Annotated in this window: 39 protein-coding genes (2 of these 39 running past the window's edge); 21 read left to right on the top strand and 18 right to left on the bottom strand. The window is 45.7% G+C overall.

The window, feature by feature from the left end; genetic code table 11:
* Positions 1-790: the 5' end (the start) of a PTS transporter subunit IIBC gene (locus ACYCSE_RS10550; RefSeq protein WP_452565983.1), read on the bottom strand. It extends 875 nt beyond the left edge of the window; 790 of the gene's 1,665 nt are visible here — the first part of the coding sequence; it begins with the start codon at positions 788-790; the stop codon falls past the left edge of the window.
* Between the two features lie 242 nt (positions 791-1,032).
* Here ACYCSE_RS10550 and ACYCSE_RS10545 point away from each other — a divergent pair, with 242 nt between their 5' ends.
* The 9 genes from ACYCSE_RS10545 (at position 1,033) to ACYCSE_RS10505 (ending at position 14,466) form a co-directional block, all read left to right on the top strand.
* Positions 1,033-2,040, top strand: a complete 1,008-nt coding sequence (locus tag ACYCSE_RS10545; RefSeq protein WP_061831905.1) for a LacI family DNA-binding transcriptional regulator — start codon at positions 1,033-1,035, stop codon at positions 2,038-2,040.
* A gap of 155 nt (positions 2,041-2,195) precedes the next feature.
* Positions 2,196-4,478, top strand: a complete 2,283-nt coding sequence (locus ACYCSE_RS10540) for a glycoside hydrolase family 65 protein (protein WP_061831904.1) — start codon at positions 2,196-2,198, stop codon at positions 4,476-4,478.
* Positions 4,479-4,503: 25 nt separating this feature from the next.
* Positions 4,504-5,169 carry a beta-phosphoglucomutase gene (gene pgmB / locus ACYCSE_RS10535; protein ID WP_025722091.1) on the top strand — a complete coding sequence of 222 codons (666 nt, stop codon included), beginning with the start codon at positions 4,504-4,506 and terminating at the stop codon, positions 5,167-5,169.
* Positions 5,170-5,419: 250 nt separating this feature from the next.
* A complete protein-coding gene (locus tag ACYCSE_RS10530; RefSeq protein WP_459702204.1) occupies positions 5,420-6,898 on the top strand; it encodes a spore germination protein in 1,479 nt (492 codons plus the stop codon).
* Positions 6,867-8,057 (top strand): Ger(x)C family spore germination protein, encoded by a 1,191-nt coding sequence (locus tag ACYCSE_RS10525; protein ID WP_459702203.1) that lies wholly within the window; start codon positions 6,867-6,869, stop codon positions 8,055-8,057. Before ACYCSE_RS10530 ends, ACYCSE_RS10525 begins: the two co-directional genes overlap by 32 nt.
* 17 nt (positions 8,058-8,074) lie before the next feature.
* The gene (locus tag ACYCSE_RS10520) at positions 8,075-9,175 is read left to right on the top strand and encodes a GerAB/ArcD/ProY family transporter (protein ID WP_459702202.1); all 1,101 of its coding nucleotides are present in this window, start codon (positions 8,075-8,077) and stop codon (positions 9,173-9,175) included.
* A 186-nt stretch (positions 9,176-9,361) separates the two neighbouring features.
* Positions 9,362-11,017, top strand: coding sequence for an SWIM zinc finger family protein (locus ACYCSE_RS10515; protein WP_459702201.1), 1,656 nt, complete (start codon positions 9,362-9,364; stop codon positions 11,015-11,017).
* Positions 11,014-13,974, top strand: a complete 2,961-nt coding sequence (locus ACYCSE_RS10510) for a DEAD/DEAH box helicase (protein ID WP_459702200.1) — start codon at positions 11,014-11,016, stop codon at positions 13,972-13,974. Before ACYCSE_RS10515 ends, ACYCSE_RS10510 begins: the two co-directional genes overlap by 4 nt.
* Positions 13,975-14,121: 147 nt before the next feature.
* Positions 14,122-14,466 (top strand): hypothetical protein, encoded by a 345-nt coding sequence (locus ACYCSE_RS10505; protein WP_069290836.1) that lies wholly within the window; start codon positions 14,122-14,124, stop codon positions 14,464-14,466.
* Between the two features lie 91 nt (positions 14,467-14,557).
* On the opposite strand, the gene ACYCSE_RS10500 is transcribed toward ACYCSE_RS10505, so the two are convergent.
* Positions 14,558-16,651 (bottom strand): pectate lyase family protein, encoded by a 2,094-nt coding sequence (locus ACYCSE_RS10500; RefSeq protein ID WP_459702199.1) that lies wholly within the window; start codon positions 16,649-16,651, stop codon positions 14,558-14,560.
* 373 nt (positions 16,652-17,024) lie between these two features.
* Between ACYCSE_RS10500 and ACYCSE_RS10495 the strand changes: the two genes are divergently transcribed.
* From ACYCSE_RS10495 to lacZ, 8 genes are all read left to right on the top strand, one after another.
* The gene (locus ACYCSE_RS10495) at positions 17,025-17,546 is read left to right on the top strand and encodes a ClbS/DfsB family four-helix bundle protein (RefSeq protein WP_446675856.1); all 522 of its coding nucleotides are present in this window, start codon (positions 17,025-17,027) and stop codon (positions 17,544-17,546) included.
* A 75-nt stretch (positions 17,547-17,621) separates the two neighbouring features.
* On the top strand, positions 17,622-18,257 hold the full coding sequence (gene udk, locus ACYCSE_RS10490; RefSeq protein ID WP_013308305.1) for a uridine kinase: 636 nt from the start codon (positions 17,622-17,624) through the stop codon (positions 18,255-18,257).
* A 260-nt stretch (positions 18,258-18,517) separates the two neighbouring features.
* On the top strand, positions 18,518-20,077 hold the full coding sequence (locus tag ACYCSE_RS10485) for a response regulator transcription factor (RefSeq protein WP_459702198.1): 1,560 nt from the start codon (positions 18,518-18,520) through the stop codon (positions 20,075-20,077).
* 38 nt (positions 20,078-20,115) lie between these two features.
* On the top strand, positions 20,116-21,930 hold the full coding sequence (locus ACYCSE_RS10480) for a cache domain-containing sensor histidine kinase (RefSeq protein WP_430151152.1): 1,815 nt from the start codon (positions 20,116-20,118) through the stop codon (positions 21,928-21,930).
* Positions 21,931-22,334: 404 nt separating this feature from the next.
* Entirely contained in the window at positions 22,335-23,624 is a 1,290-nt protein-coding gene (locus ACYCSE_RS10475) for an ABC transporter substrate-binding protein (protein ID WP_039274127.1), read from the top strand.
* 101 nt (positions 23,625-23,725) lie between these two features.
* Complete coding sequence (locus ACYCSE_RS10470) at positions 23,726-24,622, top strand: carbohydrate ABC transporter permease (RefSeq protein WP_069081021.1); 897 nt, start codon at positions 23,726-23,728, stop codon at positions 24,620-24,622.
* Positions 24,619-25,443 carry a carbohydrate ABC transporter permease gene (locus ACYCSE_RS10465; RefSeq protein ID WP_459702197.1) on the top strand — a complete coding sequence of 275 codons (825 nt, stop codon included), beginning with the start codon at positions 24,619-24,621 and terminating at the stop codon, positions 25,441-25,443. The genes ACYCSE_RS10470 and ACYCSE_RS10465 overlap by 4 nt, the downstream gene beginning before the upstream one ends.
* 52 nt (positions 25,444-25,495) lie before the next feature.
* Positions 25,496-28,540, top strand: coding sequence for a beta-galactosidase, LacZ type (gene lacZ, locus ACYCSE_RS10460; RefSeq protein WP_459702196.1), 3,045 nt, complete (start codon positions 25,496-25,498; stop codon positions 28,538-28,540).
* Between the two features lie 126 nt (positions 28,541-28,666).
* Here lacZ and ACYCSE_RS10455 read toward each other — a convergent pair whose 3' ends face one another.
* The 4 genes from ACYCSE_RS10455 to ACYCSE_RS10440 form a co-directional block, all read right to left on the bottom strand.
* Complete coding sequence (locus ACYCSE_RS10455; RefSeq protein WP_459702195.1) at positions 28,667-30,283, bottom strand: DUF4179 domain-containing protein; 1,617 nt, start codon at positions 30,281-30,283, stop codon at positions 28,667-28,669.
* Positions 30,267-30,785: an RNA polymerase sigma factor gene (locus tag ACYCSE_RS10450; RefSeq protein WP_254329876.1), complete on the bottom strand. Its 519-nt coding sequence runs from the start codon at positions 30,783-30,785 to the stop codon at positions 30,267-30,269. The genes ACYCSE_RS10455 and ACYCSE_RS10450 overlap by 17 nt, the downstream gene beginning before the upstream one ends.
* 245 nt (positions 30,786-31,030) lie before the next feature.
* The gene (locus tag ACYCSE_RS10445; protein WP_459702194.1) at positions 31,031-31,969 is read right to left on the bottom strand and encodes a YwqG family protein; all 939 of its coding nucleotides are present in this window, start codon (positions 31,967-31,969) and stop codon (positions 31,031-31,033) included.
* Between the two features lie 197 nt (positions 31,970-32,166).
* A complete protein-coding gene (locus tag ACYCSE_RS10440; RefSeq protein WP_459702193.1) occupies positions 32,167-33,060 on the bottom strand; it encodes an AraC family transcriptional regulator in 894 nt (297 codons plus the stop codon).
* Positions 33,061-33,190: 130 nt separating this feature from the next.
* On the opposite strand from ACYCSE_RS10440, the gene ACYCSE_RS10435 reads away from it, so the two are divergent.
* Positions 33,191-35,449, top strand: coding sequence for a beta-L-arabinofuranosidase domain-containing protein (locus ACYCSE_RS10435; protein WP_459702192.1), 2,259 nt, complete (start codon positions 33,191-33,193; stop codon positions 35,447-35,449).
* Between the two features lie 319 nt (positions 35,450-35,768).
* Here ACYCSE_RS10435 and ACYCSE_RS10430 read toward each other — a convergent pair whose 3' ends face one another.
* Together ACYCSE_RS10430 and ACYCSE_RS10425 are read right to left on the bottom strand one after the other, a co-directional pair.
* Positions 35,769-36,917, bottom strand: coding sequence for an RDD family protein (locus ACYCSE_RS10430; protein ID WP_459702191.1), 1,149 nt, complete (start codon positions 36,915-36,917; stop codon positions 35,769-35,771).
* Positions 36,895-37,767, bottom strand: coding sequence for a LysR family transcriptional regulator (locus ACYCSE_RS10425; protein WP_459702190.1), 873 nt, complete (start codon positions 37,765-37,767; stop codon positions 36,895-36,897). The genes ACYCSE_RS10430 and ACYCSE_RS10425 overlap by 23 nt, the downstream gene beginning before the upstream one ends.
* A 135-nt stretch (positions 37,768-37,902) precedes the next feature.
* On the opposite strand from ACYCSE_RS10425, the gene ACYCSE_RS10420 reads away from it, so the two are divergent.
* On the top strand, positions 37,903-38,892 hold the full coding sequence (locus ACYCSE_RS10420) for a zinc-binding dehydrogenase (protein ID WP_459702189.1): 990 nt from the start codon (positions 37,903-37,905) through the stop codon (positions 38,890-38,892).
* A 90-nt stretch (positions 38,893-38,982) separates the two neighbouring features.
* Here the strand turns inward: ACYCSE_RS10420 and ACYCSE_RS10415 are convergent, their stop codons facing one another.
* The 3 genes from ACYCSE_RS10415 to ACYCSE_RS10405 form a co-directional block, all read right to left on the bottom strand.
* Positions 38,983-40,374 carry an MATE family efflux transporter gene (locus ACYCSE_RS10415; RefSeq protein ID WP_459702188.1) on the bottom strand — a complete coding sequence of 464 codons (1,392 nt, stop codon included), beginning with the start codon at positions 40,372-40,374 and terminating at the stop codon, positions 38,983-38,985.
* Between the two features lie 275 nt (positions 40,375-40,649).
* Positions 40,650-42,020 (bottom strand): glycoside-pentoside-hexuronide (GPH):cation symporter, encoded by a 1,371-nt coding sequence (locus tag ACYCSE_RS10410; RefSeq protein ID WP_414126433.1) that lies wholly within the window; start codon positions 42,018-42,020, stop codon positions 40,650-40,652.
* 27 nt (positions 42,021-42,047) lie between these two features.
* Positions 42,048-43,991: a glycoside hydrolase family 127 protein gene (locus ACYCSE_RS10405; protein WP_459702187.1), complete on the bottom strand. Its 1,944-nt coding sequence runs from the start codon at positions 43,989-43,991 to the stop codon at positions 42,048-42,050.
* A 193-nt stretch (positions 43,992-44,184) separates the two neighbouring features.
* Between ACYCSE_RS10405 and ACYCSE_RS10400 the strand changes: the two genes are divergently transcribed.
* Positions 44,185-45,060 carry a helix-turn-helix transcriptional regulator gene (locus ACYCSE_RS10400; protein ID WP_061830230.1) on the top strand — a complete coding sequence of 292 codons (876 nt, stop codon included), beginning with the start codon at positions 44,185-44,187 and terminating at the stop codon, positions 45,058-45,060.
* Between the two features lie 110 nt (positions 45,061-45,170).
* Positions 45,171-46,568 (top strand): phytase, encoded by a 1,398-nt coding sequence (locus tag ACYCSE_RS10395; protein ID WP_250267177.1) that lies wholly within the window; start codon positions 45,171-45,173, stop codon positions 46,566-46,568.
* 102 nt (positions 46,569-46,670) lie between these two features.
* Here the strand turns inward: ACYCSE_RS10395 and ACYCSE_RS10390 are convergent, their stop codons facing one another.
* The 7 genes from ACYCSE_RS10390 to ACYCSE_RS10360 form a co-directional block, all read right to left on the bottom strand.
* A complete protein-coding gene (locus ACYCSE_RS10390; RefSeq protein WP_459702186.1) occupies positions 46,671-50,420 on the bottom strand; it encodes an alpha-L-arabinofuranosidase C-terminal domain-containing protein in 3,750 nt (1,249 codons plus the stop codon).
* 259 nt (positions 50,421-50,679) lie between these two features.
* Positions 50,680-51,672, bottom strand: a complete 993-nt coding sequence (locus ACYCSE_RS10385) for an SPFH domain-containing protein (RefSeq protein ID WP_069290815.1) — start codon at positions 51,670-51,672, stop codon at positions 50,680-50,682.
* 141 nt (positions 51,673-51,813) lie between these two features.
* A complete protein-coding gene (locus ACYCSE_RS10380; RefSeq protein WP_069290814.1) occupies positions 51,814-52,608 on the bottom strand; it encodes a TPM domain-containing protein in 795 nt (264 codons plus the stop codon).
* On the bottom strand, positions 52,605-53,639 hold the full coding sequence (locus ACYCSE_RS10375) for a TFIIB-type zinc ribbon-containing protein (RefSeq protein WP_061830225.1): 1,035 nt from the start codon (positions 53,637-53,639) through the stop codon (positions 52,605-52,607). Before ACYCSE_RS10375 ends, ACYCSE_RS10380 begins: the two co-directional genes overlap by 4 nt.
* 36 nt (positions 53,640-53,675) lie before the next feature.
* Positions 53,676-54,257 (bottom strand): PspA/IM30 family protein, encoded by a 582-nt coding sequence (locus ACYCSE_RS10370; RefSeq protein ID WP_459702185.1) that lies wholly within the window; start codon positions 54,255-54,257, stop codon positions 53,676-53,678.
* A gap of 180 nt (positions 54,258-54,437) precedes the next feature.
* The gene (locus ACYCSE_RS10365) at positions 54,438-55,280 is read right to left on the bottom strand and encodes an aldo/keto reductase (RefSeq protein WP_452565962.1); all 843 of its coding nucleotides are present in this window, start codon (positions 55,278-55,280) and stop codon (positions 54,438-54,440) included.
* A 275-nt stretch (positions 55,281-55,555) separates the two neighbouring features.
* A protein-coding gene (locus tag ACYCSE_RS10360) for a phosphoketolase family protein (protein ID WP_459702184.1) crosses the window boundary here: on the bottom strand, positions 55,556-57,671 show its 3' portion. It continues 269 nt past the right edge of the window; the window shows 2,116 of its 2,385 coding nt (coding positions 270-2,385); its start codon lies off the right edge, out of view; it ends in the stop codon at positions 55,556-55,558.

Raw genomic sequence — 57,671 nt, 5'->3', positions numbered from 1 at the left:
CGGAACCCGTAAGTGTCGTGTAAACGCCACCAAGTTGAGTATAGTTAATAGGAACGGTCAGCATATGGTGAAGTCCAAAAGGAATTAGTAGTCTTTCCAGTGTACCATAGACAAATGGCGCTACAAAAGGAGCCGACTCCCCTGAGGTCGCTAACCAAATACCGAACTGATTAATCCCCCCCTGAACAAATGGCCAGATGGCAGACATGATCAAACTTACGATGACAGACCATAAAATCACGACAAAAGGAACAAAACGTTTGCCGTTAAAAAAAGCTAAAGCGTCTGGCAGCTTGCGGTAATTGTAGTACTTGTTAAATACCACGGCTCCGACAAAGCCGGAGATGATACCGACAAACACACCCATATTAAGTGCAGGTGCCCCTAAGACAGAGGTAAAATAGCCACTAACCGGAATGGATGCACCAAAAAGAGTGTGGGTGGTGGCACCCTCCTGGGTTAGCATTTTCGAGGACACACCCAAAATCGTTCCTGTTGAAATATTAATGAGAATAAAGGCAATTAAGGCCGCAAAAGCTCCGCCCGCCCGTTCCTTAGCCCAGGAACCACCAATCGCCACGGCAAACAGTATGTGTAAATTATTGATAATACCCCAACCCAAATTCTCCATAACCCCGCCGACGGTCAACCAGAAATGGATATCACCAGCCAACATCGCCACTACTTTACCAAGCGAAATCATAATCCCGGCTGCCGGCATAACAGCAACAACCACTAGCAGTGCTTTCCCGAGCTTTTGCCAAAAATCAAATGATAGAAGTTTTTTCATGCTCCTTCAATCCCCATCCCTTATAGTATGTACAGCGTTGTTTGTACCCTATAAACATTATGCAATCGGTTGCACAATTATTATAATGATATCGCTTTCTATTGGCAATACCCTAATTGTAAATATCTTGGCTAATGATCATAGAAATACTCGAAAAAGCCGCGAATTTGTTGATTTTCGAGCAATATCGTATGATAGAACATAATATTTCCTGCTTGAGATAGCAAAAGGAGACGAAGACGATGGCAGTAACCATCAAAGATGTCGCAAAACGTGCTAATGTTGCTACTTCCACCGTATCCCGTGTCATTCAAGACAGCCCCAAAATCAGCGAAGCGACCAAGGCACGTGTCCGTAAAGAAATGAAGGCGCTTGGCTATGAACCCAACTATTCAGCTCAGAGTCTGGCTAACCGTGTCACACAGTCAATTGGCATCATTATGCCTGAATCGGATGTGGCAATCTTTCAAAATCCGTTCTTTCCGGAAAGCCTTCGTGGGATCAGCGAATGGGTAAATGAGCACAACTATACACTGTCCATTGTCACAGGAAAAACGAGCGATGAATTGCTATCCCGCGTGAAGCTGATGACCCGGACCGGGCGTGTTGACGGCTATATTGTTCTGTACTCCAAGCAAAAAGATAGCATTGTGGAGTACCTTCATAAAGAAAAAATACCTTACACCGTAATCGGTAAGCCTCAGCAATTTGTCAGTGAAACTACCCATGTAGATAACGATAACTACCAGGCTGCCAAGGATGTGGTCACTTATTTGACTGGGCTGAATCATCAGCACATTGCTTATGTTGGCGGTGATCATGAACACATCGTGAATATTGAAAGACTCCGAGGCTACCAGGATGCGTTGCGAGAGGCGGGCTTGCCTTTACCCAAGGAATACGTGGTCAGGGAGCCATTTAATCTGGAGGACATGCGCACATTATTGCAAGCCACCCCGCCGCCTACCGCGATGATCGTTAGCGACGACCTTGTAGCCATGGCAGTACAGAAAATGCTTTCTCAGCTAGGCGTGTCCATGCCAGAGCAGTTATCCATGGTGAGCTTCAATAATCTAATGCTAGCTGAGCTGATGAATCCCCCTCTGACTTCCGTGGATATTGATATCTTCACTCTAGGTTATCAGGCAGCCAAAAGCCTGATTGAAAAAATCGAGGACCCCAAGGAATTGACCAAACACATCATTGTTCCCCACCGAATCGTGGAGCGCAAATCCAGCCAAGTACTATGATTCTTAGCGGAATGAACAAGAACTGATTTTGTGGAAACCCATAAAATCAGTTTTTTTTGCGTTGACAGGGCAAACGGTTGCACTATATACTGAACTCGCTCATATACTGGTTTCGTTAAAACAACGATCTCATTTTCCGAGAGGGGTACGCAATCATGGTTTACAACCGATTATTTGACGTAGATAGCTGGAAGCTGACAACACACACTCTACATAGCACACACATGCGATTACAGGAAAGCATAACGTCCATAGGCAACGGTTATATGGGCATGCGCGGCAATTTTGAAGAAGCTTATTCAGGTGATCATCATCAGGGAACGTATATCTCCGGTGTATGGTTCCCCGACAAAACAAAGGTCGGCTGGTGGAAAAACGGCTATCCTGAATATTTTGGTAAGGTCATCAATGCCATGAACTTCATCGGCATCCGTCTGATCGTAAACCAAGAGGAAGTAGACTTATTTACGGCACACATCAGCGATTTTGTGCAGGAGTTGGATATGAAACAGGGTATCCTGCGACGCACCTGCATCGTGAACGATCAGGTTCGTATCACTACGGAGCGTTTTCTGAGCATCACCACTCGTGAGCTATGCCTGATTGATTACCAAGCAACGAATATAAGCGAGCAGCCTCTAACTATAGAGCTTGTCCCTTATTTGGACGGCAATACGAAGAATGAAGATACGAACTATGATGAGGTTTTTTGGTTGGAGGAGGCCCGAGAGGTTCAAGAACAATTCATCAGCCTGTCCACAACAACTATAGATAATCCCTTCGGTATTCCGCGTTTTACCGTAAACGCTACCATGGGTATTGTGACCGAGGGACAGGATCTGCAGACGACGGAAGAGAGCTTTTTGTATGCTGCACGCCACTATCAATACAGCGTCGCTCCGGGCGACAGTATCCAGCTGCAAAAAATTGTGGCGGTTACCACCTCACGTGATATGGAAAAGGATGCGTTAATTCCACAAGCTGAACGACTTGCCGTGGAAGCTGTGAACAAAGGCTATGCTTCGCTCAAGCAGGAGCATATCGCAGCTTGGGCCCGACGTTGGGACAAAGCCGATGTAGAAATCGAGGGAGATACAGAGGCCCAGCAGGGAATACGCTTTAACATTTTTCAGCTGTTCTCTACGTACTACGGCGAAGATGCCCGTCTGAACATTGGTCCCAAGGGCTTTACAGGTGAAAAATATGGCGGTGCCACCTATTGGGATACAGAAGCATATGCCGTGCCTATGTACCTGGCGCTTGCAGACCCGGATGTAACCCGAAATCTGCTGTTGTACCGTCACCAACAACTAGAGGGTGCCAAGCATAACGCAGCCCAGCAAGGGCTACGGGGTGCACTATACCCTATGGTCACTTTTACAGGTGTGGAGTGCCATAACGAATGGGAGATTACCTTTGAGGAAATCCACCGTAACGGGGCCATTGCGTATGCCATTTACAATTACACCAACTATACGGGGGACTCCTCCTACCTTCATCAGTACGGCATAGATGTACTGGTCGAAATTAGCCGCTTCTGGGCCGACCGGGTTCACTTTTCCAAAAGCCAGCAGCAGTATATGATCCACGGGGTTACCGGGCCGAACGAATACGAAAATAACGTCAATAACAACTGGTATACCAACACGCTGGCTGCATGGGTTTTGAAATATACCTTATCGGTCTTACCTCAAATTTCAGCAGAAAAATCAATGCATCTAGCGGTTACGGCTGATGAGCTTGCCCATTGGCAGGATATCATCACTCACATGTATTATCCCTATGATGAGGAGCGGGAAGTCTTCGTACAGCACGATACCTTTATGGATAAGGATTTGCAGCCTGTATCCTCCCTTGATCCCAGCAACCTTCCATTAAATCAGAAATGGTCATGGGATAAAATCCTTCGTTCCTGCTTCATTAAGCAGGCAGATGTGCTGCAAGGGCTGTATTTCTTTGGAGACCAGTTCACGCTGGAAGAAAAAGCGCGCAATTTTGCATTTTACGAGCCAATGACTGTTCATGAATCCAGTCTGTCCCCGTCCATTCATGCCGTACTGGCTGCCGAACTCAAAATGGAGGAAAAGGCAGTCGAGATGTATAAGCGGACGGCCCGTCTGGATCTGGATAACTACAATAACGATACCGAAGACGGACTTCATATCACTTCCATGACAGGAAGCTGGCTGGCGATTGTACAGGGATTTGCCGGGATGAGAACGTATCGTGAAACATTAAGCTTCTCCCCCTTCCTGCCTCAAGGCTGGAACAAATATACGTTTAAAATCAACTATCGCGGTCGCTTGTTAAGTATTCTCGTACAGGAAAATGAAGTGATCATTACCCTGTTGGACGGAGAACCGCTGACGCTGGAGCTGTATGGAGAGCCAACGCACATTACCAGTGGACAGTCGTTAATGACGAACAGCGTTTCATAAATCGGGCAGACAGGGGGGAAACCAAATGAAAGCAGTCATTTTTGATCTGGACGGAGTCATTACAGATACCGCAGAATATCATTTTCAGGCATGGGGCAGCTTGGCGGCAGCGCTCAGCATCCCTTTTGATCGGGAATTTAATGAACAGTTAAAAGGAATCAGCCGTACGGAATCGCTCGACAAAATACTGGCGCGCGGTAACCTGTCCGATACGTTTTCAGAAGAAGGCAAGCAAGAACTGGCCACACGGAAAAATACGGAGTATCAGCGGCTCATCTCAGCTGTAACTCCCTCGGACATTCTACCAGGCATTAAAGCGCTTCTGACAGAGCTTCGTGAAGCCCGAATCGGCATCGCGCTGGCCTCTGCAAGCAAAAATGCAGCGTTTATCCTGGAGCGACTGGAGCTAGCGTACTATTTTGACAGTGTGGTGGATGTTACCGCCATTCGGCATGGCAAACCTGACCCGGAAATTTTCCTCACCGGAGCCGCAAATCTGGGCGTTCAGCCTGCCGACTGTATCGGTATAGAGGACGCACAGGCTGGCATACAGGCGATCAAAGGCGCCGGGATGTTCGCGGTCGGTGTAGGAACACCTTCGCAAATGCAAGGTGCGGATATCGTGGTAGCCACTACTGCCGAGCTTTCTCTGAGCATGTTGGAGGCACATTTCTACGAGTTCAAAAAGTGACCTCCACTCGGAGTAGTTTATATGGCGTTATCTTAGGGATAGAGCACTCTCGCCTCATATGTATGACCAACGACGGACACCACTGGTGTTCGTTTTTGTTTACATATACTCCAAAAAACTCCCTCTGTCTCTCGCGTCTTCAGCTCCTCCATCGTCGAACACGCTAAATTACCATTTCATGAATATATATTACCATTTTACACATATTACATGTATATCGTTGATTTAAGCTTTTGAAGGAGGACAAGTCATGGCGAGATCACTCGAGGAGAAATTGGACCATCTAAAAAAGACCCTGGGTCATCTTCCTGATGTCGTCTTCAAAAAAATGGACGTGGGACAAACGGGAATTCATGTAGTGATGGTTTATCTCTCCGGTATTGCGAATACGGGCATAATTAACGAACAAATCGTTAAGCCACTCATTTTGACTGGAATCCGTGAAAACCACTCCCAAGTTAATTTGGAGAAAATAAAGGAGGAACTGATACAGCAGACGGCATTTACGATCGGTACGAAAGAAGGGGCAGACCTTGAGACATGTGTAATTGAAGTGTTATCGGGAAATACTTGTCTGCTGATCGAAGGAACCGATGAAGTTTTTTTTGCTTCTACGGGCCAGTTTCCTTCGCGAAGTGTCGATGAACCGAGCACCGAAACTCTGGTTAGAGGGCCGAGAGAAGGTTTTATTGAAGATTTGGAAAGCAACTTGGCAATGGTAAGGCGGCATATCAAAGATCTAAGTTTCAAAATAGATAGAATGACCATAGGAAGGAGATCTTCACGGAAATTAGCGATCTTGTACATATCAGATATCGCAAATCCAGAGCTAGTTCAGGAAGTTAAACGAAGAGTCGAAACGATTGATGTGGACGATGCTTCCGATACCGGGATTATTGAGCAATGGATTGAGGAACATTCATGGTCTCCGTTCCCACAGATTCAAGCCTCTGAACGCTCGGATAAAGCTATAAATGCTTTAATGTCCGGAAGAGTTGTCATTATGCTTGATGGCACTCCTTTTGTCCTGATTGCTCCCATGACCTTCTGGATGCTGGCTCAATCCCCAGAGGATTATTACGAGCGTTTCCCTTTAGGAACATTTTTTCGTATGCTTCGTTTAATGGCTCTATTCATTGCAACATTCCTGCCTTCGCTGTACGTTGCACTTATTTCTTTCCATCCTGGATTAATCCCGCCTGAGCTAGTGATCTCTATCGTTGCCTCAAGGGAGGGAATTCCTTTTCCCGTTTTTGTGGAAGCTCTAATCATGGAGTTATCATTGGAAATATTACGCGAGGCAAGTCTGCGACTACCTAAAGGCATAGGACAAGTCATCGGTATTGTAGGCGGTCTTGTGATTGGACAAGCAGCGGTCGAGGCGGCGGTCGTAAGTGCTTTTCTGATTATTGTCGTTGGTCTTACGGCCATTGCGTCCTTTGCAAGCCCGCAGTACAGCGGGAGTATTGGAATACGGCTTCTTCGTTTCCCCATTATGATGATTGCAGGGATTTATGGGCTGTATGGCGTGATTTTAGCCTTTATTTGCTTAGGCGTACACATGGTCCAGATCAAAAGCTTTGGAGTTCCTTACATGTCACCCTTAGCTCCAATTCGGCTAAGAGATCAACAAGATACTTTTATTCGGGCTCCTTTTAAATACCTCAAAAAGCGTCCTATGATGCTAAAGACACAGGATGAAACACAATCTAACAGGAAAAGGAAGTAAGCCCATGATCTCTTACATCTTTCTGTTTCGTCGAACCCTACGGGTGCAAAAATGCGTCGCCGTCTGGATCGCATGTGCTCTCCTCACTGGTTGTTGGGACAGCAGAGAGATCGATAACTTGAGTATCATTCAAGGCGTCGCCATTGATACAGATGAGCAGGAAATGCTGGAGCTTACCTACCAGCATTTAATAGCGCAGAAATCCAGAAAAAATATGTATAGCAACGTAACAACCTTTAACAAAAGTTCCATTCAATCTGCTTCAAGGGAACAGGCCAAGCTGGTATCCCGTGCTCCTTTATATAGTTTTATTCGCTTGATTTTGATTAGTGACCAAGCTATACAAAAAACAAGAATCGACCAATTGTTAGATACGTTTACTCGCTCCTATAAACCGAGTCGAAAATCACTTGTTATGATCGTTAAGGGCAGTGCGAAAGAAGCGCTCAATAAGATCGGCAAACATAAAGAGATACCTTCCATTGACCTTGAAGCATTGGCTAAAAATAGCAATTTCAACTCTAAAATACCCTATAGAATAACATTAGGGGAAATTTCCACACATATTTCACAAGGATCTAACTTCGTCATTCAATGCTTAGAAACCAATGAAGGCAACCACTTCTCAGGCGCAGCTTTGGTCAGCGGCAAAACGAAGAAATTTACTTATTGGCTAGACGAAGAGGATGTTATCGGGATCAACTGGATGCTGGGAAAAACGAAGGGTTCAATTATTAGAACTGAAGGTCCAAAATCGGAACAATCCATGGTGTTTGAAGTCGAAGATGTCCATACAAAACTTATCCCCCACCTCAACGGGCAGGATCTCTCATTCACAGTTCGTATTAAAGCAGATATCAAACTAAACGAAAGCTCGGATAATTCTGTAGACTTCCTGAAGGAATCATTCATCCAAACCGCTAAAGAAGCGGCGCAAGATGAAATCAGACAAACAGTATCCCTATCGTTAAACACGCTCCAGAAAGAAATGAGAGCAGATGTAGTCGGTTTTGGCACAAAAGTAAAAGTGAACTATCCCGATTACTGGGATCGGGTAAAGGAAAATTGGCAAGATACATTCAGTCAAATACCGATCGACATTCAGGCTAAAGTACAGATCGAACGGACAGGTGCTTATACAAAAGGAGAGGGAGCGTAATGTCCAATATACCTTCCATGAAACAGGAGAAAATCTCCACCCTTCAAGCCTTACTTACAGTCATTTCGACCGTGTACGCTGTGGGAATTGTCAGTTTGCCAAGAACCATCGCGGAGAAGACGCAAACGCCCGACGTGTGGCAGGGGCTTTTGCTGGCAAGTCTGCTTGGGGTAGGTGTCGTTTTTATCCACGTTAAATTATGCCATAGATTTCCAGGAAAAACGTTCTATGAGCTCAATCCTGTGATCGTGGGTAAATTCATCGGCCTGCTCATCAATATTGCATTTATTGTGCACTGCACGTTGATCTGCTCGCTTGTATGCAGAATGATGGCGGAATTCCTCAAGGGCCTTGCGTTGGAGAGAACGCCATTAAGCATGATTCTCTTGCCGTTTCTTCTGCTTATTGGGTATCTGACCTGGGGCGGTCTCCATGCAATGGTTCGATTGATCGAGCTTTTTTTCCCTTTAACCTTTATTGTTTTTTTATTGCTGATCATTCTTAATATCAACCATTTTAATCTTGATAATCTGCGCCCTGTTTTCCATAAAGGATGGCGTCCGATCTTCGAATCCCTTAAGGTTATACCTTTCTCGACAATGGGATTTGAATCCATCCTTATATTGACTAATGTAATGGCCAAACCAAAACATGCATGGAAAGCAGGGTGGATCGGCTACTCGGTTGCAATGGGCTTGTATCTCTTAATGGTAACGATGGTCGTGGGCTGTATGTCGGTTGAAGAAGTTTCCCGATTACAATGGCCGGTCGTTTCTTTTGCACAGCAAATTGAATTCCCTGGCGCATTCCTAGAACGATTTGAAATATTATTTATCATTTTGTGGACGATCAAAATTTTCATGACCGCCTCAAATTATTATTTCTATATTGTAACGGGAATCAGCCAACTCACCCAAAAGTGGAACAGATATATCTGTTTTCTCCCGTTAATTTTGATATTTTCCCTGAGCATGTATCCTCAAAACTTTATTGAGATAGGCAATTTTGATAAAATATCAGGTTATTTTGGAATTATTATAGCCGCGGCAGTACCCTCCGTGCTTCTGGTTATATCTATGCTCTTGCATCGAAAAGGCACTCCCGATGAGAAAGAATGAGAATGCCTCCCTTCCCGATGATTCACCCCACCTTACGCTATAGTGTAAGGTTCTTTCACTTTTACCCGGCGGATCTTCTTCGAAATTTTCCAACTCTCCCTCCACTCAATTTATATTCGTGAACTGATATAATGGAAGAGTTAAACTACTACCCGATCAACTATTCTCTCTTAGGAGACTAATCATATGAAACCAACCTATCTTATGGATGATATACAGTGGCAACAGCTTATTCAAAACGTGGCTGACCATTTTAATGACGTGACGATCAAACGAGGCTTTCAATATTTTAAGCAGGGAAAGGTAAAAGAATTCGCAATGCCTGATGCCGACCATATCGCAGCTGTCGTGGATGGAAGCGAGCTATACGAGGTGGATCTTCACTTGAGTGCTTTTGCTGCCAGCAGATGCACATGCCCTGTCCACACCAACTGCAAGCATATGATCGCCGTACTACTGAATTACGCGAATGAACAGGAACGTTCTGTACATGCTTTAGTGAACGCTCATTCGGCGGGATTCACCCGATTGGCGGCAAAAGCTGACACGCGTACCACACCTCCTTCCCGGTCGAATCTTTCACCGGATCACAAGGAAGCAACAAGAAACGCTCTCAGTAAAACAGCAAGCAAGATACCAGACATGCCCATTTCAGAGTGGCATGATCTGTTCGATCAGTGTATCGCCCTTAACCGTGTGAACACACAAAATTCCCAATATGTCCAAAGCGCTTTAGCCTCGATCTATGCTGTGAAGCCACCGCTTTCACCCGGCATGCAACAGCTATACGGACTGCATGCTCATCTGCGTGTGCTGGAAAAGCTGATGCCTCAGTCTCCCATGCCGGGCTATCCCTCTCATACCTATATGGGGTATTACACGCAAATCGCCGCCGATGAGCTTAAAGAAGCTATCGAGCGTGATTTTGAAAGCCCGCTGGAGCTGACCGATGAACCGATGCAAGAAGCCCGTATCGCAGAAACCTTAGCCTATTTGCGCCGAAAAATGCTGACAGAATCGCGTAACGGTACTTATTTTTCAGACACGTATTATCAGTTTTGGCTGAACTGGGTGCATCCCGAAAGACAGGACTCCAGCATATATACGGAGGAATTAAAGCATTTACAGGTGGCTGAGGAGGATCTCGGCACAACTTTAGCACGGCTTCCATGGATGCTGGCTCGTAGCTGGATGCATATTTACCAATCGCAGGATAATGAAGCTTGGGTACTTCTTCAGGAAGCAGAACGAGCTTTTCCACTAAAAATCTCTTCCAACCAATTGCTTTTGTTCTTACAGGCGTTGCGCAAAGCCGAGGATTGGGCACGTCTCAAGGACGGACTGCAGCATATCGGTCCCCTGCTTCACAGTCATCGGGATGACCATTTACAGGATTATATGCATGATTGGGATGTGGTTTTGCAGCACCTTCCAGAAGCGGAGCAGGACATGTGGGACACGCTGGTGGGTATGCTTCCATTTGCCGGAGGAATGTATGAAGAGGCGCTGCTTGCCCACGAAAAATGGCGGTCATGGATCGACTATCAGCTAAGCATACGCAGTGAACCATTGAGTTTTCGAGTGAGCGTGTTACAGCCCATTGAAAAGAACGCGCCTGAGTTACTACTCCCCTTTTACCATCAAGCGGTAGAACGTTATGTGCTAGAAAAAAACAGAGCCAGCTATAAAGCAGCAGTCAAGCTGTTAAAGCGACTGTTCAAGCTGTACAAGAAAATGAAGCAAGAATCACGCTGGGAGCTGTTCTTCACGACCTTCACCAGCCGTCATAGCCGCCTGCGGGCGCTACAAGAGGAATTGCGGAAAGGGAAATTGTTATCATGAGTCAATATACCGAAACGATTACCGTGCATATCCAATTAACTACCTATGGAGACGCGCTGATCTATGGCGATTCCTCCATGAACTATAGCATTTCCGGCCAAATCCTGAAGCAGCGTTTGTTTGCTTGGCATGAGGCTTCGTTTTATGGCACCGAGCTGGAGATTCAACATGTTCAAGACACGGATATTATCCTGCTGCCTTCGGAGCAGGTGATTCCTTTTCTGGCAGAGCGCGAGCTTCTAAAGCATATCGAATGGATCTGGGACGAGGCCCATGCCCCGTGGCTTCGGCTGATCCCTTTACTTGCTCACTGTATTGAAGCGAAAGCATATGTGCCCAGCTTCACGGCATTCCAGGCAGGGAAGCTGCAATGGATGTGGGATGCGGAAGCACAGGAAAACATCCAACCGGCAGAGCTTGCTTTGCTAGACAGCTTGGAGAAGGACGAGCAGGATGGGCTGATAGCGGCGTTCTCGGCTGCCGTATTTCAGCGCTGGTACGGCACTGAAGCGGAAGCCGCCGATTTGCGAAGAGAATATCCAATTCTCTTCGCTCCCAATCGCCCGGCGGCGGGTCTAGACGCGCGGGCCTGGCTCATCGCCATCGGCTGGAAAGCCGATACCGCGCCATTTCGGCCGCTTCTGCAACTGCTGGAGCCAGAGCTGGAGGACGACGAGCCGTCCTGGCAGCTCAAGCTTGTGTTGCAGGACAAGCAGGACCCGGCGTTGCTGGTGTCTGTACAGCTGGCCGATGATGGGTACGCATCCGGCTCATGGCCCGATGCCTGGACAGCACATGTCCGTGAGCGCTCAGCCGGGTGGCTAGAACGCTTGATCTCGATTTTGCCTGCCGGGCAGCGTGCCGGAAGCCGCGATGACGTGCTGAATCACCCGCTCTCCGACGAAGCAGCGTGGCAATTTCTGACGACCGACAGCCAGCGTCTGCTGGAAAGCGGTTGGCAGGTGCTGCTCCCGGCTTGGTGGGAGGCAGCTACCCGCAAGAAGCCGAAGCTGCGGGCCAAGGTACGCCCGGGCGAAGGGGCGGGAGAGCGCACGAAGAGCAGCTCGCTGTTCGGACTGGACTCGATTGTCCAGTTCGATTGGCGTGTTGCCATTGGCGACGCCGATCTGAGCGAGTCGGAATTCGCCGAGCTCGTCGCTCGCAACGAGCGCTTGGTGCGCTTCCGCGGGCAATGGATCGCGCTCGACCCCGCGTTGCTGGCGCAGATCCGCCGGGCCATGGCCGGGATCGACAGTGCTCAGGGATTGTCCTTTCAGGACATCCTACAGCTACACCTGCTCGGCAACGCCGACGAGCCTGAAGGCGACGCCTCGGGCGAGCAGCCGGAAGATGCGGCACGCTTCCGACTGGAAGTCGAGCTGAATGCCCATCTGCTGAAGCTGATCAGCCAGCTCGGACGACAGTCGGAATGGCCTGCATTGGACGTGCCGGATGGGCTGCAAGCCGAGCTGCGAACGTATCAGCGGGACGGGTATGCATGGCTTGCCTTTTTACGGCGTTTTGGACTGGGTGCCTGTCTGGCCGATGACATGGGACTCGGTAAAACGGTGCAGTTTATTACTTATTTACTGCACCTACAGAATATTGCCGCCGAGACGGGCGTCCGTTCCAGCTCACTGCTGATTTGCCCGACTTCGGTGCTGGGCAACTGGCAGAAGGAACTCAGCCGCTTCGCCCCTTCGCTGAAGGTGATGCTGCACTATGGAAGCAAGCGGGAGCAGGGAGACTTGTTCCGCGAAGAAGTCGAGCAGGCCGATGTCATCCTGACCTCCTTCGCTACGGCAACCCTGGATCAAGAGCTGCTACAAAGCATGACCTGGGATTCAGTCTGCCTGGATGAAGCGCAAAACATTAAAAATGCGCAAACCAAGCAATCCACAGCCGTGCGCAGCTTTCCTGCACGTCATCGGATCGCGTTGACCGGGACACCTATTGAAAATCGGTTGTCCGAGCTATGGTCCATTTATGATTTTATCAACCCAGGTTATCTGGGCAGCTCACGCGCCTTTAGCAATCGCTTCATTAATGCTATTGAGAAGGAACATAACGAGCAGCGCACGTTAGATTTGCAAAAGCTGGTTCAGCCCTTCATGCTGCGACGCAAGAAGAAGGACCCAGCTATACAGCTTGATTTGCCTGACAAGAATGAGATGAAAACGTACATTCATCTGACCTCTGAGCAGGGCGCGCTCTATGACCAGATTGTCAAAGAGTTGATGGAACGGATGCAGAAGCTGGAAGGGATTGAACGGAAAGGAGCCATTTTATCCGCCCTTACCCAGTTGAAGCAGCTTTGTGACCATCCTGCCCTCTTAACCAAGGAGGCACTCCCGAATGCTGCGGATTCCGGTTATAGTCAGTCCGATCTTGAAGCGGTCATTAGCCGTTCATCCAAGCTGGAGCGCATTCTGGCTATGGTCAAGGAACTGCGGGAGGAGGGCGAGCGCTGCCTTATTTTTACACAGTATATTGGTATGGGGCAGATGCTCCAGCGGGTACTCGCTCAGGAGCTGCGAGAGCCCGTGCTCTATCTGAACGGCAGCACATCCAAAACGGCCCGTGACCGAATGATTGATCAATTCCAATCTCACACGCTCTCCCCTGCCGAGCAGCCGTCCGTGTTTATTTTGTCGCTCAAAGCCGGGGGGGTGGGTCTGAATCTGACGGCCGCCAACCACGTCTTTCACTTTGATCGCTGGTGGAATCCAGCTGTTGAAAATCAGGCCACAGACCGAGCCTACCGGATGGGACAAACGAAGGATGTACAGGTGCACAAATTTATCTCGTTGGGCACGCTGGAGGAACGCATTGATGAAATGCTGGAAAGCAAGCAGCAGCTTAGCGACCAGATCATAACCAGTACCGAGGGCTGGATTACTGAGCTGTCTACAGACGCGTTAAAAGACCTCTTTACGCTACGGCGCGATTGGGCATGATGAGGTCCCGAATCGAACGATAATGTACATGGAGTGTCATTTTGAGTTCGGTATATACCTATTTATAAGAAGTCGTAGTTTATAACACAATCCAAAACTCCTTTGTGTGCATTTACTATCTCATCACAACAAAGGAGTTGATTTGAAGTGGCCATTCGTCCTCCGCAAACATTGAAATCTACGGGCAGAAAGGTTCCTGTTACGAGATATCGCAATGTGAGCCCTACACAAACTCTGCGCCGTTTTACAGTCATTTGGGCTAACAATGATGGTGTGCCTTTTAACACGTCTGGATTTTTCGCAACACTGCGCCGTTTAGATGGAACCTTTGTGCAAGCTGCAGGCTTCGACCGCTTTGGTACTGCCCGATTCAGCAGAGTCCGCACACCTACGAACCAGCCTTATATTCTGCGTACTTTTAGAGATGATGGAGTATTATTCCGCGTTAGATCCGTACCTGCTGGCGTATCCTCGTTTGTCGTTATTGGTTAAGTTCGTACCGAACGCAGCCTAGACGTAGTTAACAAAAAAAGCAGCCAGCAACAGAGCTTATCTGTACTGGCTGCTTTTTTATATGGCCTACCTATTCGGAATCTTCTTCCACTATTGCATTTTTCGTAACGGACGTATTGTACACCGTTTTGAGCCAGTTTTCACTCGACCAGTTCAGCTTACCTGCACCCGCTCCATCCTTGGCCTGCAATTGAGCAACCAGATTGGCAGGGTCTTCGGCTGTATAGCTGTATGGCAACGTTGTGAACCCATTCCAAGAGAAGTCCTTGGTCTTGGCAGGATAAGGGGCTAACGGGCTATTCGCATCGTCACTGCCTCCTCTGAATACGGTACCGTTGTTCGAAAAGATAACGTCTTCGGCTTTGATTTTACCTGTGTAATCCGCTTTGTTAGGATCTTTTTGATTATTACGCACTGGAGAGAACACATCAATCAAATAAGACTTTTCTAGCAACACCGCGCCGTTTTCTGTTGAAATTGCACCATTACCCACGACATCAAAATGGTATCCTTTTGCGGCAATTGCTTTAGCCATATCAGAAGTAACTCTTTTTTTGGCTCTGGCCAATCCGGCATCGTCCATAACGATGTTATATGCATGAGCATTACCACCACGCAGACGAGGCATGCGATCCTGAATATCCAGATAGTAATTATGATGCAGCGTCACCTCCAGGTCTGCATTGTCGGAAGCCATTTCCGTAGCACCGATTAGATGAGCCTTCTTTTGTCCTGCTGCAATATCAATGATATCTTCTTTACTCATGCCTACTGCACTGCTTCTCAGATACGCGTACATAGGATAGGAAGACTTGTCTGCTTCCATCGCGTTGACTTGTTGGGTTACCCAGCTGTTGGAGCTGCGGTCATCTCCTTTGAACAAAGACCAGGAAATCGTAACTCCGTTACTACCTTTTTTCACATCTACCAAACCATCATAGGCTTTGTTAAATGTACAGTGATCGATCCATACCTTGGAACTTGTACCTTCGATGGTAACATAATCCCAGTCATTCTTATCATAGTTCCCTTTGGTTGCTTCATCCCACTCCCAAAGCTCATCAAATTCGAGGTTACGGAAAATCAAATTAGAGCTTCTTTTGATGACAAAGCCAGCATGTTTGATTTTCGCACCATTGGCAGAGAAAATCGTAACCCCATTCATATTTTCGATATAGACTTTGCTCACTCCTGTCTTTTTCAGAACAGGATGCGTCTGTACAGGATTGTTGGCACTAAAAGGCATTACTTTGGCAGCACTAGGAATTTCATTCCAACCGAGATCAAGATCGTTCATAATCTCAATCACTTTGACTTTGCTGCCTTTCTTCAGTGCTTCGTTGAGATCTACAGCATTGTATACCTTTTTGTAGTTGGCATCGGTATCCGCAATATTGCCACCACCGGTGTTACCATACGAAAATCCAGTCAAATTATAGTTATTTTTGGAGGTTACATCAGGGTCCACCCCAGGAGTCGGTTGTTCTGTACCTGGTGTCGGATTCACAGGCGGTGTTCCTGGATCTACCTCAGAAGAAGCACCGGATACCATCACATTATCGAATTGGGCAGCTGCTTTGGAGGTTACCAATCCAATGGCTCCAGCAGTGAGGCTGGTGTCTGTTGCGGACAGTTCCAGTTGATCATTGACATACATTTTGATTTCCGAACCGGATAGTTCCAGCTTGACTCTGTACCATGTATTCGTGTCCAGTTTGTATTTTTTATTCGTAGCCAGTGTCTTCATAGAGCCTTTGACTTTTTTTCGAATCTCAAGAGCTCCGTCTTTCTTGTTATACAACGATGCTGCATAGAAGTTGTTGGAATCTGTGTATCTACCTGCAACGTAGACTCGATTGGAGCCATTAAAATCATTTACATATACATCTGCTTGCACGCTATAGTTCGTCCATGAGGCGTTACCTTTGACGGAATGGCTTTCGCTTCGAGTAGATTGTTGGTATGTAGATCCATTCCCATCCTTGACCACAGACCAGTTCCCCGATCCTGCGGTCCAGCCTTGAGCTTCCCCTTGTTCAAAATCATCACTTATCTGTAAATTCCCATCCGCATGTGCATGACCCAGCAACGGTAATGATAAAGACAGTACCAACGTACTGCTTAACATTACACTTGCACATTTTTTTAACAAACTCGACTTCATATAACAGTCTCCTTCTCGATTAGATTCATGAATACTAAAGCAAAGGTTGCACCGTTTATCGGACATGACATGCCCAACGGTATATAACGTACTGATGAAGGGAATAATATTCCAACACCAATGAGGGCCCTAAGCGCTATACTCCAATAATTATAGACACTTAAATAAATATTAAAATATGTCTAATTACTTATCTTTTGTCTTAATTTCTCTATTAATTTTGCATCCTTTTTCGTGAACACACCAACTGCTGTTTCATAAAATCACAAAAAACGATATTTTTTTATTTTTGAATAAGACATACGGTTGTCATATTGGGAATGGTACATATAAAGGGGTGAGTATCATCCATATCATTTAAAGGAGCGATGAGATGTCCAGTTACGAATACGCCTCCAAATCAGAGTTAAAGGAAGCCATTCATGTCTCCTACTTACGATTTGACGGTGAGTTCCAGGAGATCGACGAGAGCCAAAAGGATATCCGTATCCCTGAAGTAGATAAAACACCCGCAGAAATGATTGCCTACCAGCTCGGATGGCTTCATCTTGTCATGACATGGGACAGGGACGAACGGGAAGGAAAAACCGTGATCATGCCCGCCCCCAATTATAAATGGAATAGACTAGGCGAACTATATCAATCATTTTACAAGACCTACTCCCACCAATCTTTACGTGAATTACGCGATATGTTCAAGTTGGCTGAGCAAAAGTGGCTGGATTGGATCGACACACTTAGTCATGAAGAGCTCTTCACTCAGGGCGTTCACGACTGGACAGGGACTAATCCGAAATGGCCCATGGCAAGATGGATTCATATCAACTCGGTGGCACCGTTTAAAACATTCAGAGCCAAGATACGGAAATGGAAGAAATACAAAGTCCAACAGTGATGAAAAAAAGTGTGCATTGTGCTACAATACTTGAGTTGTATCGGGATACATTTAGGGAAGGGTAAGTGAAACGCCATGCTTATTATTGGTATTGCCGGCGGTACAGGTTCCGGTAAATCGACGGTAGCACGCGCCGTCGTTGAGCGTCTGGGATCTAATAAAGTGACTTTCATATCTCAGGATAACTATTATAAAGACCATTCACATCTGAGTTATGATGAACGTGCTTTGGTCAATTATGATCATCCGTTTGCCTTTGACAACGAATTGCTTATTGAGCATCTCCAATGTCTGAAAAAAGGACAAGCGACACAAGCGCCAGTGTATGACTTTACGGTTCATGCACGCTCCACGGACGAGACGGTAGAGCTTCTGCCAAATCACATCGTTATGTTGGAAGGTCTGCACGTACTGTCAGACGAAAAGCTCCGCAGCTTGCTTGACATCAAAGTATTTGTGGATACTGACCCTGATGTGCGCATTCTCCGTCGGGTTCTTCGCGATATTGAGGAACGCGGCCGCACCATCCATTCGATCCACGATCACTATTTGACTACGGTTAAGCCGATGCATGAGGCATTTATTGAGCCTTCCAAGAAATACGCTGACCTGATCCTTCCTGAGGGAGGACACAATGAGGTTGGTATTCAACTGCTGTCTATTTTGACTGAGAAATATTTAGCAGGAGATCGGACATGGGGTACTGTATAAGGTAATCCCGGTTATTTAGGCTGTCGAGATTTTCTCGGCTGCCTTTTTTGTTGTTTTATATGCCATTTGGACTAAATTTTTTTGGAATCCCCGTGTAGTTTATGTTAGCATGTAAAGATTAAATGCTTTAGATTTAAGTTAAGTTGGAAGCGTTGTCAAATATGTGCCTCAGATGATATGACGTCCACGTGATGGAGGTCTTTTTTGAATTAGGATTTTTGCAAAATCCTCGAATAGGTATAATTACGGAGAGTGCTGCCATGAATGAGCTATGCAACATTTTGATTGTGGATGATGAGATATTGGTACGGCAGGGGATCAAACACCACTTGTCGTGGGAACAGTATGGATTTCGAATTGTAGGTGAAGCTTCTAACGGTAAAGAAGCATTGGAGCTAATTGAAACCTTGCGCCCTCATATAGTCATTACAGATATCGTAATGCCGATCATGGATGGCGAGGAGCTGACGCGCATAGTCAGACAGAACTATCCAGATATCGAAGTCATTGTACTTAGCAGTTACGGCGAGTTTAATTACGTGCGATCCACCTTTCAGCAAGGGGTTGCTGACTATATTTTAAAGCCCAAGCTAGACACGGATGAGCTGCTCCAGGTGCTCCAGAGAACCGCTCGCAAAATTCCATCCATTCAATATCAGGCAGATGCAGGGAATAGTCAAATTACGATAGATCATGTGATCGAAAAGCTGATCTCCGGGTATAGCATGGACTATGACGCCGAGCTGCTGAAGCAAGCATTTCCTTATGCCCGTTTTGCACTCATAGGTATAGAACAGCTGGCACAGCAGGATAAAGGGCGCTCCATCTCTGCCTCGGACCTATTTTCCAAGCTTACGGATCGAGTATCCTCTGCCTGTGAGTACATCGTACTGCGACAACTGCCATCTGATGTCTATGCGGCTGTGTTTTTAGCCAATCTTGATCCACGGGAAGTGAACGCCTGGATGGCTACGGTTAGGGAAGTTGCTCAGGAGACAAAGCGAGTCGATCCACAAACAGGCTGGGCAGTTAGCCATTTATTTGATGACTTCAATCAGATTAGTGACGTCTATCAGGATGAACTGCCAAAACTGCTGAGTTACCGCTTTTATTTCCCAGAAACAGCGCTGCTAATAGAAGACGAACTCCCTCAACCTGTACAGGTGAACAGCTCGTTCAACTTAAAACAGTTTACAGAAGAGATGAAGCGGGAGCATTTTGATACAGCTTTTCAGGATTTGAGATCCTATGTAGCTGCCATGTCCGGTAACTATACCTCTACCGCTTTTGAATTCAAATCGCTTCTCGGAAATATCGTGTTCAACATTACGATTTTGCTCGGGAATCAGGGGTATGATATGAAGGAGCTGGATGCGGCGAAATATTCCTATTTCAAAACAATTAATGATGCCCCTCATGTACATGAAGCCGTGCGCCTTCTGGAGACTTTTTTGGAGGAAGCGAACAGACAGATCATGGCTAAAACACAGCAAGGAAGTAGTGCAAGCATGAAAAAACTGCTGGAGTATATTGAGGAGCATCATGCTGAAACGCTCAATTTGACGACACTTGGACAATATTTTCACTTTAACCCTTCCTACTTGTCCAGTTATTTTACGGCACACCATACAGAAGGTTTTAGCGAGTATCTCAACAAAATTAGGGTTGAAAAAGCCGCGGAGTTACTACGGTCGGGGACGATGTCCATTTCGGATATTAGCAGCACGGTAGGCTATTCGGACCCCAGCTATTTTACCAAAGTGTTCAAAAAAGTGAAGGGTTGCTCGCCCAGTCAGTACCGCCGGGAGCATCTCTATTAGAGAGTAAGCCACATCTGCCAGTAGAAAAGAGATTGAATATGAAAAGATATATCCATAAGATCAAATATCAAGGTCTGTTCTTCAAAATCTTTATTGTTATGGTGGTCAGCATCACTGCGGTGTCCTTGCTGACCTCTTTGGTGACGATTCGGATGTCTGAACGACTTTTTGCTGAGACATTCAGTATTACAAATGCCAAGGTACTCAGCCAGATTCAATCCAGCTTTGAATCCTTCAATGATTCTATCGTGAATGCCGTAACCCATGCTTCGGAAAATGGAACGGTCAAGAACTATCTGACTGGCGGTCAGTCTGACTCGATTAACTCGGCGAGGATTTACTTCGGAATGGCACAGCAAATGAAGCAAATTAAATCGAACGTCGATGCCTATGATGTCGGTGTCGCTGTAACAGGTCTGAATGGCCGGAGCTTTTACTCCGACTCGTCCTATTGGCCTGTAACTGCGGAAGAGCTTAAAAGCAGTGCTATTACAGCCCGAAGTGTAGCACGACCGGCACAGCTTATGTATCAATTGGATACTGAATTGTTGCAGCAACAAATGAATAGTACCCCGCAAAAGCCAACACCCTATATCATCGCCTCCAAACCATTTATGGAGCGGACCAGCGGCACCCTGTACGGCATGATCTACATCGCTATCCGAGAGCCTGAATTCCGCCGTTTCTACAACAATTTCACGAGCAACGGCAATGATGTGCTTATTTTGGACAAGTCGGGACTAATTGTATCGAGCAATCGCCAGGATCTGATCGGACAACGCTCCAGTGAGCTGCTAGGCTATGCCACAAAAATCAATGAACAGGGACTTAACTACATGAATGCGGATGTGATGAATAAGGAGAGTATCCTCCTTTCTAACTATATCCCTTCATTTGATTTTTATCTGGTGAACATGATTGACAGACAAGCCGCCATTGGGCAAATTATAGACGTTAAATCCGTTGTATGGATCTGCATTGCCATCGTACTGATTGCTTTGGTGATCGTTTTTCTGATATCCCGTCGACTGATTCGTTCGCTGACTCGACTGGTGAAGCAAATGTCGACCATACGCGAGAAAAATTTCGATAATTATATCCCGGTAACGGGCAGCTATGAGGTTAGACAATTAAGTCATGCTTACAACTACATGCTGGATGAACTAAATGACTATATCCGTAAGCTTTTAGAGACGCAAAAGGGTCAACGGAACGCAGAGCTTGCTGCACTACAACGGCAGATCAATCCGCACTTTCTGTACAATACACTGGCTTCGATCAAAATGCTGGTGCTCAAAGGAAACAAGGAAACAGCCGCCGAGACGATCAATGCACTCATTTCCTTACTGCAAAATACAATCAGCAATGTAAGTGAAACGATCACCATCGAGCAGGAAATGGCCAACATGCAAAATTATGTGTTCATTAACCATGTACGCTACGGGCAGCGGGTACAAGTGAATTATTTTGTATCACCCGATTGTCTGGAGTACCATGTGCCCAAGCTCATCATTCAGCCTTTTATCGAAAACTCATTTTTCCATGCGTTTAATGAAAAAAATGTAGGCCACATCTATATATTGGTGTCCAAAACGGAGGATACATTGATCTGTGAGGTGGTCGATGATGGAGATGGTATGGAATTGGACGGGCATACGGCGCAGGACGGACTGCCGAATCCCAAGAGCAAGCGCCAACTGTTCACAGGCATCGGCATCCAGAATGTGCACAACCGCATTACCCTTTTATATGGAGAAGAATACGGCGTGACCATCTCCAGTAAAAAAGGCGAGGGCACCAAAGTCAGAATGACCCTGCCATTGATCGTAAAACCCGCCCCTCCTACCCCATAAAAAATATAGGCTGAACTAAACAAAGAAGGTGGAACAAGAACGGAGTGGGCGGAATGGTGCTGTACAAGCGTAGCGGTCGCCTTTGTATCCGGATTTCAACCTTATATAATTTGAATAAAGAAATCTGGATACAACAGCGATGGGAAGCACCATCCGGCCGCGCAGTGGCGCTTCGTGAACAACTTTAGTTCAACCTAAAAAAAGTACCTAAACCAAAACAAAATACAAATGTAAGCGGTACCTTTTTTGATAAATCATAATAATAAGACCAATCCGTATAAAGATATTCCTAACGCCAACAAAGTATGGATGGTACACTAGATTTATAAATAAGGTAACCGCTTTCATTCAAGAGATTTAGAACTAGCAAGCAACATATAAAAAAAGAGTAGGGGTTGAACAAAATGAAAAAAATGACTTTCCTTCTGCTGATTGCAAGCTTAATCTTGCTATCCGCATGCTCCAGCAATTCCGAGAAAGCAGCTACTACCACAGATTCAGGCAAAAAAGAAATCACCGTCTGGGCTTGGGACCCGAACTTTAATATCGCAGCCCTGAAGCTGGCAAAAGATCGCTACGTTGCCAAACATCCAGATGTAACCGTAAACATTGTTGAATATGCTCAAAACGATATCGTACAAAAAATGAATGCCGGTCTTAACTCTGGTTCTACCAAAGGACTGCCGAACGTGGTTCTGATCGAGGATTATCGGGCACAGAACTTCTTACAAGCCTATCCCGATTCTTTCCATGATATGAGCAGCACAATCAAAGCATCCGACTTCGCTGATTATAAAATCGGACCGACTAGCTACAACGGCAAGCAATACGGTGTTCCATTCGACTCCGGTGTTATGGGACTGTATGTAAGAACGGATTATTTGGAACAAGCCGGCTACAAAGTAGCAGACCTGACCAATATTGATTGGGACAAATTTATTGAAATTGGTAAAGCCGTAAAACAAAAAACAGGCAAAGAAATGCTGACTCAAGATCCGAATGACCTCGGTCTGATCCGTGGTATGATCCAAACCGCAGGTTCATGGTACCTGAAAGAAGACGGTAAAACACCAAACCTGGCAGGTAATCCAGCTCTGAAAGAAGCGCTCTTGACGTACAAATCCTTGTTCGACGCCAACATTGTTAAAATGAATGCCGACTGGAGTCAGTTCCTGGCCGCATTCAACAGCGGTGCAGTTGCTTCCGTACCTACAGGTAACTGGATTACACCTTCGATCAAAGCAGAAGCTTCGCAATCGGGTAAATGGGCCGTTGTTCCTTTCCCTAAGCTGAAAAATATACCTGAATCCGTGAATGCTTCCAGCCTCGGCGGCAGCTCCTGGTATGTCCTTAACTCGGACGGTCAAGATACCGCTGCCGATTTCCTGAAAGAGACATTCGGAACAGATCCAGAACTGTATCAAGATATGTTGAGCAAAATTGGAATTGTTGGTTCATTGAACGCAGCTTCCAGCGGTAAAGCTTATGACGTGGAAGATCCGTACTTCGGTGGCGACAAAGTATACAAGAAATTTGCAGAATGGACTAAACAAGTTCCAAAAGTTAATTATGGCCTGCACACGTATGCCATTGAGGATATCATGACCGTTGAAATTCAAAACTATCTGAACGGAAAAGATGTAGACGCAGTTCTGAAAGATGCTCAAGGACAGGCGGAAGCACAGCTTAAATAAGACATTCCATCTAGCCAAGGCTAAACAATAAAACGATAAGCACTTAAAACCTTGGGCTTGCGAGTTCAAGGTTTTATTGCTGCACAGGGAGTTGACATGGTATGAAGACAGCCGCGCCCAAAATAACTACAACACGTCTCAAAGCAGGTATGACAGGATGGTTGTTCATATCCATCGCAGTGATCATGATTGCCGCTTTTTATTTCTATCCGATGATTCAGGCGCTTATCTTGTCCTTTAAGACAGGTACAGGGTCTAATCTGAGCTTTAATGGCATTGATAACTACAAGCGATTGTTCACCGATAAAATGTTTATAACCGCCGTGAAGAATACGTTTATCTATTTGATTTTCCAAGTACCTTTGATGGTCATTCTGGCTCTGTTCATTTCGGTATTGTTGAATGATAAAAACCTGAAATTCAAGGGCTTTTTCCGCACAGCTATCTTCTTGCCGTGTATCACATCCCTTGTAGCATACTCGGTTGTCTTCAAGTACCTGTTCTCGTCCGACGGTCTGGTAAACTCCTTATTGCTGAATCTGCACGTGATTGGCACGCCCATCCAATGGATTACAGATCCTTTCTGGGCCAAGGTTACGATTATTATCGCGATCACATGGCGCTGGACTGGTTACAATATGATCTTTTACCTGTCCGGTCTTCAGAACATTGACAATTCTATCTACGAAGCGGCCCGTATTGACGGAGCTTCCCCGATCCGACAGTTTTTCAGCATTACGGTTCCACTGCTTAAGCCGATTATCCTGTTCACTTCGATTACATCAACGATTGGTACACTCCAACTCTTCGATGAAATTATGAATATTACCAAGGGTGGGCCAGGGAACGCGACATCTTCAATTTCGCAATATATTTACAATTTGTCCTTCAAATATTCATCCGACTTTGGTTATGCGGCGACCGTATCTTATTCCATCGTCATTATGATCATTATCTTGTCGATTATCCAGTTCAAAGTGGCAGGTGAGAAAAAATGATGAAAACAAAAAGAGCATTTACGTACGCCTTTCTAATCATCGTGTCGTTCGTTTCGATTTTCCCGTTCCTCTGGATGCTATCCAGCTCCACGAACCTGTCAGTCGATGTGACCAAAGGCAAGCTTCTGCCTGGCTCCCATCTGATGGATAACATGCACAATTTGCTTGAAAAAGTAGACATCGTTACTGCACTAAGTAACTCTGCAAAAGTCTCCATCTCAACTACGCTGCTGGCTATGCTAATCGCATCACTGGCCGGTTATGGCTTTGAAATTTACAGAAGTAAAGCGAAAGACGTTGTCTTCAATATCCTGCTGATGTCTATGATGCTTCCGTTTGCGGCGATTATGATCCCGCTCTACCGGATGTTCGGCAGCATTTCTAATGTCATACCGTGGATCGGTATTGATACACTCTCTTCTGTCGTCATTCCGACCGTAACTACGGCGTTCCTGATCTTCTTTTTCCGTCAAAGCACCAAGATGTTTCCAAAGGATCTACTGGAGGCAGGTCGTATGGATGGATTGTCCGAGCTGGGTCTGTTCTTCCGGGTGTATATGCCTACGATGAAAACAACCTATGCCGCTGCCGCGATCATCACATTCATGTCCAGCTGGAACAACTACCTCTGGCCTCTGATTGTGCTGCAAACGCCGGAGAATCAAACGATTCCGCTATTGATCTCGAACCTCGGCTCCAGCTATGCACCGGATTACGGTGTCATCATGATCGCCATTGTTCTGTCCACACTGCCGACTGCACTGGTATTCTTCCTGATGCAGAAACACTTTGTAGCGGGCATGGTCGGTTCGGTTAAATAACAGACTTCTGTGTACGATCTTCATTTCATTTTAAAAATAAGGAGTGTTCGCCTTGACCATCCATACCCCTAGTCTGGACTGGCTGACCGACGTAACCAAATTTGCTGTGCATCGACTGCCCGCCTATTCCGATCACAAATATTACGCTACGCTTCAGGAAGCGGAGCAGCAAGCTGATATGGCTTGGCGTCATAGTCTGAATGGGAGCTGGAAGTTTAACTATGCAACGAATCCAGCCAGCCGTCCGGTAGAATTCTATGCGCCCAGCTTTGAGTATGGCGGCTGGAGCGATATTCAGGTACCGGGTCACATTCAGACGCAAGGCTTTGGCCAAATGCAGTACGTGAATACGATGTATCCATGGGACGGACATTCGGACGTTCGCCCACCCCATATTCCTGAGGATCACAACCCAGTCGGGAGCTATATCAAAAGCTTTGTTTTGCCGGAAAATATGGCTTCCGACGCGCAGCCTGTGTTCATTTCTTTCCAAGGCGTTGAGTCGGCTTTCTATGTATGGCTGAACGGACAATTTGTCGGTTACAGCGAGGACAGCTTTACACCGTCTGATTTTGAACTGACACCGTTCCTGCAAGCAGGCGAAAACAAGCTCGCGGTTGAGGTATATCAAAGAAGTACGGGAGCGTGGCTGGAGGATCAAGACTTTTGGCGTTTTTCCGGTATTTTCAGAGACGTATATCTCTATACCATCCCTACGGTTCACGTACGTGACCTGCATGCCAAGGCGGATCTGGATGCTTCCTACACGCAGGGTCTTCTGGAACTGAAATTGACCTTGGAAAAGCCGGCAACGGCCTATGCAACTGTCGATGTGAAAGATGCTGCCGGCCATGTTGTAGCTTCTTTAAAAGCTGACTTTACGGATGGCACAGCTTCGCTGTCAGCAACCTTGGAGCAAGTGCAGCGTTGGAGTGCCGAGAAACCCTATTTATACACGTTGTTCATTCAAATTTATGATGCCAGTGGATCGCTCGTGGAAGTCATTCCGCAAAAAATTGGCTTCCGTAAATTTGAGCTGATCAACAAGGTCATGCATTTGAACGGCAAACGCATCGTCTTTAAAGGTGTGAACCGCCATGAATTTAACGCTCGCACCGGACGTGCGATTTCTCGTGAAGATATGCTGTGGGATATCCGGACGCTCAAGCAGAACAATATGAACGCTGTTCGCACCTCTCATTATCCAAATCAGACTCTTTGGTATGAGCTATGCGATGAGTACGGGGTCTATGTAATTGATGAAATGAACTTGGAAACACACGGTTCCTGGCAAAAACTCGGTGCCGTCGAGCCATCGTGGAATATTCCCGCCAATCTGCCTGAGTGGCAAGATATCGTCATGGATCGCGCCATTTCCATGCTGGAACGGGACAAAAACCATGCGTCCATTCTAATCTGGTCCTGCGGCAATGAGTCGTATGCAGGTGAAGTGCTGCGCAATGTCGCCAACTATTTCCGAGCCACCGACCCGAGCCGTTTGGTGCACTACGAAGGCGTGTTTCACAACCGTACGTACGATGATACCAGCGATATGGAGAGCCGGATGTACGCCAAACCCGCAGATATCGAGCAATATCTGAACGACAATCCGCAAAAGCCGTATATCAGTTGCGAATACATGCATGCGATGGGTAATTCCGTAGGTGGCATGCACAAGTATACAGAGCTGGAGAACAAATACGAGCTGTATCAGGGCGGTTTTATTTGGGATTATATTGATCAGGCTGTTATGAAAAAAGATCGCTACGGACGCGAGTACCTCGCAATCGGCGGCGACTTTGACGACCGTGCTACAGACTATGGCTTCTGTACGGACGGAATTGTCTATGCAGACCGGAAGGTTTCGCCGAAGATGCAGGAGGTCAAATTCCTGTATCAAAATCTGAAGCTCACCCCGGATCGCAGCGGTGTAACCCTGCGCAATGAAAACCTGTTCGAGGGAACAGGCGACTATGAGTTAGTATATAGCCTGCTGCATGAAGGCCAAGAAATCGCACGTAATGCCATTCATGTAGATGTAGCGGCTCAGACCGAAGCCTATATTCCACTAACGTTCCCTAATACGGATGGAAAGCCTGGTGAGTACGTTATTCACACCGCTCTAGTTTTGAAGGAAGCGACGCTCTGGGCTGAGGCTGGACACGAAGTGGCCTTCGGACAACATATTTTCATCGTGGAAAATCCAAATCCACTGAAGATCCCTACGGGCGGTGCCTTACGAGTGGTGCATGGTGATGTTAACATTGGCGTTCACGGTGCAGATTTCAGTATGATGTTCTCCAAAGGGGCAGGTAGCCTGACTTCACTTCGCTACGCCGGACGTGAGATGATCGCCATGCCTCCTGCTCCATTGTTCTGGCGGGCGACCACAGACAATGATCGGGGAACCGCACTAGGCTTTGAAGCCGGTGGCTGGTTCGCTGCAAGTCTGACACGTAAATGTGTGGGCATCGAGGTCACGGAAGAGCAGACAGACCGTGTAACCGTTACATTCCGCTACACGCTGAGCATCCATGCAGACGTACAGGTAACGGTAGCCTACACCGTCTTCGCCGACGGTAGCCTGAACGTAAAATCGACTTATGAAGGCGTCTCAGGATTGCCTAACCTGCCGATCTTTGCCCTTTCATTCAAGGTTCCGGCGGACTATCGCCATCTGAACTGGTATGCGATGGGACCGGAAGAGAATTACATCGACCGTGCCTTTGGCGCGAGACTAGGCGTATTCCACAACGAAGCTGCGGATAACGTATCCGGGTATGTCGTACCGCAGGAATCCGGCAACCGTACAGGCGTGCGCCGTGTTGATATTACCGACGATTCTCAGCGAGGTATACGCATTACTGCACCTGCTACCGCACCGGTGGAATGCAATATTTCGCCGTATACAGCATTTGAGCTGGAAAGTGCCTACCATCTGTATGAGCTACCCAACGTGTATTACACCGTTGTCACCGTAGCCGGTAAACAAATGGGCGTAGGCGGCGACGATAGCTGGGGAGCTCCGGTACATGAAGAATACCAAATTAAAGCCGATCAAAAGCTGGAGTTTGAGTTTACTGTGCAACGGGTATAAATAAGCACGCTCACTGTATGACAAGTAGATGTAACAAAAGCCCTTCCGCTGCTTCCCTCATGAGAAGCTAAAGCTGGAAGGGCTTTTGTATTTACGTATCTGCAGAATAGGCAGCGATGGCCATATCTATTTCAATATAACTTCAATATCACGTCCAGGATCGCTGTACTTGTAGATGCCAGGATTTAGTTCCAATTTCCCGTCTAATTCAATGTCTTTGTAACGGTCAACATTAACTCCTGTGGATACCATACCCTTCGCAATGATCTCAGGCACTACTTCTTTGCCGTTAATTCGCATCGTTGTTTGGTTGACGCCTTTGAAGCCAGGGGAACCGGATTTCGATTCGACAATCAAATCTTTTCCCTCTGTATAGTATGTGAAATCAATTTGATAACCGTCCGCATTAAGCTCAGCGAACTGTTTTTCTTCTTTAGGTTTATGAAGAGTGATCCAATTCTTAGACGTATCACGTTTCTCGATGACAGCATCTTTCAATATAAGTTTCATTGGAACATCAGACCAGTCCTTATACCACTCTGGGGATTCAAATTGATATAAGTGTTGATAATTTTCAGGACCAGCTCCTTTAATATTCCACCCTCCGTTAATTTTTTTATCACCTATAACCAGCTGAGCTGTTTTATAATGAACAATTCCTTTTTTAAGTGAATCACGCTCTGTTACTAGAATTTCAATATCCAAGGGGGTAAAAATCAGTTGCTCTAAGGTAGTGCCTGTATTTTCTTGGAATTCAGCGCTGCTATGCAGCTTCTTGGAATAAATCGCTTCACTTGCTTTTTTTCCATCCGCTTCAAATTCGAACTTCCAAGTACCTTCAATTCTTTTTGCTTCCTCAATGTAACAAAAATGAAGGTTTGCCTTTTTCCAATCTTGTGCAGTCATGTTGAATACCTGCTCAATATGCAAGTCTGAGCTGTCGCTAGGTAGAATGGTTGGGATTGCGTCTATCTCTTTGTCGCCCACTTTCATTACCAAATGCGGGTTCCCACGTCCTAAATCGGATGGAGCTGCAGCAACTCTAAAGCGGACAACAGTCTTGTTGTTGGTTTGTCGAACGGATTCTATATAAATGTTAGGATACTGCTTGGTCCCGGTAACCAGGGTATCCCCGGCTTGATGATCCGTCTTTAAAGGAATATCCTGATTACGATAAAAAATAAGATTCTGTGCCTCAAGTGTGTAATCTTTTTTACGATCCCTTAAAGTATCAATAGTTTCATAAATGCCAAGGAGTTTCTGGCTTTTAGGATCGTAATTTAAATATCCGTGTGCTTGTTCCTTGGTATCAGAATTGCTAGTTACCATAGTTTTCTCTATAGCAAACCCAATATAACTGGTTGGATCGGTTCCTGGATCCAGAGAGATAAGCATTTTCATTTTTTCTCCATCCGTTACAACACCATTCAAATTCATCGTAATGCCTGCATTGGATGCTTTTAGATCATACCGCTGGCCAATACCGTTATTTAGCGCATTGGTTACACTACGTCCGCCTATTCTATCCCAATTGATGGTCACACTAGCGAATACAGGGATGGCAACGAGCAGAAAACATGAGAATACGATACTTGCTGGAACAATTTTTGCTCTATGCATAGGTGCTTCCTGTGACTGTTGCAGAGTTGCTTTTCGTTTGGTTGCTTCCTGTTCTATATTTACCCACATTGCATCATATTCAGGTTGAGGAATGTTCTGTTCTTTTTCAAAATACCGACTCACTGCTACTCATCTCCTTTACTTGGGATATCACCATTTTTTTTAGCAGTTTAAGCCCCCGATTTAATCTAGATTTAGCTGTTCCTTCGGGTATATTCATAACTCTAGAGATCTCCGGCATAGTCAATTCGTTTACATAACGAAGGACCACGACCATACGAATTTTATCTGGAAGCTTGTTATATAGCTTGTGTAACTCTGTCTTCGTTTCTTGATGATATAAGCTCTCTTCCACCGGATTAAATGAATGAGGGCGTGACAATAAAAAAGTTCGTATTTCCTTCATCAGCCCAGTTTTTCGCCTTCTAAGCACATTACTGCACTCATTAGAAGCAATTCGCAAAATCCATGATTTGAGATCTTGTACTTTGGACCTGTCGGCCAAAAGTGCTTTGACAAACACTTCCTGGCAAACATCTTCTGCATCTGCTTGATTTTGCATCAAATAATAACAAAAATAATATATCTGCTCCTTATATAGTTCAAACAGCTCTCGATCAGTCATATACGTGCACCTCCCTTGTCGTGGTCTCATCTATTAAGACTAATAATGGAGTACAATCGTTCATTTACATCGAAAAAAGGCAGCCCTATATAGGACCACCTATTATTGATCGTTCGATTTCCGACACTCGGGCAAAACAAACCTACTGTGCCACATGCTCAATTCACTGCTTTTATCAATCAAAAAAACACCCTGCTCTAACCCCCATCATTTGCCCTAAATCAGCATGAGTCTGCCGCACCGGGCTAGCTCGTAGCAAGATTGACATACGTTCGCGTGAAATCAAGGTTCTTCAAGTCCCTTTGATCTATAAAAAACTCCAAATACCCCGCGTCCCACCAGCACATGCCAACCTCATCCAAAGAAGATACCGAGAGCAGAACATGCCAATTTTCCGAAGCCTGATCGTGCTTTTCCCGATTCGTCTGATATTCTTGCAGCTGAGGCAGCACTTCGGACCGTAAATGCTCCGCATAATCGGTATTTCCCCTATGCATAGCTTGCTCGATTTCCTTATGAATCTGGTTCTCACTCTTATGCCAGTTAAACAGAAGACCCTCCAGCCCGTTTCGGCGTAGATAAGCATCCCGCCGGGTATTCCCGGCAAAAGATTGATGCTGCCCCCACACCGTGTCGCTATGTTCATATAGAAGCTCATAAAGCTCTTCGTACTGATCTACAAGAATATCTCCTAGCTCACCCTCCGATGGTAGCGTCAGGATCGGATGAAAAGAAATTGCATACGCGGTGAAATCCCGTTGCTCCGCCAACACCTCTACGCGCCCAGCGGGCGGTAATGTTTTCTGCAAAACGCTGCTGTCACCGTTATAGTAAAAGATTTTATGGTCAATATCATAGGCGGGCTCGTCCAGCCCAAGAAAAAAGTAAAGTATGCCCTGATGAGGCAATCCCTCAAATGGTGAAAAAGGTAGCTCGCCCAAATTAATTTGGGCAATAAATGTATAATATTCCCCGTCTGAATTACAAGGCCACTCTATCGTGGGTGGCAGATCTGGATAGCCGGCGATCCGACTATTTCCAATGTGTTCGTAGTTTTCCTCATGCTCCACATGAAATTGTATAGCAGCTTGAGCTTCCTGATGAATCTCTTCTTTTAAATCTTCATCCAGTGAATGCCCTTCCAGTATTCGAGTCAGTTCATCCTTTAATGGTGGTTGTAGCATCTCACTCGCCCCTTTACATTGAAGTATTATGTATTACTTGCTCTCATTTGATCTCTTATATCAGATTACCAAATTACAGTCTGACAAGCTATTTCTCTGGTGACAGGTTGGTCAGTCCTCGGTCAAATCATCGATCTTCGCTGCAAGTGAATGGTGGATACATCCAGCTCTGCCTTTACGATCCAAGCGGAAATGCACTAGACATTGTTCATAAATGTTTTGTGATAGGCATTCCGGTATTGGGAAGGAGTCATATGGACTGTGTTTTTGAACAAACGCATAAAATACTTCTCATCTGTATATCCGGCCTCTTCGGCAACCTGCTTAATGCTCATATCTGTACGGGAAATCAACTCTTTGGCTTTGTTAATACGAATACTGTGAATGAACTCCAAGGGGCGCATGCCTGTATTTTGCTTGAACAAACGAGAGATATAATCCTTGTTGTAATTGAATTTTCGAGCTAAATCCGTCACGGTCAGCGGTTCTTCAGCATGAATACGGGTCCACTCAATAATTTTGTTAAAACTCACATTTCCCTGTGAACTGGCAGGATTGGAAAGCAAGCGGCTGAGCGTCAGTTCAGATATCTCGATCAGTAGCGAGGTGAACAAATAATTTGCGCTGTGATACGTAAGATAATGTGAGTTGGCTACATGCAAAATCTGATTGACAATAATATGAATCCGATCCCCGTTATCTGCCTGTACACTTTGCGGTAAATAGATATCACGCATCATACCGTGACGCTGCAAAAGCCCATCCAAAGCACTTGTTTCCTGCTTCATTTCCTCATTAGATAGTACATTCGGGGTCGTGGGAACATCGAAATGAAACCAATAAAATTTCACGCCCGGCAACGATTCCCGGTATCCTTTGTGCGTACGACCGGGGTAAAGCAATAGAATATCTCCCTCGCCTACTTCAAAATCTTCCCGTTCCTCCCGTATAAATACCGTCTCTTGGACACCCAGGATCAGCCCAAAATTATCAATGGAGCGACTCATATGCTTCCAAGGCACCTCGGAAACAAACTCGCCTGCCGAGATCAGTTGGATCGGAGCATCTACATTTACTTTTAGATAGGTCATGTTATCGCCTCTTTAGATTCATGTTCGGATTTGTCCACCCATTGTATGGTTAAGCTACTGACATACCGCGATTCCAATGCTAATGTAGTGGAGAAATATACACTTTCATCTTAGCTAAGGAGCGATGATTTTGAAAGCTAAAGCTTTTGACTTGCATAAAGTAAGAATTGATTCCGGCCCTCTTTTACATGCGATGAAACTGAATACGGCCTACCTGCTGAGTTTGGAACCCGACCGTTTATTATCACGCTTTCGTGAATATGCGGGACTGAAGCCTAAAGCGGCTCACTATGAGGGCTGGGAAGCGCGCGGCATCAGCGGGCATACACTCGGTCACTACCTGTCCGGATGTGCGCTGATGTTTGCCTCCACAGGCGACGAAAGACTGTTGGAACGCGTGAACTATGTAGTCGACGAACTGGAAATATGCCAAGACAGTCATGGAAACGGATACATTTCCGGTATTCCACGTGGGAAAGAGATTTTTGAGGAAGTAAAAGCCGGAGATATCCGCTCCCAGGGCTTTGATCTGAACGGCGGTTGGGTGCCACTATATACCATGCACAAACTTTTTGCGGGCTTGCGTGATGCACATCTGCTGGCGCATCATCCCAAGGCCCTGTCTATAGAAATCAAACTCGGCAACTGGCTGGAGGATGTACTTCAAGGGCTGGACGATGATCAGGTGCAGCAGGTGCTGCATTGCGAGTTTGGCGGTATGAACGAGGTGCTGACGGATCTGGCGGAACATTCAGGAGAAGAGCGCTTTTTGAGCCTGGCGGAACGTTTTTATCACGGAGAGGTGCTCAATGATCTCGCAGATAGCCAAGATACGCTGGGAGGGCGACATGCCAATACGCAAATTCCCAAAATCATTGGCGCTGCACGGCAATTTGAAATGACGGGCAAACCGCAATATGCGGACCTGTCTCGCTTTTTCTGGGATCGGGTTGTTCACAAGCATTCCTACGTGATCGGCGGCAATAGCTATAATGAACATTTTGGTGAACCCGGGAAGCTGAATGACCGCTTGGGCGAAGGTACCTGTGAAACTTGTAACACCTACAATATGCTGAAATTAACAAGACATATGTTCGAGTGGGATGCCTATGCAGCCTATGCCGACTACTATGAACGAGCGATGTTCAATCATATCCTGGCTTCACAGCAGCCTGTAGATGGACGTGTGTGCTATTTTGTATCGCTGGAAATGGGCGGACACAAGTCCTTTAATTCTCAATATGAGGATTTCACATGCTGTGTCGGTTCCGGTATGGAAAGTCACTCCATGTACGGCACTGCGATTTATTTTCACACGCCAGAAACGATCTATGTCAATCAATATGTCCCTTCTACCGTGACATGGGACGAGATGGGCGTACAGCTCAAACAAGACACTCTCTTTCCGCAAAATGGACGGGGAACGCTACGCGTCATCAGCAAGGAGCCCAAATCCTTCGCGATCAAGCTAAGATGCCCGCATTGGGCGGAGCAAGGGATGATGATTAAAATCAACGGGGAAGAGTACGTCACAGAGGCTTGTCCTACCAGCTACGTTGTAATTGAACGGGAATGGAACAATGGGGATACGATCGAGTATGACATTCCTATGACCGTGAGAGTCGAGGAAATGCCTGATAATCCGTGCCGAATTGCTTTTATGTACGGCCCGCTTGTGCTGGCTGGAGACCTTGGCCCTGTTGAACAGGAGTCCAACGAGGAACGTCTGCTTGCGTCTGTTCTGATCGGATCGGCCGATTCCCTGACAACGAAGCTGATTGCTGACGGGAACGAACCTAATACGTTCCATATGACCGACTTAGGCTATATCGGAGACTTGAAGCTTCGTCCGTTTTATCAGATGTATGATCGTTCATATACCGTCTATTGGGATCTCTTTTCCCAGGAGGAATGGGTAGCAACAGAGGCAGAATATCGTACCGCGTTAGCGTATCAGCTAGAGCTGGAACGACTTACAGTGGACGTTGTGCAGCCTGCCGAAATGCAACCTGAACGGGATCATGCCTTTACTGGCGAGCATGTAGGTCTGGGGTCCATCTATAACCGCAAATATCGCGATACCTGGCCAGGGGGCTGGTTCTCTTTTGTCATGAAGGTGCTTCCGGATGAGCCTGTCCAATTGGCGGTCACTTATTTGAAGGACTTGAGCCGTCCCCATAGTGACTTTGACATTACTGCGGATGGTCAGATTTTAGGGGAAGGCAAGCTGGAGTCCGAGGAAATGAATAAATTCGAAACGTTCGCCTATGAGCTCCCTCTATCTGTGACAAACCACAAGAATGAAGTGACGATTCAATTCAAAGCCCATCCACAAGGTAAGGTGGCGAAAGTGGCCGGATTGCGGATAATCAGACATTCTATTGTATGATCAAATTATCTATATAAATCTACTATAGCGCCACTACGCAGTCGGATGGGGCTTCCCATCGCCACCCCCCGGATTTCTGGAATAAAACCCTTCATCGGTGGAAATCCGGGGGTGGTGATGCTTCCGAAGCGAGCTTTCCTACGGAAAGATTTGAAAGCGACCGCTTCGCTTGTACAGCACCATTCCGCCTACTCCGTTTTAATTGTTCATTTTTTTAAAGTAAGCTTATATAATAACAAGCAGACGCTCCTATAAGCTGTCTGCTTGTTCCGCTTACCGCCTTATAACTTCGAATCATCGTTATTGCTTCATGTTCACTTCACAGCATGTTCATTTCACGGAAACTGTCTCTAATCTTGCGTAGCTCTTGCTGTGCCCTGCTGTATCGCGAAGCGTAGGTCCAAGCAAGCACCTGATGATAATGCGAAGGTGTTTCAATCGTGGTCACGTTATACATGGCCAGATTCCCGTCTATTTCTCCTTTTAGGGTAAACTCAATGGCTGGGTATCCGTTCACCACCATATCTGAAGCGGTCCCCAATTCAGGGTCCGTAATTCCTGACACCAAATGATCCTCAATGATTCCTTTATATTCTTGAAGAGTCATACTACTGTCAAAGTCGCTTTTTGGTTCAGACAATACAATCAAATATCTTTCAGTAAATTCATTTTTAATGGAAATATCCGCTTCCTCATTAATCATATTATCTCGCGACCAATTCCAGGGAGCCGAAACCGCAAACTGGCTATCCTTACTGGTAAATACCTCAGGCTTCATGATTTGCGTAATGAGCGTAGAAATTAAAGATACAGCAAAGACAATTGAAATGATCGTCGTCAGGAGGATTGCTCCTGCAATAATCCCGGTTTTCTTTCTGCCCACCTTTCCCAAATCCCTTACCTTAACCACATATGTATTCGCAGCCATATCTCCAATCCGTTGTTTCCGAGGTGTCACCAGTACACATATACCGGCGGGCAGTCCCATGAAAAGCAGCGGATTCGTATCCACCAGATGTATGAGAGTGCGGATCAAGGATTTAACCATGCCTGGCGGCCTTCCTTCTCCATTCACAACCTGAATACGAAGTACAAACTTGCCCAGCGTATAGCCTGTAAGTCCTTCCAGTAACAGATAATAGCAGAAGGAGCCGATCAGGAGGAGCATCACTACCATACCCATATTTGGGGTTTCCGCTTCAGCTACTTTTTCCGCTGTAAAATATACCAGCCCTCCGTACCCAAAAACGATAAGAATGAAGTCAATCATCCAAGCCGCCCATCTTCTGAAAAAAATAGAGGCACCGTATGTTTCTGATAATACTGCCATCTTATCCGGTTCTCGTCGCTGATAGCCGCCATTCTTCACAAATTCTCCCGGAGCTACTGTAGATGGATTTTTCAATAAATTAGGTTCTTCCAAATGATACACCCCTGATGTCAATTTAATCCCAGTTAAGTATAACATCCTTTTTCATCCAGCGGAGCAAGCCTGACAGTGCACTGGAGTAAACCGAATCCCGCCGATAAACAAACCACACCTCTAATTTGCGATATTTTTCAGGTAAACGATGAGAAGCAATACTTCCCGCCTCCTCTGCCTTTGCAATCGACGATTGTGGCAACATGGACACTCCCAGGCCAGAGGCTACACCTCCCAAAATGACTTCCAACGTTCCGAACTCCATAACCTGATATGCATCCACACCCGCTTCGCTCAGAAAGCTTTCCGCTCTTGTACGATGCGTGCACCCTACGTCGAAAAACAGCATAGGCTTGGCAAGCAGCTCGTCCATGTCCTTTTTCCCTGGTTCCGAGATGAGCACCAACTCCTCTTCAAGAGCTGCAACATGCTCTATATGCGGATCATCGACGGGGCCATAGACGAACGCTCCATCTAATTCGTAATTCAATACCTTTTGTACGAGATCATGTGTGCTGCCTGTCATAAGCGATAGATGGACATCAGGATACTGTGAATGATATTCCGTCAATAAAGAAGTCAGATGGGTAACCGCCGCCGTCTCAATCGAGCCCAGTCGCAAAGGTCCCGCAGGCTGGTCCGAATATTGAGTGGACTTTACAGCCTCGTCGAGCAAGGTCAGTATGGTATCCGCGTATTTCAGCAGGTTCTCTCCTGCCGGCGTTAACGTCATTCCCCGATTAGATCGACGAAATAGCGGTACGTTCAGTTGTGCCTCAAGCTGCTGAATCCGCGAGGTCACATTGGACTGTACATAATTCAAAACTTGCGCAGCCTTCGTGATACTGCCCTCGCGAGCGACAGCCTGAAAAATCTTCAAATCACTGCTTTCCATGTATACGTCACCTGCTTGGTATGATCATTTATGATACTCACATTCGATTTTGTTCATTTTACCGGACGCTTGCCGCTCTGTACAATTCAATATACATGCAATTGCATCTAAACTCGAACCACGGGAGGTTTTAAAATGAAAGCCGTAATCCATGCCAGCAAAAGCGGCCCTGATGGCCTGACATATACAGACATCACGGACAGACAGCCGGGACACAACGAAGTGAAGGTAAAACTCAAAGCCGCAGGCTTGAACCATCGGGACCTATTCCTCATGGCAGATCGAACAGCCCACGATGCTCCACTCATTCTGGGGTCGGATGGAGCAGGCGTGATTGAGGCTGTGGGTGTTGGTGGCCCAACCTCGCTGGTAGGCACCAATGTAATTATCAATCCATGTATCGGATGGGAGAATACGCATCATGTTCCCTTGGTTCCAGCCATTCTGGGCGGACCTTCAGACGGGACACTCGCTGAATCGGTTATCATCCCCGTCCAAAATGCGGTCAGCAAGCCAGCATACCTTTCATGGGAAGAAGCAGGGGTGCTGCCTTTGTCTGCTTTGACCGCTTACCGCGCGCTCTTCACAAGAGGCCAATTACAGCAGGGTGAGCACGTCCTCATTCCCGGTATTGGCGGTGGTGTAGCCACGTATGCCATGCTTATGGCTTTAGCAGCAGGCGCGCGGGTCACCGTCACGTCACGCAGCGAAGCAAAAAGGCAGGCTGCCCTCGCTCATGGCGCTAATCATGCATTCGACAGCCATAGCGAATGGAAAGAAAGTATGAACGGAGACACCGTGAATCTGGTCCTTGACAGTATCGGTCCTGCTACGTTCGATAAATATTTGGATGTCCTCAAGCCGAACGGTCGGATTGTTACATTTGGCGCAAGCTCAGGAGATCAAGTAGAGATTCCGTTGCGGTCTATATTTTTCCCTCAAATCAGCATCATCGGCACCTCTATGGGCAGTGGCGAGGAATTCGCAGCTATGCTTCAGTTCATGGAGCGCCATGCACTCCATCCGATTATAGATAGCGTATTTTCTTTACAAGACACAGCACAAGCCTTCCACCGTATGCAGCAGGGAGCGCAGTTAGGCAATATAGGGATCAGGATAGAGTAAGGAGTCTGAACGAAGTAAGAAAGAAAAAAAATCCACTACCGTAAAATGCCTTCTCCCAGAAGTCAATTTTTTTTATGGTAGTGGACCTACTCAGTCGATTAAACGATGCTGGACCCATTTGTTGCCGCGGAAGCGCCAAAGGAAAACGAGCCCCCGAACGCCCCATTCAATATCCATAGCCAGCCAGACACCAACAATCCCCAGGTTGAACACAATGCCCAAAATATACCCGAGCACCACCCGGCACAACCACATGGATAGCATTGAGGTGAGGGACGTAAATTTTGAATCACCTGCTGCCCTAAGCGCAGAGGGTGTAATAAAGGCAATGGACCAGAGCGGAATCTGGGCCAACGTATTAATCAGTATGACAACAAAAATGTCATCTACGATTTCAGCAGGCGGATGAAACAGCCCCACCATCGGCTCAAACAAAGGCATCAGTATGAGCCCCATGACAATAAACGAACAAGACGACAGCCAAATAAACGATTTGGTAAACTTCCGGGCATCCTCGACATTTCGACGTCCCATACATTGACCGACCACGGTTACAATCGTAAGCGCCAAAGCATTCGCAGGGATTTGGAACACGTTAGCTAGGGATGAGCAAATGGCATTCGTCGCCAATGCATTGGTCCCCAGACTCACAATGAAAATTTGGGTTAAAATTTTCCCCCCATTAAAAAACATCTGCTCCGCTGCAAAGGGAAGCCCGATAAACAGAATCTTTTTAAGCATGACCAGGTTAAAATAAAGCATATCTCTAAGCTGAACACGCAAGTCGTCATCTACTCTGACCAAATAGATCAATGCGCACACTGCCCCTGCATATCTGGACACATTGACGGCAATCGTCATGCCCAGCACACCCATATCTAATACATTAATGAATACCACATTGAGGAGCACGTACGAGAGGTTCATGATGAGCGAAAGAGCCAGCGATGCCCTCGTCTTCCCGATCCCTCTCAGCGCTCCACACACCGCCTCAACGATTGCAATCCCCACAAAAGACATACAGCTTCCCAGCAGATATACCTTACCGTTGGCTAATACATCAGGCGAGGCGGAACCAAACAGAACACTTAAAATCGGATTGTACAACACGATCATAAACAAACTGATACATAAGGCCAGCAAGGAAACGGAGGAAATGGTGCCGGATGCGGCTTTAGAGACCATGAGGTCGTTACCGCTCCCCTTATACTGTGCCACGACAACCGTTCCCCCGGTAGACACTGCAACAAACACATTAATCAGAAAAATATTCAAAGAATCGATCATATTTACAGCACTGACTGCCGCCATCCCCGACGAGCTAATCATTGCCGTGTTCACCAAATTAAGACCCACGATAAAAGCCTGATCAATCAGAAGCGGGATAAACAGCGCAATAATCTGTCGATAATCAATAGACTCTCCTGAAAAATGCTTATTCAGAAAGCCATGTGTTCTCATCCTTACACTCAGTTGACTCATATCATCACATTCTTTTTCTCAAATTGAAAAAAACCCTTCAACAGAAGAGCCTTCATGGCGAAAAAATGTATAAAGTTGCAAGGCTAGATGTGTCTAGTTCTTGATTCTGTACACTTTTCTCTACATAGAAGTATTACTCCAAAAGAAAATCCTGTCAATGGTCTTGCTCACATTTGAATAGAAAATAACAGAAAAACCTGCTCAGCTCAGTGAACAGGTTTTGGAGCAGCATTATAATATTTTAATATGTCATGAATACATTGTTAAAAGAATGTCTATGATCTTCTCGCAATTAAATCTTGTTGAATAGAAGCTTCATTCTTTTCGAATTTTTTATAAAAAAACATAGGAATGATTCCGATCAAGAAGACGATAAATGGCAGCCAGATAAAGCTAAACTGAATGCCAGACAACGCCGTAGGAGTTTGAACTTGCCCAGCGATATAACCGGTGCTGCCCATGATCCATGCTGGCAATAATCCGCCGATTCCGCTACCCGCTTTAATACAGAATGCGCTTCCAATCGAGGTCAGGAAACCACTTGCCCGAATACCATTTTTCCATTCCCCATAATCGACTGTATCTGACAACATCGCAAACGGCATAGAACATGCAAAGCCTGATCCTAATGCACCAATAATCCAGCCGATAATAATGAGGGTTAAGTCTGTACTGCCCATTAAAATCACGACTTGCCCCAGCGCAGCTAATATCAATCCGATAATCATAATCGCATTTTTACTTAATTTTCTGGCGAAAAACGGAATCAGAACCATCGAGATCAACTGCAAGGAGGTCAGTCCATTGATTAAAGGCACTAAGTCCTTACTGTCCAGATTGTATTGCAGATAAAAGATTAAAGTTGCTGAACGAATATTCAAACCAATCCAGTAACACAAGTTGGCAGCTACAACGAGCATCCAGGGCCAGTTTCGTTTGATGGCTGTAAAGCTTTTAGCAATGGGAACAGATTTCGTTTTCACTGCTGCATTTTCTCGCAAATCGGCAAACGCTATGAAAAACATAATAATCGCCATGATTCCAAATAAAACGAGCGTTAAGGAAAATCCTTTTTGATCATTCCCCTGTCCAAAGAAAGCGACCAAAGGTAATGTAAACGTCGTGGCAATGAAGAAACCTACGTTCCCCCCGACCATACGGAAGGAGTTCAAGACTACGCGTTCGTTAGAATTGGTGCTCAGATTAGGCAGAATAGACGTAATCGGCGTACTGATCCCTGTGTACAGGATGCCGGCTATAATATACGTAATGGCGGCATATGCAATTTTGCCTGACTCACTCCAATTGGGTGTCGTAAACGTAAGGACCATGAACACAGCGAACGGGATCGCTAACCATAGAAAATAGGGTCTGCTCTGGCCGTATTTTGACTTGGTTCGGTCAATCAGGATGCCCCAAATTGGGGCATCAATGGCATCGATAAAACGGGTGATAAATAGTAATGTCCCGGCAATCCCGATAGAAAGTCCGAATACATCTGTATAAAAATATAATAGATAACTGGAAATAACACAGTATAGTAGATTGCCTGCTGTATCCGTTAATGAATAGCTGATTTTACGATGAAAAGGAACGGTACTTGCTGCCTTTTCCGATGGTTCCGTACTCACAATTCTCGTACTCATGATCTTTCCTCTCCCCATGCGAATGAATTATGATTCATAAACCCATACACGCATTTCCCCTTTGGCCCGATTGCACCAGGCATAGTAAGGTATCGCGGTAATTTGTTGAGAAACAAATTCAGGAGGCTCCGAGCTATATAATGCATTCGAATTTTTTACCCGGTATCCCTCTATGGTCAGCTTTACAATGCCACCCAGCAGGTTTTCGTTGAACTCTTCTGTAATGAGGCTATCCTTCGTCAATCTTAATCCTGCCAAATTCGCTCCATTATCCACTTCTTCCAGGCAAAACACGACTGGTCCGCGTTGGAGAGCAATTTGCTGCTGGTTCATGGAGACCAGCGGATTGCTCCGAATGCGCTCAACCGGCATAGCCAAATGCAGAGTTACCACATCTCCGTCCTTCCAAGTGCGCTGAATCTCGATATAGCCTTTTTCCAGACGGTCTAATGATATGGTTTCCCCATTCACCTTCACCTCTGCCTGCTTGCACCACCCAGGAATCCGTAGTGCCCATTTGAAGGAAGTCGGCTCTGTTACGTGGATCGAAAAGGTTAGATCCGCGTCCCATGGATAATGATGAGTTTGTGTAATTTCAACCTCATGACCAGATAAAGTCATGTTCACCTTGCTGGCAATGTACAGATGCGTATACAACGTATCGTCCGTTTGGGTGTACATATTGTCCTCAACCGATGCAATCATTCGTGCCAAATTGGGCGGACAGCAGGCGCAGAAAAACCATTTTTGCCGTTCTGTTTTTACATGCTCTTGATCTTTTCTGGATTTTTGAAAAGGGTTAACCTCCAGCGGATTCACGTAGAAAAACCGTTTCCCGTCCAGGTCCATCCCACTAATCGTCCCGTTGTATAGCGCACGCTCCAGAACATCGGCGTATTTCCGGTCTGGCGCTAAACGCAGCATACGATTGGCCCAAAAGGCCAGCCCTACAGAGGCGCAAGTCTCACAGTACATGCTGTCATTGGGAAGATCGTGATGGCAAGTGAATGCTTCCGCGTTTACAGTAGAACCGATCCCTGCGGTGATGTACATTTTGTGATTCGTTACATCATCCCACAGCGTTTCACAGGCTTGTAACAGGGAAGCATCCCCTGTTTTCGCGGCCAAGTCCGCCATCGCAATATACAGATACACCGCTCTTACTGCATGGCCGACTGCCTCTTTTTGTTCCCGCACAGGTTGGTGTGCTTGCTGGTATTCGAAGCCTAAGCCAAAATTAATATTGTTATCATCATTCCAGGTGGGCTCTGTTTGAATATGTTTTCTCTGTTCTTGTTCCTCTGCAAAGTAAATAGGATGCTGTCCCCGCTGTTCAATAAAATATTGCGCTAATTTGAGATATTGATCCTTTGCAGTTACGTCGTATAATTTGATCAAAGCCAACTCAATTTCTTCATGTCCCGGATAGCCTTTCCGTTTACCTTCTTCCGTACCAAAAACCTGCTGAATTAGGTCTACATATTTCTCCATAATGTGAAGAAACTTCGTTTTGCCCGTCGTTTCATAATAAGCAACAGCCGCTTCTATAAAATGTCCTGCACAATACAGCTCATGATTGTCTCTTAAGTTGGTCCAGCGATTGTTGGGTTCCTTAAGCAGATAGTACGTATTTAGATACCCATCCTCAGCTTGAGCTCTTCCCAACAATTCAATCACTTCATCAGCCCGCTCTTCAAGCGCAGGATTCGGATGATCCCTTAAGCTAAAGGCAACCGTCTCCAGCCATTTGGCAAGGTCACTGTCCTGGAAAACGGTTCCATAATACTCCCCACTGGATTCCCCGGCTGCAATCCTAAAGTTTTCAATCGCATGACTGGGTTCTGTATCTGGTAATTCATCATTTAATGCTTTCCACTGATAAGGAATAACCTCTTCCGCCACAACCTGCTTATACTTTTTCCAAAATAAATCGTCAACGATGACATGCTTAACTGGCTTTGCCGTTTTCATTGGATAAACATCCCTTCCTGGAAATAGAACGCTTTCATTTTTGAGAAAATAAGGATAAAGTAATGATAATATCGTACAAGCTAACCTGAGCTCCCCTTGCTACAGTCCTTATTTTATCAACCTGAATTTATAAAAAAAATCGCGATCTTTAACTAAAACTTATACGATTTCACACACAAAGGAGCTGGCTTCCATGAGCAAAACAGACTTTCTATCATTCCTTGTTCCTCCGCTGCCTTATTTCATTGAGGGGAATTTTACTACATATCAAAAAGGGGATTGGCACCCGAATAGGTATAATCTGGGTTATTTTGACGTAATAATCATTAAAGAAGGATTGCTGCACATTGGCGAAGAGGACGAAGTGTGGAAGGTAACTAAAAATTACGCTCTCATTCTTGAACCGGATAAACATCATTTTCCCATTGAGGCATGTACAGAACAAACCTCCTTTTACTGGTTCCATTTTCAAACCAATAGCATGTGGTGCGCACAATCCTCGCCCAATCCTATTATACCCAGCACCCCCATTCCCGAGCTGCACTTTCATTCAGAACATACGACCATTCATTTGCCCAAAATTCAAAAAGTGGTGAATCCACATGAGCTATTTTCGAAATTAGACTATTTACTAGCCTCTACTTTAAAACCTAGAAAACTGGCACTATGGGAGGCCCAACAGACGTTTGCGAGTGTTTTCCAGAGTTTGGAGTATGATCAGAATAATAAAGACAGCTCCTCTAAGTTGGCGGAACAAATCGAAATATACCTAAAACAGAATTACAAAAATACAATCACCAATAAAGATTTGGAGACCCATTTTCACGTACATCAGAACTATCTCGCCAGATGCATGAAGGTCGCTTTCCAGCGCACACCGCTTGAGTATTTAATGGATTATCGCCTGGATCAAGGACGCAGTCTTTTGCTGCAAACTGACTGGTCTGTCCAACAAATTACGGAGGAAACGGGATTCTCCCAAGCAAGCTATTTCTCCAAATGCTTTAAAGAAAAATTCGGAATGTCTCCAAAGAATTACAGACAACAATACTGGAAACCAGTCCATTGAATGCTTACACCTCCTTTACATTCTCTTTACATTTTCATTGTATCCTTTTGATATTCTCGCTTTATACTGAGTCGGTTATATCATTTTCACTTCAGAAAAGGGGCATACATATGAAGTCAACTAAACTAGCATTATTAGCCATGTTAACGGGGATTCTGGTATCACCAGAACTGACCCATGCGGCAGACATTCAGCCATCCGGGTATGCACCACTACGAACACAGGCAGATAAAATGGGGGCGACAATTACATGGGACAGTGATGACCAGTCTGTTTTGGTCAAACTGAAAAATGGCATTGTCGGGACCTTTACAGTGGGTGAGAAGCAATATCGTTTAGCTGGACTAAGCGGAAAAGCGGACCGGGAAATTAAAATAGTGAATGGAAATGTATATCTTCCTACAAAACTTCTTACAGCGCTTGAAGCAGAGAACAGCAAATATGCAGATCCTAAGGACGCAGTTCCCACCTATAAAGTAATCCCCTCTGCCGAAACAGAAGCTGTGGAAGATGGAGAAGACGCAGCCGACGACCCTGCAATCTGGCTCAACCCGGTCGATCCGGAGAAAAGTAGAATTTTAGCAACCAATAAAGGCGGCGGGATTTTAGTCTATGATCTGGAAGGTAAGCAACTGCAAAACATGAAGGTCGGAAAAATGAATAACGTGGATCTTCGTTACGGTTTCACATTGGGCGGCAAAAAAATTGATATCGCAGGGGCAACCAATCGAACCAACAACACGATCGATATCTTTTCCATTGACGGTGCATCAGGAAAGCTGACCAACGTGGTTGGCAAACCTATTAAAGCATCTATGAAAGAAGTGTACGGATTCAGCTTATACCATAGCCTCAAGACAGATAAATTTTACGCGCTCGTGTTGGGCAAAGAGGGTGAATTTGAGCAATATGAGCTGACTGACGACGGAAGCGGCAAAATTGCAGGTAAGCTTGTCCGCCAGTTCAAGCTGAATACGCAATCCGAAGGCATGGTTGCTGATGATGAATATGGTACGATCTACATCGCTGAAGAGGATTACGCTATTTGGAAGTATAGTGCCGAGCCAGACGGTTCAACCGAGCCGCTGCGACGTGTGGATATTGCAGATGGGCGCAGACTTCACGATGACATAGAGGGACTTACATTGTATTACGGTAAAGATGGCAAAGGGTATCTTATGGCCTCCAGCCAAGGAAACAGCAGCTATGCGATCTATGAACGACAAGGCGACAATGCATATATAAGCAACTTCACGATTAGCGCGAGCCCTACCGTTGATGGTACATCTGTCACAGACGGTATTGATGTTCTTGGCTACGGATTAGGCAAAAATTTCCCGCATGGTATCTTCGTTGCACAAGATGACGAAAATCTTCAAAATGGAAAAAAGTTGAATCAGAACTTTAAAATGGTGCCCTGGGAGCGAATCGCTACGGGAGCCCCTACCCCGCTAACGATAGACGATGGCATCAACCCGCGTGAATTGGTAAACAGAAGCACGCAGTAATGCCCTTCGGGGAAACCAACTCAACATTCCGACTCTATTCATAGAAAAAAAGAGGTGTTCCAAAAGCCATAAACCGGCTACTTGGGACACCCCTTTTTGTTTTTAAGCGAGAAAAGGTTTAAGATCCAGCACCAGCACATTTACCGAGTTGGCCGGTAAGTCTAAGAGGACAGAATCCGTCTGAAGCGTGATCTGCTGTTCGGTAGGCACTACCTTCTCATCATTCTTCTTGTTCACGTTAGGTACATGAACAAGCGAGGAATCGCCAGTTAGTGTAACCAGCTTAGCGATGGACTCAACACTCAAATCTTGTAGATTCAGCTGTATTACCTTATCCACGTTGTCGGCATTCACCAGCTTCACGTATACATGTTCAGCATCTTGGGTTACCGAGTTGAACACGTCTCTGTTGTAAGCCTCCAGCTTGTAGTCCAGCACCTTGCTGGTTGTCTCGCCGTCGGTGTATGAGCAAATCAGATTACTGCCCGTTTCACCGCCGTAGTTCACTGTTATGGTGTAGTCCGTGTTGTCGGCCAACTCTTCATAGCTAGCTGCTCTCAAGTTACCTGCCGCTGTACTGGAAGAGTAGTCACCCAATGTGTAGCTTTCTATGCCCTGCTTGTAAACCTTCACGCCGGTAGCCTTGCCGCCATAGCCGATCGCGTATTCAACGACGTCCTTTTTCTCCGCAGAAATATTGGTGAGACCCGCACCCACATAAAAGCCGTCCGTGCCGGAAATACGGGAAGCGACCACCTCTACCTTGTAATTGCTCCAGCTGTCGTTCAAGATGTACAGACCATTCAGACCGCTATCCTGAGCTTTGAGGACAAGCCCCTTGCCTTCCTCCACTGTAGAGCCCACGGAACCGGGAATGACCTGCCAGGCCGAATTCAATCCCTGGGTAAAGTCTTGATCCAGCAGCACACTGCCATCCTGGTTGGAAGTAACAGTCACACGCTTAATCATAACCTCGGCATTGCCTGTCGCGATTTCAATTCCACCCTGAGGAATGAGATCCGTTGGCTTGCCGTTTTTGTAAGTAGAGAAAGAAGTGCTCAATACTTTATTCCCCAAATATTTAGCATACATTTGCTGTACATAGTAGTTCGGCGTAAACCACACCGTTTCGTCATCGAACCAGATGCAGTCTGGCGTCCATCTGTAGGTTCCATCTGTCAGCACCTTGTTAAACAGCGGTGCATAGGCAGCCAACCGAACGACATCGGCATTATTTTCGAAGCCCGTCATCACCGCTGCCTCTGCTACAGCGCCTGCCAATGTATTCTTATCCGTTGAGGCGTACTCCCCGACAAAAACCTTTGATGTTGCTTTCCAATTAATACTGCCGTCCGCATTATAAGCTCTGTAGTAGTAGTTATAGCGGTCCACGTTATTCAGCAGGTACTCGTTAGAACGATAATAGTGCTCGTCTGCAATGGTGTCCATATAGTCCTTTTGCTTCTCATACCAGGTTACCGTTTCTTCTGTCACCTGGTTACCATCTGCAAAAGCAACCTTAGCCGAACCGGTCATATTACCGCTTAAGAACTTCCAGCCCTGCTGATATGCATCGTCATCTGCTTGAGCGCCAACCGTGGAGATGATGTGTAGCTCATAACCCGGATAGTTTTTCTCCATGTACTCATCAATCGATGTCTTGAACACTTCAAAGTTGGCAAAAAACTCTGTACCCCAGTTCTCGTTGCCTACCCCCAAATAACGCAGATCGAACGGAGCAGCATGGCCCATTTTTTTACGCATAGCAGCCCATTCATTATGTTCAAAATCCACACTAATCGCAAAGTCGATCAGATCCGTAAAGTTCTTAATATAGTATTCTCTCAATGCGCCTCCAGCGGGATGAGCATAATCCGAGCGGGCTTGGCAGAGCACGCCGCAGGCCATAACCGGAAGCGGAGCTGCATTCAGGTCTTCTGCCAACTGGAAATATTCCATATAACCAAGACCCATGGTCATCATATAGCCCCATACATTAAAGTTTTCCTTGCGCAGCTCGATATCCCCAATCGATTCCTTCCAATCGTATACGTTTTCCCATATAAATGAACCCTCGGAAATACAACCACCTGGAAACCGCAAAAACTTCGGATGCATGCCAACCAGTGCGTTCACCAAATCTTTTCTCAGTCGGTAGTTAGGATTACCCTGGAAGTTAGCATGTGCCGATGGGGATTGCTCTTCCTCTCCTGCGCCCCATACATCTTGTGGGAATAAAGAAACCATATCAACCGAAATGTCCCCTTCAAATGTAAGCGCCAGCTGCCCGAGAACCGTAGCTGAGCCTGTCAGTACAAGCTTGGAATCGATGCCGTACTTCTTCCACGTGTTGCCGCCTTCCACCTGTATCGTAACCGAATCACTAATAGCCTTTTCATTTGAGTCTTGCAGTTGCAGTGTGATTGTGCCCGCTGAATCGGCCTTCGCCCAGATGGTAAACTCATATTTGGCACCCTCTTGGATGGACATGGCACAATTCTGGTTAGAGTCGGCAAAGCCCTTGTTCCGAATCGTTGCACCATCCGCTACCGTCACATAATAAGAGTTCACTTCTTTGTCTTTTGCGCCTAAAAACTCATTTAATCCACCGCTATGTTGTGGAGTCATCTTATCCGTATCACCAGACCAAGCGAACAACGGGTTGCGGTTCCGTCCGGTAGAGCAGCCGCATTCACCGGAAGCGTGGGAATACGTATCGAACTCGAAAGATTCAAAGGAGCGATTCTGAACGAGTTCTGCATAAATCCCGCCATCTGCTGCGTTATTGATATCTTCATAGAACAAGCCGTACATCACTTCGCTGACATCCACTACTTCCTTATTTCCATGAATGGTCAGCGTGTACGGAGGTAGCTGTTCAGGAAGAACGGATACCTCAAAGCTCTCTTCAATCTGGCTTAAGCCCTTCGTCAATAGAGCCGTGACGGTAACCCCTTGTGCGGAAGTAATCGCCTGAATCTGACCATTGTCAGAGAGTATACTAGGTTGGCTGGATTTCCAGGTTACTTCTACTCTTCCGCCCATCAGAACCGTTGGCAGAGTTATGTCCTTGGTTACAATCGTCGTCGGAAAGGACAAATATTTATCTCTGGCAAGCTTCACGATCTCTTCATCTGTCAACGAATCGCACATGACCTCAATGACTTCATCCGCCGTCAGGCCTGCTTTATAAATTCGAAAGTCTGAAACGGAGCCGGCAAAGTCTACATCCGCTGCATGCTGGGAGCGACCGATAAAATTGTTGCTGTAGTTGGACGAGTCTGTAAACGTTTCGAACCATTTACGCAGCTTGGCATAGTTGCCGCTGGAAGTTTGACTGATGGAACCGTCCGCTACCACCTCACCATTGACATATACCACCGGACCCGCGCTGCTTAATGTGCCGCCTTCCGTGCCGATCACAGACAGGGCTATGTGCATCCACTCATCCCTGACAAAACCTCTTCCCGGGTCTACGGACAAATCTGCCTCGGTGAAAAGGGTTCCGCGCAGATTCCGTGTCATAAACATATAGGGCCCTGTATGGGCTTTACCAAAGTCAAAAACACGTTCCCACATATCTGTGAATCTGCCGAAGTTGACCCAAGCAGTAACCGTCACACCGGTGTTATCGCTTACATCTTTGAATAGATCGGAAGGAAGCTGGATATACGATGTACCGTTGGGGCCTCCCTCAAGCGTCAAAGCTGCTCTACCGGTAGCATGGGAAATCGTAGGTGTTACTGTGCCTGAAGCAACCCCATCGTTACCTTGCCCTGAGCTATCTTTGCCGACGTTCTCTGCATCATCAAACTTGTAACGTGCAATAATTTGATCTTGGAATTTGGTCATCTTCGTTGCTCCTATACCTATAGTTTATTAATGTAATGACTAATTAGTTAATATAAATACATACTATATAGTTATAGTACCTTATCCTGAGTACCTTTTTCAATCCAATAAATCGGATTTATGAAGAAAATACTTGAACAAACTACATAAAAAAGCAGCCATCACAGAAGATACTCTGCGATAACTGCCTTTTGGCTTACAGGATTGCTTGACCCAGTCGGAACTTTTCCGAAATAAAGAAGCTTGGTCGTAGTTATGGTTATCCGTTCAATTTTTGTCCACAATTCGGACAGAAATTAGCTCCTTCGTTTTTTGTACCGCAATTCGGACAAAAATTGGGCTTATTACCGTCTCCAGATGGAGAGGGGGCAGCAGGTGTAGGCTGAGTCTCAGCCGAAGGCTTTGGGTTCGGGTTCAAATTTTTCATCATTTCATTTGCTATATTCATCCCCATCATCATACTCGCCATATCCGAAGCTGCACCGCCGCCTTTTACATTACCCGATGCAATCCCGTCCGTCATCGTCACTTGCTGGTACTTTTGCAGATTACCGATCATTTCATGAGAAGCTGTCTTCGTGATCATATCTTGGATTTCTTGAGGATAATTGAAGCTCATCACATGAAAGCCAGTAATCGTCATACCATTGTCCATCACTTGCATATCCAGATCTTCTTGAATACCTTTTGAAATATCAGAAGCATTCGCCTGCAGATTGAACATGTCCTTTCCTTCTCTGCTGATCCACTTCATTAATAACTGATCCAACACCGAAGTAATGCGTATTTTCACATCCTCAACGAGATAACTGTCCTTCACTCCGGCAATTTTATCGATGAGCGTAACATAATCGTTCACTTTAAAATTAAATGTGCCATTGGCACGGATCGGCATACCGCCTGGCAGCTGGGGGGTCGGGATCAGCACTGGATTCTGCGTCCCCCATTTGACCGTAAACTCCTTCGTATTAACGAATAAGACCTCTACCCTCATGCCACTGTTAAAACCAAATTTAAACCCTTTTAAGGTGGATAGAAATGGAATAATGTCAGAGTCCATGTTATATGACCCTTCATTCTCAAAAATACCCTCTATTTTGCCGTTATTTACAAAAATCGCGTCTTGACCGGAGCGGATGATTAATTTACTGCCTTTTTTAATTTCACGATTACTCCACTTCCAGAAAATCATATCATCTCTAAATTCTTCCCACTCTACAACATTTGCAAATTGATTTCTGAAGAATCCCATGCTGTATCCATCCCTTCCGTTCAGGATTTTGCAAAATTCGATTCCAGTCGCTCCAAAGTGCAATATATAGACGAACTAGACCATTTCGATCTATATATTGTTCATTGAAAGTCGCTTATTGGATTTTTGCAAAATCCTCAGTTAAAATGATCCTCTGCTGCCGCTATGCGAATGACCGCCGCTGGTAGTTCCGCCACCACCGCCTGAGCTGCTGCTACTGCTGCTCTTTTCAATCTTCCGTTTCGTTGTCGTTGTGTGAAGATACTGATCTCGATGCTCCAGAACTCCCGAAGCGTTCGCATCCTCGTAGGTCTGCCGATTTACCGTAACCCGACCGCCAGAATTGGAAACCATCTTACCCACGATCAACGCTGCCAATCCCAGCGCCACCGCCAAATGAAGCCATCCTTTAAAAAATATACTGTCTGGATTCACCCCTGGACGGATGGCCAAATATTTGTGCGCACTCAGAATATACTTTTGAAATGCCAGCCCATAGTTGCCGTTCGTCAGATCCGGGCTAATCTCATGGCGTATTTTAGTAAGCCTGTCATCATCCAGATACCGTTCTGCCTTATAAAATCCGGCCAAGTACACCTCTCTATTTCTCATATCCATCGTTAAAATGACCGCGTTCCCATGAGATCTGTCATACCCAGGGCCATGGTCATCATAAAAGTCCTGCGTCATTTTCATAACATCCATATTGTCGGGATTGAGAGTAGTATAAATAATAATGTCCGTTTCTCTTTCCGCTCCGTATTGATTAGCCATAGTGTTCAACACATCATACTCTTCCTGATTGAGCAGACCCGCTTCATCATAAATCAATGGCTTCATTTCTGTCGTTGCTGGTTCGCCCTTCATTTCCATAGGAACTGCCAGAAAAACAGCAAAGAACAACAAGACGGCTATAATGGCTCTATGCTTTTTCAATAGAATTCCCCTCCCATCATCAGCCAAGTGATTAATCTTAATGAGAAGAGAGTAATGCCGAAAATTCCTGCAAACCAAGCTGTCACTTTGAACTTGCTGATCGGAGGCTTACCGACTACCTTGCCCGTCTGTCCGTTCATAGCAAACGTATGCTCCAATTGATTGTAGTCATAGTGTATGACCCATACCGGGAGTAGAACATAATCCGCTTGTTTTAATGTAGTATCAATTTGCTTTTCCGTATAACTCACGGACGTATACTCCGACACCGTAGAATGAATATAAGCATCAATATATTCCTTCACTTTCTCTTTAACTCGCGGGAAGAGCTCTTCTTCGTTATAACTGTACTTCTCCGCAATATAACCTGCTAGATATGGCGTTTTAAAGGGTTTTAGCTGATCGTATGGAAAAGGCTCCAATTTATCCATCAGCTCGTCGTTCATTTTCTCCGCAGCATCAATCGGAACCTTTACATAATTCAAACGGATTTTCCGATATACATCAAAATGCTTCGTTTCCGTATATTCGTAGTCTCCGCTCGTATAGGTTCTCACTTGGGTACCTTCACCTTGAACCTCAATTTTATTATGTAATTCATATAACCAGAAGGGCACATACATCCCGGTTATTCCCTTGATTCGGTCTGCCATCATGAACCGGTTCGGCGTCAGACGGCCGTTCTTGCACCATTTTTTGAAAGCAACTATGGCCTCTTCCTTACTGATTGAAAAAGGAATAACCTGCGCCGGAGCCAGCTTCCCGGTCAGTCGGTCTCCAAGAACCACGGCAGAACCACAAAAGCTGCACACCGTTGCACTCGTCTCCACTTCGGTCATAATCACTGCTCCGCAGTTATTACAATGATACTCATGGGCCTCATCTTCTGAAAAAATACGATTTATCAGAGGATCAGGAATAGATTCAATATTGTCCTCTCTTCCGCAACTATGACAGGATAACATCCCTGTCTCACCGTCAAAGACCATGCCGCTGCCGCAGTTGGGGCATTTGTATTCGATAACCGGCATCTGCTCACCTCTTCATGTAGATACTGTTATGATTCCTTATAAAGCATCCAGGTCGTCCTTCGTTCCTGCCCGAAGCTCGGCTATAGCCATCGCTTCATCATACGCTCTGTTCACCTGCTCTTCCATAACTTCGAAAGCGGAATTATTGCTGCCTATAGAATTCAAGGTTTGCTGTGCTTTGGCAACCGCCATCTTCCCTTTAAGTTCAGCGTGCCGCGCTTCTAGTTGCCCCATATCGGACACCAACTTCTCCTGCATTTGTTTCATATTTACGGCGTTTGTCGAAGCTAAATCATAGGATGTTTGTAATTGTTCCAATTTCTCCGCCTGCAAACCTTTTCTCTCCAGAAACTTTCGAGCTTCCTCTTCATTACCAGCTTCCACAGACTTACTGGCATAATGCTGGAGCTTTTTGATCTCGGCTTTGCATTCATCCAGTGCTCTTTTCGTCCTTCTCTCATCAGCCAACACTGAAGCCGTCTCCGCTTTCACCTTGCCTAGATCACTGTTCAAATTCCGCATATAATCGTCAATGGTTTTCTCCGAATCTCCCACCTTATCCATTAAGGCGTTAACATTCATTTTCATAATATCCCTAAACCTTGACAAAATCCCCATGATGACCTCCTTCGAAAGGACTACATTCCACCATATCATACATCAAATCCGGTAAAAAATGTTCCCCAGCCATATATACTGGCCCATCGATCACTTTCAGATGTGTGTTCGTTTTATTATAAAAGCAAAGGGTCCAAAAACCCGCGACAGATTTTTGAACCCTTCTATTATGGTTCCTGATTATAGTTCTTCATAGGACTTGGGGTCCTGCCCCCATATCCGTCCATCCTCACTGCTAAATGCCGAAATCACGTTCATTTCCTCTGGAGACAACTCAAAATCAAAAATATCTAGATTCTCCGTTTGGTGTTTTAAAGAAGAGGCCTTAGGGATCGGGATTGCTCCAAGTTGGATATGCCAACGTAAAATCGCTTGTGTAGTCGTTTTATCATGAGCAGCAGCAATTTTCCCAATCTCTTCATTCTCCAGCATGCTGTGACCGCGACCCAAGGGGCTCCATGATTCCGTCACGATGCCCTGTTCAGCATCTTTTGCACGCTGCTGTTCCTGATTAAATAATGGATGCAATTCAACTTGATTTAAGCTCGGCGTGACACCTGTTTCCCGAATTAAACGTTCATTATGCTCGGGCAAGAAATTGCAGACCCCAATGGAACGGATATAGCCCCTTTTCTTCGCCTCAATTAACGCCTGCCAGGCTTCAACATATCGATCAATTTGGGGATTCGGCCAATGGATCAGATAAAGATCATAATAGTCCAGGCCTCCTCTATATAATGACTCTTCGATCGTTACAATGGCTTCTTGGTAAGCATGTCGGCGACCCGGTAGTTTGGAGCAAATCAACAATTCTTCTCTGGGAACAGAGCTCTGCTGGACCGCTTTCCCAACAGCACCCTCATTTTCATAGTTGAACGCTGTGTCGATCAGACGGTAACCTGCATCAATCGCGCCGGTAATCGCCTTGACTCCATCTGCACCCTTAATTCCAGCAGTCCCAAATCCAATGACGGGCACTTTAATGCCATCATTCAATACCTTCTCCGGAATTTGTTGGTTCATAATTACAGCCTCCTTTATTATTCTCATATACCATAACACCTCTTCAAAGCTCCGGCAAAATATAGCAATCCATTCCGTCCCCTATATATGTATATACCCACTAGCTCGTAACTTCCCTACCAAGTTCTCTTTGTGCTAAATCAAAAAGCGCCTGATCCCCATTGAAATCATACTTGAAGTCAAGGGGGCAGGCACTTGTACCACTACCAAATCATATATTCCACTTCATGCTTGATGGCTTGGTTGTCCAACACAAAGTTGAAGTGTCTGTATTTTTATTTCAAGCCATTCCATACCCAGTTCTCTACCTCTGGTAGGTCAATACCCTCTTCGCGAATGAATTGATGATGTTTCTTAATCGTAGCATCCATTTCATCTACAATGTTGGTGTACTTCCCAGCGTCAGGTAAGTTGAGAACAGCTTCCTTCACTAAGTCAAAACGATCCATTTGATTCAATACACGCATATCAAATGGTGTCGTAATATCGCCATTCTCACGGTAACCATGTACATGCAAGTTATGATTGTGACGATCAAAGAACAGATCTTTGATCAGACCTTCGTAACCATGGAAAGCGAAAACAACGGGCTTGTCTTTTGTGAAAAAATGATCAAACTCGGCGTCGGATAATCCACGCGGGTCTAGTTTTTGACTTCTCAGTTTCAGCAAATCTACCACGTTGATGTACCGAATCTTCAAGTCAGGCAGTTTTTCATGCAAAATAGAAATTGCAGCTAAACTTTCAATCGTTGGCTCTGTACCAGCAGAAGCAATGACAAGTTCAGGTTCTCCACCTTGATCTGTACTTGCCCAGTCAATGATCTTCAACCCTTTATCCACCAATTCTTTCGCTTCATCAGCAGTAAACCATTGTGGACGTGGGTGTTTAGACGAAACAATCAAGTTGATCTTTTGACGGTCGTTTAAAATGGTGTCGAAAACAGCCAACAATGAATTGGCATCAGCTGGCAGATACTCCCGAATAAATTCTGGTTTTTTATCAGCCAAATGACCTAACAAACCTGGATCTTGGTGTGTATACCCATTATGATCCTGTTGGAACACTGTTGAAGTTGCTACGACATTCAGTGATGGGATATCTGCACGCCATCCTTGATCCGTTGCTTTACGCAGCCACTTAAAGTGCTGGGTGATCATCGAGTCAACCACACGCAGGAAGGCTTCGTAACTTGCAAAGAAACCATGGCGACCTGTTAATACATAACCTTCCAGCAATCCTTCAGCTTGGTGTTCGGATAATTGAGAATCAATTACACGGCCATAGGATGATAAGAATTCATCATTAGGTTCAATAACTTGGTCCATCCATTGGCGTTTGGTTACTTCAAAAACAGGAGCCAAGCGATTAGACATCGTTTCATCCGGTCCAAAGATTCTGAAATTACGATTTTCTTCATTTAAAAGAACCACATCTTTAACGTATTTCCCTAAAACCGACATATCTTGCGCAATCACTTTACCAGGTACGGAATTATCCAGCGCATAGTTACGGAAATCCGGTAATTTCAAGTCTTTAATGAGGTTACCCGCATTCGCAACAGGGTTCATTCCCATGCGTTTATCGCCTGTAGGCAAAATTTCAGCAAGCTCAGAGTTTAAACGACCGTTTTCGTCGAACAATTCCTCTGGTCTATAGCTATTCAGCCATTCTAACAAAGCAGGTGCGTGCTGCATATTTTTTTGATCAACCGGAATTGGAACCTGATGGGCACGGAATGAATTTTCATTCGGCACGTTGTCCCATTCCTTCGGACCCGTCCAGCCTTTAGGTGAACGGAATACAATCATCGGCCACGCCGGACGAGTAAGGTCATTATTTTCACGCGCATTCTTTTGAATAGCTTCAATCTTCTCGATGGCCGTATCCAATACTTTCGCCATTTCTGGATGCATGTGATCCGGATTTTCACCTTCAACAAAGAACGGCTCCCAACCCAAACCTTTAAAGTATGAGGTCAATTCTTCTTTTGATTGACGAGACATAATCGTTGGGTTACTAATCTTAAAGCCATTCAAGTGCAAGATTGGTAGCACTGCACCATCTGTGATGGGGTTGATAAATCGGTTAGAGAACCACGAAGCGGCTAATGGGCCTGTTTCAGCTTCACCATCACCAATAACAACAGCTGAAATCAGATCAGGATTATCCAGAATGGCACCTACACCATGAGAAAGGGAGTAGCCTAATTCTCCACCTTCATGGATAGATCCAGGTGTTTCAGGAGCAGCATGTGAAGCAATACCGCCAGGGAAAGAGAATTGTTTGAACAATTTCTTCATACCTGAGATATCTTGTGTAATTTGCGGATAGATTTCAGTGTAGCTTCCATCCAGATAAGAATTTGAAACCATAACCTGGCCGCCGTGA

Source organism: Paenibacillus sp. SEL1, assembly GCF_054602535.1.
Note: the sequence above shows the minus strand (reverse complement) of the source record. Positions and strands in the feature narration are given on the sequence as shown.

What these genes read in the sequence shown, in the direction of transcription:
- ACYCSE_RS10545 (WP_061831905.1), top strand. Translation starts at nt 1,033, where the DNA reads ATGGCAGTAACCATCAAAGATGTCGCAAAACGTGCTAATGTTGCTACT.
- ACYCSE_RS10540 (WP_061831904.1), top strand. Translation starts at nt 2,196, where the DNA reads ATGGTTTACAACCGATTATTTGACGTAGATAGCTGGAAGCTGACAACA.
- pgmB (WP_025722091.1), top strand. Translation starts at nt 4,504, where the DNA reads ATGAAAGCAGTCATTTTTGATCTGGACGGAGTCATTACAGATACCGCA.
- ACYCSE_RS10530 (WP_459702204.1), top strand. Translation starts at nt 5,420, where the DNA reads ATGGCGAGATCACTCGAGGAGAAATTGGACCATCTAAAAAAGACCCTG.
- ACYCSE_RS10525 (WP_459702203.1), top strand. Translation starts at nt 6,867, where the DNA reads ATGAAACACAATCTAACAGGAAAAGGAAGTAAGCCCATGATCTCTTAC.
- ACYCSE_RS10520 (WP_459702202.1), top strand. Translation starts at nt 8,075, where the DNA reads ATGAAACAGGAGAAAATCTCCACCCTTCAAGCCTTACTTACAGTCATT.
- ACYCSE_RS10515 (WP_459702201.1), top strand. Translation starts at nt 9,362, where the DNA reads ATGAAACCAACCTATCTTATGGATGATATACAGTGGCAACAGCTTATT.
- ACYCSE_RS10510 (WP_459702200.1), top strand. Translation starts at nt 11,014, where the DNA reads ATGAGTCAATATACCGAAACGATTACCGTGCATATCCAATTAACTACC.
- ACYCSE_RS10500 (WP_459702199.1), bottom strand. Translation starts at nt 16,651, where the DNA reads ATGAAGTCGAGTTTGTTAAAAAAATGTGCAAGTGTAATGTTAAGCAGT.
- ACYCSE_RS10495 (WP_446675856.1), top strand. Translation starts at nt 17,025, where the DNA reads ATGTCCAGTTACGAATACGCCTCCAAATCAGAGTTAAAGGAAGCCATT.
- udk (WP_013308305.1), top strand. Translation starts at nt 17,622, where the DNA reads ATGCTTATTATTGGTATTGCCGGCGGTACAGGTTCCGGTAAATCGACG.
- ACYCSE_RS10485 (WP_459702198.1), top strand. Translation starts at nt 18,518, where the DNA reads ATGAATGAGCTATGCAACATTTTGATTGTGGATGATGAGATATTGGTA.
- ACYCSE_RS10480 (WP_430151152.1), top strand. Translation starts at nt 20,116, where the DNA reads ATGAAAAGATATATCCATAAGATCAAATATCAAGGTCTGTTCTTCAAA.
- ACYCSE_RS10475 (WP_039274127.1), top strand. Translation starts at nt 22,335, where the DNA reads ATGAAAAAAATGACTTTCCTTCTGCTGATTGCAAGCTTAATCTTGCTA.
- ACYCSE_RS10470 (WP_069081021.1), top strand. Translation starts at nt 23,726, where the DNA reads ATGAAGACAGCCGCGCCCAAAATAACTACAACACGTCTCAAAGCAGGT.
- ACYCSE_RS10465 (WP_459702197.1), top strand. Translation starts at nt 24,619, where the DNA reads ATGATGAAAACAAAAAGAGCATTTACGTACGCCTTTCTAATCATCGTG.
- ACYCSE_RS10450 (WP_254329876.1), bottom strand. Translation starts at nt 30,785, where the DNA reads ATGACTGATCGAGAGCTGTTTGAACTATATAAGGAGCAGATATATTAT.
- ACYCSE_RS10445 (WP_459702194.1), bottom strand. Translation starts at nt 31,969, where the DNA reads ATGCTACAACCACCATTAAAGGATGAACTGACTCGAATACTGGAAGGG.
- ACYCSE_RS10440 (WP_459702193.1), bottom strand. Translation starts at nt 33,060, where the DNA reads ATGACCTATCTAAAAGTAAATGTAGATGCTCCGATCCAACTGATCTCG.
- ACYCSE_RS10430 (WP_459702191.1), bottom strand. Translation starts at nt 36,917, where the DNA reads ATGTTATACTTAACTGGGATTAAATTGACATCAGGGGTGTATCATTTG.
- ACYCSE_RS10425 (WP_459702190.1), bottom strand. Translation starts at nt 37,767, where the DNA reads ATGGAAAGCAGTGATTTGAAGATTTTTCAGGCTGTCGCTCGCGAGGGC.
- ACYCSE_RS10420 (WP_459702189.1), top strand. Translation starts at nt 37,903, where the DNA reads ATGAAAGCCGTAATCCATGCCAGCAAAAGCGGCCCTGATGGCCTGACA.
- ACYCSE_RS10415 (WP_459702188.1), bottom strand. Translation starts at nt 40,374, where the DNA reads ATGAGTCAACTGAGTGTAAGGATGAGAACACATGGCTTTCTGAATAAG.
- ACYCSE_RS10410 (WP_414126433.1), bottom strand. Translation starts at nt 42,020, where the DNA reads ATGAGTACGAGAATTGTGAGTACGGAACCATCGGAAAAGGCAGCAAGT.
- ACYCSE_RS10405 (WP_459702187.1), bottom strand. Translation starts at nt 43,991, where the DNA reads ATGAAAACGGCAAAGCCAGTTAAGCATGTCATCGTTGACGATTTATTT.
- ACYCSE_RS10400 (WP_061830230.1), top strand. Translation starts at nt 44,185, where the DNA reads ATGAGCAAAACAGACTTTCTATCATTCCTTGTTCCTCCGCTGCCTTAT.
- ACYCSE_RS10395 (WP_250267177.1), top strand. Translation starts at nt 45,171, where the DNA reads ATGAAGTCAACTAAACTAGCATTATTAGCCATGTTAACGGGGATTCTG.
- ACYCSE_RS10390 (WP_459702186.1), bottom strand. Translation starts at nt 50,420, where the DNA reads ATGACCAAATTCCAAGATCAAATTATTGCACGTTACAAGTTTGATGAT.
- ACYCSE_RS10385 (WP_069290815.1), bottom strand. Translation starts at nt 51,672, where the DNA reads ATGGGATTCTTCAGAAATCAATTTGCAAATGTTGTAGAGTGGGAAGAA.
- ACYCSE_RS10375 (WP_061830225.1), bottom strand. Translation starts at nt 53,639, where the DNA reads ATGCCGGTTATCGAATACAAATGCCCCAACTGCGGCAGCGGCATGGTC.
- ACYCSE_RS10370 (WP_459702185.1), bottom strand. Translation starts at nt 54,257, where the DNA reads ATGGGGATTTTGTCAAGGTTTAGGGATATTATGAAAATGAATGTTAAC.
- ACYCSE_RS10365 (WP_452565962.1), bottom strand. Translation starts at nt 55,280, where the DNA reads ATGAACCAACAAATTCCGGAGAAGGTATTGAATGATGGCATTAAAGTG.